We start from the raw sequence: 56,013 nt of genomic DNA, 5'->3' as shown, positions 1-56,013 counted from the left end.
ATGCCGGCTCCATCGCTCAGGCGGTCGACGCCCCGGCGGATGCCGTGGCCACCGTGGGCGTGCGACGCCGCGCGTGGTAGGCGCGGACGCCTGCACGCCAGTCCGCGGACTGCTCTGGCGCGAGGTCCAGGTAGGACAGAGGGCACGAGTAGTGGTAGGGGTGCATGCATTCTTCCAGGGGCTTGTGGCCCCATTGGTCGCCGCTGCGCTCCAGCAGATCGCAACGGATGCTGCGCAGGGACTGGCCCGGCGCAAGATCGCGATGCACACCTTCGGCCTTGGCGGTCACTTCCGATACGGACCAGAGGACATTGCCGCGCAGCGCATGGGCGATGACCTTCACGCTGGCGCGCTCGGTCTCCTGCGGTGCGATCAATTCCGCGATCAGTTCGGACCGCGATTGGGGAGAAAAATACCAGCCCATGAGAGGCCTCCTGAGATAAAAGAGCCGGAGGTCTCCCCCGCAGGGAAGAACCCCCGGCGGGTGGTGAAAAGCCGCGTGTGCGGCGATTGGAGCGAAGGGCCCTTCGTCAGTTCGAACCGCAACCGGCGGGACAGCAACCCAGTTCGATGCCGTGCGAGCAATAGCCGTTCTCGGCATTCCAGATCTGGGATTCCCGCCGCTCGGCAGTTGTGGCGTAGTCCCATTCCCGCGCGATTGTCAAAGCCTGTTCGCGCTGGTCTGGGGGCAACCGACGGGCGCGCGCATCGATGGACGAACTGAAGCATTCGACGTAGTAGTCGTGAGACAGACCGCAACCCTGGTTGGCGCGTGTGGCGACTTCGTCGCACACCGTGCGCCACGCGGGTTCATCGAACACGTCGGGCATGCCGTCAGGCTGCGGTGAGGCAGAACTGCAATGGATCGTGGGCATGTTGAAGATCTCCAAAAAGAAGCCGGAGTGCGCTTGCGAATGGGAAGGCATGGGAAGGCGCTCCAGCGGGTAAAGAAATCACCGCGGACGCGGTGCACGGAACTACGCCGCCTGGGGTTCCGGCGGGCGTTGCCATTCCTGTGACCTGAAATCCAGCGCATAGCCGAGCGCGCCCAGGCGAGCGATCTGCGTGCGCAGCGTGCGGCGATCGATGGTCGAGTCCAGCTTGACGGACTCACCCAGGGGCCACAGCACGCCGAACAACGCAGCGTCCTCGCTGTCGGCACCGCTGGCGGTGGCGGCTTCGGTCGCGGGAGCGGATGGCGCTTCCACGCCGAACGGCGTGGTATCGATCAGTGGGTCTCTCGATGCCCGCTCGGGAGCGGGCTTGGGAGCGGGACTCGGCCCGGGAGCGGGTGCCGATGGGGTCGTGGCCGGTGCGCCCGGTTCCTCGTCCAGCGGATCGACGTCCTGCGGCGCAAAGCTGCGGGCATCGTCGCGACTGAGCTTGTCGATGCCGTGAAGCGTCATGCCGTCCAGGCTGGCGCGGATCTCGAATCGCATGCCGCCGCCGACCGGGTAGGACTTGGGGAAGATGTAGCGGATGATGAATTCCCCGTCGTATTTTCCCTCCGGGTATTGCTCCAGCTCCGGATCCTTGACCTCGAACACGCCGAGGTGCGTGGCGAGCCGGCCGACGGTGAAGGGGCCATTGCGGCCGCGGATGGTGCGCAGCGTGAGCTGGCCTGGGACGACGATGGGCGACACCGATGGTGGCTCGTGTGCCGTGGTGGTTGCCATGTGGTTCTCCTGGGGTATCGGGACGAGAAGACAGGGCCCCGTGAGGGGCCCTTGTGGGATCAATACGAATCGGCCAGAGCCGGCTCCCGCTCCCGTGCCTCGCCGCCCGGCTCGCGCGTGGCGGGCTCCGTGGCGTGGTCGTCGGTCGTGGGCGCGTCCGCGTTGTGGGACTCGGACGCTTGCTGGTCCGGCGATGCACAGCGGTCGGATTCCCCGGCCGGGTAGACCTTCTGCCCATCGATCTTGATGAGCCCGATATGGACGAGGTTGGACTCCAGGCCCGCGGCGGGCTCGCCCGCGTGTTCGCCCTTGGTGCGGATGTAGGGATCGATCTTCATGTCGTTCAGACGGAAGGCGATCAGCACCTTGCGTTCGGACTCGACGGCTTGAATGCAACGGCGCACCAGATGACACGCTGCTTCCGTGGCGACCTTCGTCTCGATGTACCGGTACGCAGGCTCTTCGACAGGGCCCGCGAGCGCGGCGATGCAGCAGGAGAGGAACGGGTCGCCATCCTTCGGCCGCACGTCCCCGGGGCGGTTGAGGTAGCCGATGCCCCGGGTGATGATCTCGTGCGTCTCGATGGCATTGAACTCGGCGCGATCGATCAGTTCGACCTTGAGCAGGCGGCCTTTGATGCTCGCGGCGGCCTCGCCCTTGCGCTCGCCGCCGGTGCGGAGGTACGCGTCGGGCCACAGGTCGCCAATGCGAAAGCGCACCAGCGGTCGGCTGCGGCGATCGTTCTCGCCGAGGTAGCGTTCCACCAGCTTCTTGGCCTCGGTCCCCGAGACCCGCATGTCGAAATAGCGGTAGCTCGGATCAGTCGCGGATCCGACCAGCGCTGCGATCTTGCAGGCCAGGAACGGCTGGGCACGGCCGGCAGCGACACGATCGATGGCCTGGCGGGCGCCGACACCATGACCGGTCTGGCGGGCGACGACACCTACATGGTGGACAACACGGGCGACCGGGCCGTCGAAGCGACGAATGCCGGGACCGACACGGTGATGTCCAGCGTGACTTTCACGCTGGGGGCCAACGTGGAGAACCTCGTGCTCACCGGCACGGGTGCGATCAACGGCACGGGCAACGAACTGAACAACCGGCTGACGGGCAACGCAGGCGCCAATGTCCTCACGGGGGGCGCGGGAGCCGACTATCTGGATGGCGGCGCCGGCGCCGACACGTTGGCGGGAGGCTTGGGCAACGACACCTATTGGCTCGCTCGCGGGTATGGCACGGACACGGTGCGGGAGAACGACACCACCAGCGGCAACCTCGATATCGCCAAGTTCGCGGGCGATGTGTCATCGCGGCAGCTCTGGTTCCGCAAGGCGGGCAACAACCTGGAAGTGAGCGTCATCGGCACGAGCGACAAGTTCGTGGTGACGGACTGGTACCGGGGTTCGCAGTACCAACTGGAGCGCTTCGAAGCCGGAGACGGCAAGGCGCTGCAGGCCAACCAGGTGCAGAGCCTCGTGCAAGCCATGGCCACGTTCTCGCCGCCAGCGGCGGGCCAGACCAGTCTGCCAGCGAACTACCAGAGCAGCCTGGAGACCACGTTGGCGGCGAACTGGAAGTGAGTTGAGGCGACGCGACGCCTCCTGGCCTCAGAGCTAGGGGGCGTCGGGCGCATCCATGCGGGCGGCATCCGTTGGTGCCTGGGCGCTTGCCGACGTGTCCTTCAAATGGAGAAACGGATTGTTGGCCGGTGGTTCCGACAGCGCCGAGAGCGGATCGCGCAACAGATAGCCATGGAGGCGGCGGGTCTTTCGGGGGCCCGCCACCTCGCAGGTCCAGATGTTCAGTCCGTTGTCCTGCTTGCGGTGCAGGCGCAGCCGCTCGAATTGCCGCTGCACCCATTGCCACTCGGCAAGGTCTTCGCCTTTCGCCAGTGCCCTGACCGCCGGGTGCTCCTGCGCGTAGCGCTGGAACACGCCCGGGCTCACGAGATAAGCGGTATCGGCCACCGTATGCACCAGTGCCTTCGCGTCGTTGAGGATGAGGCGGCGCTGTTGCAGGCCCTGCCTGAGCCATGCGATGAAGTCCTGCCCGGACGGAGCGCCGGAGCGCGGACGCGTCGCGGTCGCGGCCTCCTCCTGCACGGTTTCGCGGGGCGGCTTCCGCGGCGCAGGTACTTCCGCAGGCGCGTTGTCGGCGTGGTGTGCCGAGGGTGAAGCGGGCCAATCCGGCTGCAGCAATGAGAGCAGCGCGTCGACACCATCCTGTCGCGCAGACGGCGTTGGCGTGGCATCGGCCTCGGTGCGCTCGGCCCGCATGGCGCGCTGGTCGCTGTCGGGGGGCGGGGTGGCCGGTGATGGCGGAGCCGACTCCGCGTCCTGCAGCACCCGCACGGTTCCCACGAACGGTGCGGGACGCTCTGCCGCATCCCAGATCAGCGCGGGCGACAGGCGCAGGAAGGTGAAGGTGTTTGACCATCCGCTTTCGCTCGCCACACAGGCCCGCCAGATGGCCTTGCCGTCCGGCGCGGGCAGGGCGATGCCATGGTCCTGCAGCACATCGAACACCGCCGTATTGCTGGACGGAATGCCGTCCATGCCTTGGCCGAGCAGGTGCGCCCTGAGCTTGTCCGAGACCGTCTTGCTCACGAGCCACAGCGCATCCTGGGTCAGCCATCCGTCCGAAGCCTGGGGCTGGTTGAGCTGCAGCTGTTCGCGCAGCAGGTAGCGCAGGCCGTCCAGCAGTTTTCGTTGTAGCGCGTGGCGCGGCGCGGCCAGGGCCTTGGCGGGGTCGCCGCCCAGCGATTGCGCCACCGAGGCCTGGTCCGCCTGGACGACCAGCTCGCCGAGCACGCCCGCGTGTTCGTTCTGTCCCGCAAGCACGAAGAGCAGCGGAGACCACAGGTCGGGAAAGCCGCTCAACCAATCCAGGATCCGCGTGTCCAGCACCCGCGCATACAGCAGGCCGCCCGCGGCGCCGTGCAGCCGGTACTCGCGCCCGGAGCGGTAGCGGAAGCGATAGGGCTGCCGCAGCACCCCGTGCCATGCGCGCCAGGCGCTGCCGTCCTCCTGCTCCACGTCGATGTCGACGGCGATCTTGCCGATGTCGTGCAGGAGCGCCGCGTAGGCCACCCCCGCTGTCCATGCCTCCGCCTGCGCGGCCTGCGATTCGGGTGTCGCACCCGCCGGCAACAGGTGTGACTGCCGCAGCTTGAGCGCGTAGGCGACGATCTCCAGGCCGTGGTCGAGCATGCCGCCGGGGTGTGCGTGGTGGTGGCTCTCGGACGCAGGAAACAATTGCACCATTTCGGCGTAGCGCCGGATCGGGGCGAGGTAGAGGGCATCGAACTGCGCCCGCGACAGCGAGGTGCGCTGCCAGATGTGCTCGATGAGCTGCTGCCGGCGCACGGGCGCCAACAACTCGGAGGCCGAGAGCGGCGTCCTCCAGCCCGGCGCGGAGCCACGGCCCGTCCCCGTCTCCGGGGAGCGGGTCGTCGTGGCGGCTGTGGGCGCTTGCCTGCCCGCGCGCTGAGAGCGCTGGAAGAGCTGGAATGGCCGGAACATGGAATGGCGGTCGTTGGATCGTCCGGTGTGGCCCGTAGGCTCGCCGCTTCCATGGGGCGTGGACGGCGCGCGGCACCGAAGGTTCGCGCAACGCGCCCGCGACGTCAGTCCTGAATCGGGCAGCCAGTGGCACCGCTATGGCGGTGGCCCCTGGTATCCCCGGTGCGACGGATGCGACAGGTGCCGCGGCCATCGCCACGAAAGCGCGCCGTCACCGGCACCTGGCCTGACAGCGGACGCGCGCTACGGCGTCCGTTGCCGGCGTCCGGTGCCGGTGTTCGGCCTACCAGCGCACGCCTTCCAGCGGATTCCAGCTGGTGCTGCCCTTGATCTTGTGGAGGTAGTAGGCGTAGTTGGCGGTCATGCCCACCAGCAGCGAATACGCCAGACCGAACGAGCGCAGCACGTATTCCGGCAGGAAGGAGCAGATGATGCCGACCGTGAACGACACGCCGATCAAGACCAGCGCCTTGCGCCACATTCCGAGGATGAAGTAGTAGATGAAGCCGAAGAAGAAGGCGTAGAAGTTCATGTTGAGCTTGACCTTCTGGCCGAACGACAACGCGCTGGAGCGCATGGCGGTTTTGAATGTGGAGGATTTGGGCTCGCCGTAGCGGTCGTAGAAATCGAACCGGAACCGCCATGTGGGGCTGTACTGCGAATAGTCCTGCGCTGTGTCATTCATCGGTGCGTGTCCTGCGGGTGGAGTAGATGGATCGGTGGATGGGTCGGAGGGTGGCGGGGTGGTGTCATTGACAGGTGCCCGTGCCGCGGCAAGCGAAGGAGGGCGCCAAGGCCGTACGGGACGTCGTGTGGGTTGCGCGAAAGAAAGCGCCCATCGCATGGGCGCTCGCCTCAGCGCCTCAGGCGTGGCCGAGGCCCGCGCCGCGGCCGCCCTTGCCAAAAAAGGCACTGGCCGCGGGCCGCAGGAGGAAGAACACGACCACGCCGAACAGAATGGCGCCGGGAATCAGCGCCAGCTTCATGGGGGCGGTCGCGAATCCGATCACCAGTCCGATGGCGCCCCAGCCGATGTAGAGCGCGCGTCCCCAGGCCAGCCCCTTGAGGAAGGCGAGGGCGCAGGCGAACTGCACCGCCAGCCCGAAATAGCCGATCGCGTACTGCGCCCAGAGCGGTAGCAATCCCTGCCGCATGACGTTCTCGGCCGCGGGATTGCCATGGGCCATCGCGAAGGAGACGAGCGTCAAAACGCAGGAGACGATCAACAACCAGGCGATCACGGCGAGGGAGGTGGGACGGGGTGCTTTCATTTCCTTTCCTTGGGGTGGTGTGAACGGAGGCCCCTTTGGGGCGGGTGGTTTGGGCGGTGCGGGCGGCGTGGCATGGGATGCACGGGAGCAGCGCGGAGCGAGCGCCGGGCCGCTAGTGCCCAGGCGCGCCACCGAACTTCTGCGTGTACTGGAGGGCGAACCGCCGCCCGGCCGTGTCGAACCACGACGCGTCGTAGTACGGGTAGATCGTCGCGCTGCGGTCCACCGGCGGCATGGCGTCGAAGAGATTGGTCACCGCCAGCGACACCTGCGCGCGGTCGGTCACGCGATACTGCAGCGTGCCGTTGAAGCGGTAGGTCGCCGCGATCCACGGACGGGTCCCGCTGCCTGGCGCATGGATTTCCAGGTAGGAGTCCGCGCTGGGCAGACGGCCCACGCGCTGGCCCTGCAGGCTGGCCGACCAGGCATTGCGCGACCAGCGGAGTGTGGCGTTGGCTTTCGTGCGGGGCGCGTCGTAGCCGCTGTTGACCGCGAACGCGCTTTCGAGCGCGGCGCCGTCATCGCGCTGGAAGCGATGTCGATGCACCCAGGTGTAATTGAGGAGGAAGTCGAACGCCCCCCAGCGTGTCTGCGCCTCGTAATTAAGGGCCACGTCCACGCCGCTGGTAGTCTCGCGCACGATGTTGATGGGTGCCACCGAAACGGCGGACAACGCGCCGTCCGCCCTGCGTTCGACGCGGCCCATCGCCTCTCGGCAGGCGCTGGAATCCGCGTCGCGCTGTCCCAGCCGACAGTCCGCCTCATCGCGCAGCACGCGGTCCACGCGCAGATCCTGCACTTGGTCGCGCATGTCGATCGCGTAATAGTCCGCCGACACGTCCAGGCCCTGCAGCGGGGACCACACCACACCGGCGGTCCAGGCGGTGCTCATTTCTGGCCGGAGAGCCGGGTTGCCGCGACGGCGGCGCACCAGTGCCTCGTCGTTGAAGCGGCATGCGGCGATGCTCGCCTGACCGTCCTGCGTGGCGCAGCGGTAGTAATCCACGCCCGTGGCTTCGTCGTTGCCTTCGCCGGCAAAGAGGTAATGCAGGTCCGGGGCGCGGAAGCCCGGCCCATAGGATCCCCGCAACAGCAGGTCATCGCGCGGCCGCCATTCCCATCCCGTGTTCCAGGTGAATCGTCCGGTGCGCCGCCCGGCGTAGCGGTACTGGTCGAAGCGCGCGGCCATGCCGAGGTTCACCCGTTCGGCCACGGGCAGGCGCACCTCGCTGGCGATCGCCCAGCGATCGCGGTCCCCGCTGCCATCGGCATCGCGCCAGCTGTAGTAGTAATACTGCGTCGCCAGGTGGTCGGGGCGCAGGTCGTAGGACTGTCCGCCGACTTCGGCGGTCATCGACACGGCCGCCTGTCCGCCGGGCAAGCTCCACCACTGCGCATTGGTCAGCGTGGCCGACAGGGTGTCGGTGCGCGAGCGCGGCGCGTAGTCCGTGCGGGCGGCGATGGCGTCGTACTCGGCGCGGCGCAAGGGCGTATAGAGGCGTGCGGGATCGGCATCGAACACGGCGTGGCCCGAGTCCGGATCCGTGCCGGACGGCTGGCCGAGGAACAGCGCATTCGCGCGCGCGGCCACGATGCGTGGCCAACCGATGCGGGCACGGTACTGGGCATGGCTCAGGCTCGTTTCGTAGGACCATGCCTCGCGGAACGCGCCTTTGAAGCCCGTCGTGATTCCCAGGGTCTTCTGCCGCGTCTCGATCAGGTTGCTTCCCAGTCCGCCCATTTCCTCGGGGGTGAACTGCCGGCTCCAGTATTCGACCTGCCCGGTCGCGCGGTTGTCGAACTCGCCTTGCTCGTTGCCGTCCGCCGCCATGTAGGACCAACCGGGAACATCGCGAAGCAGCGAAACCGCGTGCACGCCCAGTTGCACGTCGGCGAACCACTGCAGGGAGTCGCCAAACGGGTAGCGCATCGAGGCATGGGCGTTGACGCCCCGGCGCCGATTGAGCACGGTGCCGTAGCCGATCGATGTGGAGCTGCCGCAGTAGTGGCCGGGGCCGCGCTGGCCCGTCGCCGGATCGAGCGCGCCTTGCCCGGCGCGCGCGCTGTAGCCGGTGCTGCCGCCATTGAGCTGCGCGAGCGGCGCGCAGGCCGCCTCGCCCGGGTCCAGGTAGGTGCCGCTGGCGTCGGTGCGCAGGAAGGTGCGGCGCGGTGCGGCGGCGCGTTCGGCCGGTGCATCGCGGGTCGAATCCTGGCGGCTGCGCTCATAGGCCCAGAGCGGTTGTTGGGAGACCGCCTGCAGGCCGAACACGCCGTCGAAGGCGCCGTGCGAATAGCCGCTGGTGATCGCCAGCTCCGATGACTGCGCATCGCCCCGTTCCGTCTGTCCCACGCGCGCGTCCACCGTGGTGCCGTCGGCCCGCTGCTTGAGGAGGATGTTGACGACGCCGGCAATGGCATCGGAGCCGTAGACCGCCGATCCACTGCCGGTCAGGATCTCGATGCGATCGACCAGGCCCAGCGGCAGGCTGGAGACATCGGCGAAGTTGCTGCGGCCCTGGAAGGGCATCGGGAAGTCGGCGATGCGCCGGCCGTTGACCAGCACCAGCGTGTGGTTCGGCCCCAGCCCCCGCAGATTGACCTGTTGCGATCCCGGGCTGTAGTCCGCGCTGCCGAACGACTGCTCGCTCTGTGTCTGGCCGATGGTCTGCGTCATGGCACGCAGCACGTCCGGCACGGTGGCAAAGGCGCCGGCCCGGATCTGCTCGGCGGTGATGACCGCCAGCGGCGCCGATCCCTCCACCTGCGCGCGTGCGATGCGCGAGCCGGTGACCTGGACGGGTTCCAGCGCGACCGGTGCGGGCGGAAGGCTGTTCGCCGCTTGCGGTGGCTGCATGCCATTGGCCGCCTTCGGGGGTGCCGGCTGAAGCAGGACCGCGCCGGAAACATCGCGGTGCGCCACCAGGCCGGTGCCCTGAAGCAACTGCTCCAGCGCCTGATCGGCACTCGATGCCCCGTGGGCGCCGCGGCTGGAGAGGCCCTGGATCTGCTGCGGCTGGTAGAGCAACTGCAGCCCGGCTTGCCGGGAAAGGGCGTCGAGCGCGGTGTCCAGCGGGCCGGGCGGGATGTCGATGGTGGCGGTCGCCGCGACGGCCTGCAGGGCGAGCGCACCGCAGATCAAGCCAAACCATCGCGGGCACGCACGCAGCGGCATCCAGTCCTTCTCTGACGATTCACGGCGCTCCGTTGCGCCCGCTAGTAAAGACGAACGAATGCGCCGCATCCCCCACCCGGGAGTGCGGGGCACCGCGCGGCTGTCGCCCGCTGCCGGTCAGCGGGCGTGGAGGATGACCTGTCCGGCGCGGGATTCGGCGTGTATCGGATAGCTGTGCTCCAGCAGGCGCGCGAACCCCTCGGTATTGCGCCAGCTGAAACGCCCGCCGATGCGCAGCGATCCCAGCTGTGCATCGGCCAGCACCAGGGGCCGCGTGTTGAACCGGTTGAACTCGGCCACCGCATCGCGCAGCGGTGCGTCGGTGAAGCTGAGGTAGCCCGATCGCCAGTCCACCTGCTGCTCCGCCTCCGCGATGGTGCTGCTGCGCACCAGGACGCCATGGGGTCCGGCCACGGCGATACCGCCCGCGGCGATCAGCACCGGAGGCTGGGCCTTCCCATCCTTCGGCTCGGTATCCAGGCGCACCGTGCCCTCGGTGACGACCACGCGCAGTTCGTCGGCATCGCGGCGTACGGAGAACTGCGTGCCCACGGCCACGACGCGGCGCCCGCCTACCTGCACGACGAATGGGCGGTGGCGGTCCTTGGCGACCTCGAAGAACGCCTCTCCCCGCTGCAGCACGATGTGTCGTTCACTGTGGTCCAGCTCGACACTGATGCGCGTGTCGCTGCCAAGGGTGGAGCGCGAGCCGTCGGCCAGGGACAGCGATCGCAGCGCACCCGGGATGCTCTGGTAGGCATGCGCTTGCTGCCGTTGTACGGGTGGGGCGTGGTCCAGGAACAGTGCGCCGGCAATGGTCATACCGCCGGCCAGTGCGACGGCGAGCGAGAGCTTCCAGCGGCGTTGGTGCTGGACGGCATGGGGAATGGCCTGAGCGCGCGCCGACTCGCCATGGGCTGCGGCGGCGAGGGCGCGGCCGGTGAAACGGCCACGCGCGGGTGGACCGCCTTTCGGAAGGCCGGCGGCGATCGCGCCCAGGCGCCCGGTCTCCCGCCAAGCCGCCTCCAGGCGCAGGAAGGCAACGCGGTGCGCCGTGGACTGCGCCAGCCAGGCGTCGAGTTGCACCTGGTCGCTCGCATTCCACGACTCGCTCTCGCGCCGCGCCAGCCACTGCGCGGCGGCGTGCTCAATCTGCCTGCTGTCCATCGCGCGTCGACTTGAGTGCCGTGGCAGGCGTCGCAAGCGGTGGAGCCGCCGAGCCATGGAAATAATCGGCTAGCAGGCGAATGCCCTTGGCCATGTGTTTCTCGACGGTTTTTTCGCTGATACCCAGATGCACGGCGACCTCCTTCTGCGACAGTTCCTGCACGCGGCGCAGCCACACCACTTCGCGGCAGCGGTCCGGCAACCGATCGAAGGCATGGGTCAGGCGGGCGAGCAACTGGCGCCCTCCCATCCAGCGTTCCGGGGTGCACTCATCTACTAAGACGAGCAGGGAATCCGGATCACCCACCGCCTCGATGGAAACCACCCTGCTGCGCCGAATGCGGTCGGTGATCAGATGATTCGCGGTGCTGAAGAGGAATGCACGGGGGATGTCGGGGAACTTGCGGCTCGCCGACTCGTAGACGCGCGCATAGACCTCCTGGCGAAGATCGTGCACGTCATCGGGGTTGGGCCAGCATCGCCTCAGATAGGCGACCAGGGCGGTCTCGTGGATGAGGATGTGCTGGACAAACCATTCGTCGACGGCGCTGGACATCCAGCCAGATTAGCCCAAACGGCTGCGCTTGGCAGCACCGTTCGCGCACCGATGGAGGGTAGGGAAATGGCGCGCTCGTTCGACGCTCGTCGCAGAGCCGTTGCGGGAAGGGGCGAAGTAGGATTCTAGGCAACGGATAGCCAAGCGAATCCTCTTTTTGCTGGAACAGTAGTGGTTTCTTGAACTACCGCATCGCTGAGAGCGGTCGGGATGCGGCGAATTGGGCGCATCGCCCGCAGCATGCGGCGGGGAAGTCGGGTCTTCATTCGTCTTGATACAGGCAGGGCGGCTGAGTGCATGGGGCCGGCGGTTGAAGTTCAAACGGACCTGCCGAGCCTCCCGCTCTGAACCTGTCCACGTGTTTCCTGACCCAACCCACCAAGGAAGAGATCGATGAAACTTCGTTATCGTCTGCGTCAAATCCCGGCAACAGCTGTGCTTCTTACCGCGTTGTTCGGCGGTGCCGTCGTATCCGCACACGCAGAGACACCGCGTGCAGAAATCGCCACTCAGGTGAAGACCTACGCGTCCAAGGATGGCATCAAGGCGTGGACGCTGCGGTACGGACCGCGCGAGAAGAACCAGGCGTTGATCCAGGTCACGGACTCCGACAGCGCGATCGACAAAAAGATTCTGTTGGCGACCACCAGCGCGACGGAGAAGGACACCCGCTACACGGTGCAGCTCAACGGCCGGCCCTATGTGCTGTTGATCCTCAGTGGAAGTGCCGGCGAGCTCTATGTTCCCGGATCTCCGAACCCTGCGTGGGTGCGTTACGACGAGTACCTTTCCGGGCAGAGCAATCCCGAGCACTACCTGACGGACTATGAGCAGCAAGCGAAGCCGTAGCCGTAGCCGTAGCCGTCAAAGATGTACGTTCGCCTTACCCGACGAGATTTGCTGGATCCTTGCTGTTTTCCTCGCAGCAGGATACTGACGCAAACCAGCAGTTCACTTACTGCGAAACCGTTTTAACGGTAGTCAATCCGACAGGCCCTGACGCCCACGCGTCTCAAGGGCAAAGCCGCCGCTCAAGAGTGCGGTCCCTCCCTGCTCGCTCGCCACCGAGGCAATCGTCGTTCATTCTTGCCCTTCGGAGCCCGGTTCCATGCGTCACACTGCGTTGTCCACTGTGACAACTGGCCTGCCCGCTGCCATGCTTTCTTCCATACGTTTCCTGATCCGCTGACCATGGCCCTGCTGCTGTGGATCACCATGGACTTGTTCAAAGTGATTCTCTCAACGCTTCTGGTGCAGTGGTGCCCCGCGATGTTGATGGCCAAGTGGCTTCCGCGCATTCGCAGGGGGTGGTCGCGTGGCTGACAGGGTCACTGGGTTGGCTGGTGGCGCGGCAGGCGGACTTGGCGGTTTTACGGGCGCTGCCCAAGCTGTGGTGCGACCTGCGTGGCTACGACAGCGACCGGACGGCGCGCCGCGATCCAGAACTTCAACCTATCCATGCCGCTGTTCGCCATTGTGGCGCCTGCGATGCAGATCCCGATCCTGCTCGGCGGGCCCGTACTTCGGCTTGAGCGAAGCGACCTTTCGGCACCCCGAAGAACGGCCTGCTTCATCTCGCCCAGGAAAACTTTATTGCGAGTCTTCCTGGGCGATTGGGTCCAAGCCCAGAGGAAATTGATTCATGCCGAGATTTCCCGTGATGCTTGGCTTGGACCGCAACGCAAACCGGGAATTTTTGAAGGCCATTCCTAGAAAGTGCACCACGCTTGATGTGGGGGAAGGGGGTGATTGTTTTATCGGAGTTCCGCGTGTAGTCTCGTCTGCATAGCGCTACTAACACGAGTTCCCACGTTACGGCGAAGCCTTGGAGCAATAGTTGCAATGGAAACGGGAGTTGCCAAAGTAATGTTGTCCGTGGAATGCGCGGGATGTATGCCAGCCTAGTTGCCGGTGCACGGGCGTTGTTGGTGAAGGGTGCACGCTCGGCCACTGTGGCAACCGCACAGTCCCGACAAGCGTGGGTCATCGTGGCGCTGGCAACCCTGGCAATCGCGCTCAACGCGTGCATGTTTGCGCTCATGTATGGCCTGCTGGTCAAGCCACTGCCCTTTCCGGTAGACGATCGTCTGGTGACGCTCCAATTGCGCTCAGACACCCTGGGGCTGGATTTGGGCTGGTCGGTTCCCTTCCTGGAGACTGCGGGCAGCCCGGGGCAGAGCCTTCAGCGCATGGCTGCCTTTAAAACCTCCGAACCCACCCTATACAGCGACGCCGCACGGATGATCGGCAGTGTCTCGGCGGTCACCGTCAGCCCTGACATATTCCCATTGCTAGGAATCCATCCGGTCGCTGGTCGCCTATTGAACGCCGACGACACGAGGATCGGTGCACCCTGCCGCGCTGTGGTAAGCGCCGACTTTCATGCGCAAATCCTCGGTCGTGTTTTTGCCGAAGGAGAGCGGCTGAACGTCTCGGGCGCATCCTGCCTGATTGTTGGAGTGGTTCCCGAAGGCAGCGGCTTCCCGGACGCGAAGCGTCACCTGTGGCTGCCGATGAAGATCAGCGAGCAGGATCGCTCGGCCGAGGCGGCCGGATCGTTCGGCGACCTCAAAGCGATCGCCCGTCTCGCGCCTGGGCAAAGCAGCGACGACGCCACCCAGGAGATGCGCAGGAGGCTCGCGGCCGACCGGCGCTTGGACTGGATCGTCGAGCAGGTCGCAGCAACTCCATCGGCCCGTCCCTTGCGCTTTCTGTGGGTTGGCGACCGGGTCTTCACTCTGACGTTGATGTCGCTGGCCGCGCTGATGGTGTTCGCCGTGACTACGGCCAACTTGTGCAATCTTTTCGCACTCAGCGTGATCCGTCGTCAGCACACGTTCGCGCTGATGGAGGCGCTCGGCGCAAGGCGTGCGCGAAACTTGGCGCTGATTGCCTGCGAGGCCTTGTTTCTGGCCATGCTGGGGGCATTGGGCGCGTTAGCGTTACTGGCGCCGGGCATGCGCTTTCTGCAGCGAGCGGGAATGCTCCCGGCCAACGTGCCTCAGCATGTAGGCCTGGATCTGGCGACTGTTGCCGCGATGGCGGTCATGGTGGCAGTCATCGCCGTGGCCATGACCGTCGCTGCGGCGGGCTTGCTGCGGCAGAACCTGGCCCAGTCGCTACGTCAGGGCGGCAATGGGCAGACCGGCTCGGCCCGCGGGGCACGATTGCGTCGTCATCTGGTTGCCGCTCAGATCGCTTGCACTCTGGTGCTGGTGTTCGGCACCGGACTGCTGATCCGCAGCTCGGACAACCTCATCGCCGAAGACATCGGCTTCGCCCGCGGTCCGGTATCGGTCGGCCAGTTGGGTGCCGACCGACGCTCCATAGACGTCAATGTCCGACCGCTGCGTCAGGCGCTGGCCGCTTGGCTGGATGAAGTAGGAAATGCACCGGGCATCCGTGAGGTCGCCTTGGCAAGCACGGCTCCGTTCGGCGACAACGTGTCACTGGCGACAATGCATATCAAGGATGGCGACGGTGGTCCACGGGAGATCAACGCCTACGAAGTGTTCGTCAGTCAAAACTATTTCCGGGCACTGGGTCTGCCGCTGCTGCAGGGACGCGGCTTCCGTGCTGACGAAACGCGGGGTGGCGCGCCGACGATCATCGTCGATGCCACGTTCGCGAGCCGCTACTTGGGAGACGGCGATCCGTTGGGTCGTCTGGTCAGTGTCAATGGGCCAAAAGGCTTACGGGACCATCGGGTTGTCGGCGTGGTCGGCGTCGCGCGCCAGCGCTCCCTTCGTTCGCGTGACGAATATGCCACTGTCTATCGGCCAATGGAAACGCCCTGGCCGCTTCCAGACATGCCAGCCGACAGCGTTTCGGTGGTCGTCAACACATCTCTGCCGTTGTCGGCAGTCCGACCGATGCTGGAGCATCCGCTGCGACGATCTGCCGCTGGCCTGCGCTTCCATGAGATCAGGACCATGCAGGCGATCGTGCAGGAGACATTGGGTGATGCGCTGCGCTTGAACATGATGCTCAAGCTCTTGGTGAGCGTGGCTATGGTCCTGTCCGCTGTGGGCCTATATGCTTTGCTTGCCTTCTCTGTGGCATCCCGTACCCGCGAGTTCGGTGTGCGCTTGGCGTTGGGGGGAGATCGTCGCCATTTGCTGGCCCTGGTTGGCGCCGAGGGCGCTCGCCTGTACGCCGCAGCCACACTGGTCGCGCTGCCTGCTGCGCTGCTGGTTGGTCGATCGCTCTCGGACAGGTTGTTCGGTATCGATCCTTTCGATCCGTTGTTGATGCTGATTGTCCTGATGTTGTTCGGCCTAGTCTGCGCGGTAGCCAATCTGGTACCGGCGTTGCAAGCCTCACGGGTGTCGCCGATGGAGGCCCTGCGTGGTGAATGAGCCAAGACCTGATCAATTCCGTGCTACCACGGATGCCCGTTGCCGGCTAGGCAACATTCAAGAAGGAGTTGAGATAAGCATGTCCAATGATGAGAAGAAGAGCGCTGTTGATCGTAAGGAAGCCGCACGCAAGCTTGCCATGCGCGTGTTGACGGAGTCGGAGGCGCGTGATATCGCCGCTGCCGGTGCATTCGTGAAGGTCGGCCCACCGACCCCGGTCAAGCCGAACATCGCTTGATGAACTGACCTGCATGCGGCGCCGGTAGGCGCCGCATGCGCAAGAAACATGGCGCAGAGGCTTGGCTCTCACACGAGTACCGGTCGGACAGCAGGAGTGGCCGCATGGAAGTGCTTTCGGAAAGCCCCCGTATTTCCTCGCTGGTGGTGAATCTGAAACTGTCGGAGAGATGCAATCTCAATTGCGATTACTGCTACTACTATGCCGACGCCTATTCCGATGTGCATGAGCGACCGGCGCTGCTTCGCAGCGACGTCTCGCGACAAGCTATCGCGCGGCTGGTCGAGGCAACGGAGGACTATGATATCGGTGAGTTGGCAATTGCCTTCCATGGCGGCGAGCCTACCTTGATGAATCCTCGAGCGTTCCGCGCGCTGTGCGCGGAGATCGTGGAAAAGCTGAGACCCCGGGTAGGCGTGCTGCATCTCATCACCCAGACCAATGGCGTGCACCTGTCAGACGACTGGCTGCAGGTCGCGCGCGAATTCGATGTGCACATAGGAGTCAGTCTCGATGGTCCTCGGGACTACAACGATATTCATCGTCTCGATCACAAAGGGCGCGGTTCTTACGACCGGATCGAGCGAACCCTGCACCGGCTGCAGCGCGCTGCGCGGGAGGAACACATCCGGCCGATCAGCCTGATCGCGGTACTCAATCCCGATTTCGACTATGGGCGCATCTACGATCATTTCGTGGATACGCTGGGCGTGGGATTGCTGAACTTCTTGTTGCCGGACCATAGCTGGGATAGCCTCAGCGCAGACAGCGTGGAGATCGACAGGTTCGGTGACGCGCTGTGCCTAATGTTCGAGCGTTGGTTGCTGACCGGTCAGGACAATGTCTACGTGAAACAGTTCAGCGATGTTCTGCACCGGATCGCGTTGCATCGCCGTGGGGTGGCATTGGATATTTCGGCAGTCAATCTGGTCATCCACAGTGACGGCGATATGGCATTGAACGACTCCTACATGGCGGCCGTGGCATGGTTTCGAACGCAGCAGCATTTCAACGTGCGAACCGCCAGCTTTCGCCAATGGATGAACCAGCCGATCATGAGGGAGATCGAGCGCGCGTACCGAACCTTGCCTGATCAGTGCATGGGCTGCAGGCACCAAGCGATCTGCCGGGGCGGCGAGTTGGAACACCGCTTCAGCAGTGACGCCGGATTCAACAACCGCTCGGTGTACTGCAGTGTCTTGAAACGCCTGTACGACGCCATCCAGGCCGCGTTGGTGGAAGGTGATCGCCATGCCAATGCCGCCGTCGCGGAGGTGGCTCATGCCTGAGCAGCTGGATCATTGCCTCAACGCGTGGGTGGCCGAGCAGCGTGCTGCGGGCATCAGTCCAGAGGAATCCATGTCCACTTTGGTGGCCAGTGGCTTTCATCGCTTTTCTGCGCGCGAAGCCGTGTTGCCGCTCTCTGGTTCCAGGGCACCTTTGGATGCCGGCGGCTCGCGGAGTAGCCTGGCGTCGTCTCGTGACCTCGGCGACCGTACCGTGCGCGTGATGCTTTCCTGTCGCGGGCCGGATCTCACCGTAGTGCGGGATTTCGTGGACGAGGCCGAAGCAGGATCACTTATCCATGCTTCCGTCGCTCGCCTGCTTCCGTCTCAAGTGGTCGATGTGGACGCCAAAGATGGTGCTGGTCACGTGTCGCGTGCGCGCACCAGCCACAGCATGTACTTCGCCGCCAGCGAGAGCGCGGAGGTGCGTGCGCTTGAGGCGCGCGCAGCTCTTCTGGCAGGCCGCGATGCATGCTGCGCCGAGCCAGTGCAGGTGGTTCGGTACACGCCGGGCACTGGTGTTGAGAATCATCAGGACTACTTCGATGTACGCGATCCGTCATCGGCGGCGCATCTGGGGCGCCGTGGACAACGCGTAGCGACGGTGCTGGTCTATCTCAATACGCCGCAGGCAGGCGGGGAGACGGTGTTTGCCGATCCTCAGTTGGAAATTATCGCGAACCTTGGCACCGCGGTTCATTTTGCTTTCCCAACGGCCAGCGAGCAGGACCTGGCGCTGCATAGCGGCGCACCGGTAATGTTGGGCGAGAAGTGGATCGCTACGATCTGGTTCCGCGACCAACCCCAGAGCATGACACCAATGGAGCCCATTGCATGAATGCCCAGATCAGCGAGTTGAATCTTTCCGCTGGATCCTCTGTCGAGGACGTCCGTGTCCTGGGAGGTCGCGATCACTTGCTCGTTCCATGCGCGCTGCCATCCGCGATATGCCAGTTGTTCGAGCGATATGCGCTGCTGCATCTCAATAGCACGGACTACTTTACGCACGATGAGCCTACACAGTCGCTAGGGCGTTACGCCGACGCGCTGGGCGAGTCGATGCTCATTCAGTTGCAGCCGGTGTTGGAGCGGCTGACCGGTCGACGTTTGCTGCCCACTTATTCGTTCTGCGCTTCTATACAAGTGGTTCGTCATTGACCCGGCGACGTCCCCCCATCCTGAGTAGCAGTCGGGTTTAGAGTCCGGGGTTGATGATATCGCTGTTGGCCAGGTGCTGGGCATAGGCCGTCGGCGTNCGAAGGAAGCCAATGATCTGTTCTTCGGAAAAACGCTTCTTCACGTCCAATCTCCTCGGGGTAGGGAATTGGACTCCAAACTAAGGCGCTACTCAAACTTGGGGGGACGTCGCCGGCACACCGATCGCGATGCTTGCGAGTTCAGCGCCACCCTCACGTTAGGCTACTCCGGTGCGTCGATCTGGCCGGTCTGGGTGCATTCTCAAAGTGAGGACAAGCCAGTATTGCTGGATGTGGGAGACATGCTGCTCTATCGCGGCATCGAGGTGCCGCATTGGCGTGAGCCGCTGGAGGAGGGCTACTGGCTACAGCTGTTTGTTCACTATGTCGATGCCAGTGGACCGTACGCCAAGCGGGCGTTCGACGAACGCAATAGCATCGGGCCGAACAATACCTGGGCCGCCGTCGCTGCGGAGCAGGCAGCCGAGACGCCATGAGCTCTCCATCGGTATGGCCGTTGCCAAGCGAAATGCCACAGTCGCAGGCACAGCCTGGGGACGGCCTGTGGCGCAGTCATGGCTCCATCGTGCTGGACGGCCGCCGTGTAAGGCTGATAGCGAGGATGCGTGCGCCCAGGCTCATCCTGCTGGACGATGTGTTGGACCCTGACGAATGCGCTGCGTTGATCGAACTGGCGCGACCGCGCTTGGCCCGTTCGCAAATCATCAATACAGGCGACAGGGCCGCAAGCGCTATTGCCAGCTATACCCGAACCAGCCAGAGCACATTCATCACTCCGCAAGAGTCTGTCCTGGTGGCCACCATCGAGCGACGGATCGCGGCGCTGCTGGAATGGCCGGTGGATTATCTGGAGCATATTCAAGTGGTGCGCTACGGTGCGGGGGCCGACTTCGTGCCACACCATGACTACTTCGACATAGGCCTGTCTGCTACCGAGGCACTGCTGCAGCGGGGTGGCAATCGCATCGGCAGCATGCTTCTCTACCTCAATGTCCCAGAGTCGGGTGGCACGACCGTGTTCTCCGATGTGGAGATCGATGTGGTTCCGCAGTGCGGCTCGGCGCTTTACTTCGGTTACCCTCATCCCGATCCATCTTCGTTGACGCTGCACGCGGGCGCGCCGGTGTTGGCGGGTGAGAAGTGGTTGGCGACCTTCTTCGTTCGCGAGTCGCTGATGCACCGCCGTCCGCCGAGCGAAATGCTTAGTGCATGTGAGCAAGGGTCAGAGCATGGATGAGTTGGGTCTGCTGGCAGAAGATTTTGCCTGTGCCACCCACTCAAGCGCCCCGGACATCATTGGTGTCCTGGCGGCCACCCGGTTGGCCGCTTCGCGGGTGCGCCTGTCAGCGCGCCTGCGCGGAGCAGGTCAGGAGAAGCTAGCCGAAGCCCTTGAGGCACTCGACCTGCCGGAGACTGCGACCTGGCGGCCTGAGATTGGGCTTGTGGAGTCGGCTTTAGAGCAAGTGGTTGCGCTTTGCCAGGGCGCACTGCAGTGGGCCATTGCGACGTTCGCGTGCGGGCAGCAGGGTCGGTTCAGCGCGCAACTGGTTGGCGCTGGGCGGGTATTTCTGGATGGCTACCTGATCGATGTGGAAGGTGCGGTGTCAGTACTCGCCGACGGGCAAGTGTTGCTCGTGCAGGATGCACGCAGCAAACATGCCTTCCAGGCACACGCAGGCAGGTGGATGCTCTGCAAAAATGACAGCATTCAGCGTGCGTGGCCAGTGGGACATATCGGTCATGACCAAGGCTTCTACGTCGTTCGCACAGGGGTGAGCAATGCCTCGCATGGCTTTCCATGGCCTGACCAGCAGCGTGGGCCATTACTCCCGGTTGCGGATGAGGCGGCGATCGATGCCGCGGTTCGGCGCGTCGAGGCGGCACACGCGCTGCTCGCTAGCGCAGGCGATGAACATCTCAATTGGGTGCGGGGTGGGCTTGCCGGCTACCTGCTGCTTGCAGGGCCAGGGCTGAATGATGCGAGAGTACACGGCAGCAGTGCCTTTCCCGGTCTGTTAGCACTCGATCCTCCGGACGATCCGGTGCATTGCGCTGAGCTGATCGTGCAAGAGGCTTCCAGACAGTACGTGGCCGCGTTCCTCATGGTGGCCGCGCTGTTGCGCGAAGACCAGGAAGCCGCCTTCTATTCACCGCTCAAGCGAAGTTATGAAACCATGGGGCGGGTGATCATAGGTGCGCATGCGGTGGGAAATGTTCTACTCTTCCAACAGCATCTCGCACGTACAAACATGCTAGACAAAGCGGCAATAGGGCGGCGCGACATGCAGCGTATCTGGTTCGAAAGCCACTACATGCGCGCGCTCGATGCGTGCACGAACTTCACTGAGGCCGGTAGGCGGCTGTGGGCCCAACTCAGGGCATCGGTGATTGAAAGTGGCGTGTTGTCCTACCAAGGGTGACTATGAGGAGTCTATTGCGTATGCGTGATGTGCTGCTTGCTGTGTGTCTTACTTTGGCCCTGGGCGGATGCGCCAGCGGGGGGGGCGAACCGCCACCCATCCCGGCGCGCGGTGGTCAGGTCGGAATGAACGAGATCAGTGATGAACTGGTCGCCAGCCATCGCATGGTGTTGGCCGATAACGAGTCGTTCATTCCTCCTTTGGAGGATGAGGGAAATCAGCCCCCCGCCTATCCTCCATCCCTGCTCGGACAGGCCCTGCCGCCGAGCACCGTCTGTTTGCAGGTGGTTGTTGGAGCCGACGGCCGGGTACCGGCGAGCACGCCTCTTGAGCAGCCGCCGCGCTGCCCTACGAGTGCTTCGCTCGATCCCCTCATGTTGCAGGCGGCCCGCTCGGCCGTTGCAATGTGGCGTTTCGAGCCAGGATTGCGCTGCTTGTTCCCGGACCTAGAGACCAAGCGCACGACATATGGCAGTTGCGGTGAGTCGCCTTCGCGAGCCGAGCCGGTAACGCTCACCTATCGCTTCATATTCGAGCAGCGTGACGGCAAGGGCACGGTGCGCATGGGTGGGGACGAATGATGCGGCATGACGGTACCGCAGATGGATGAGCAGCGTGTTGGGGGAGGCGCACGGCGCAGGCGTCAGCGCATCGTCGTGTTGTCCGTGATCGTGGCGGTGTTGTCGGCGATCACCGTAGTGGTGTTGGTCGCTGGCCGTAAAGATGCAGTGGTGCCGCGCTCGAACGTGCTGATCGGTACGGTGGAGCGGGGCCCGATGCTGCTCAGCGTACGCGGAACGGGCAACCTGGTGCCACGTCATACTCGTTGGCTCACGGCCGAAACGGATGTGCGTGTGGAACGCATCGTGGTATTTCCCGGAACCCGGGTGAAGGCCGATACCGTGATTCTCGAACTGCACAACGGCCGTGTGCAAGATGATTACCTTGCTGCCGAGATGCAGTACCAAGCTGCGGTGCTGGACCATCGGGTCAAGCAAACCGAGTTGCGCGTGCAGTCGCTGCAGGCACGCGCCGAGTTGGGCAAGGTGGAAAGCGAACTGGCCGCTGCGCGGGCGCAGGAAAAGATCGAACGGATGGCGCTGGACAAGGACGTCATCCCCCGCATTCAGTATCAGAAGACTGAGATCGACTTGGCGCAGTTGATCAGCCGCCAACAGGTCGAGAAGGCACGCGTGGCCGAGATCGACGCAAACGCGCAGGCGAGCCTGCAGTCCGATACGTTGCGGGTGTCGCAGCTGAAGAACACAATGGATCTGCGCCGACGGGAGGTCGACGCCCTGCGAGTGCGGGCTGGCGTGGAAGGTGTGGTACAGCGCGTGCTGGTGGAGGAAGGGCAGCAGGTGCCCGAAGGAACCAAGGTGGCACTCGTCTCGCGCCCGGAAGAACTGGAGGCTGAACTGCGGATCCCCGAGACCGAGGCCCGCGACCTGCAGCCAGGCCAGGCCGCCTTGGTCGATACCCGCAACGGCAAGATGGCCGGCACCCTGTCGCGCATCGACCCGGAAGTGGTGGATGGAACCGTCAAGGTACGGATTGCGTTTAGCGACACGCTAGTGCCTGGCGCACGTCCCGACCTCTCCGTGGATGGCACGATCACGCTAGGGCGCTTGGCGGACGTGTTGTTCGTACGCACTCCCGTCAATGCGCAACGCGATAGCCAAGCCCGGCTGTTCAAGGTGCAAGGCGACATCGCACAGCGCGTGCCGGTGACGATCGGCCATGAATCCAGTCGTTTCGTGGAGATCAAGGGTGGATTGAAACAGGGCGATCGCGTCATCCTTTCCGATATGAGTGCCTACGATGACCAGTCCCGCCTGCGCCTGGACTGAGCGAGCCAACGAAGCGTCACCGGTCATCCGCCTGCGAGGGTTGCAGCGGACCTTCCAGACCGATGAGGCGCTCACCCATGCGTTGTGCGACGTCGCACTGGACATCGCCTCTGGCGAGTTCGTCTCGATCACGGGGCCATCCGGCTGCGGCAAGTCCACGCTGATGTCCATTCTCGGCATTCTGGATACGCCGACGGCGGGTAGCTATATGCTGCGCGGACAGGAAGTGGCGCAAATGTTCGAGGCCGACCGCGCACGCACGCGCAACCGGCACATCGGGTACATCTTCCAGTCGTTCAATTTGATCGGCGACCTCAGTGTGCTGGACAACGTCACCCTGCCGCTGAAGCTTCGCGGAGGGGTGCCGGGCAAGGAGCGGTGCGAACGCGGCATGGCGGCGCTGAAGCGGGTGGAGATGGCCCACCGCGCCAAGCACCTGCCGGCGCAGCTTTCTGGTGGGCAGCAGCAACGTGTGGCCATTGCCCGCGCCCTGGTGGGCGAACCTTCGATCGTGTTGGCGGACGAGCCCACCGGTAACTTGGACTCGCGCAGTGGTGCGATGGTGATGGACATGCTCCAAGAACTACACGCTGCAGGCGTGACGCTATGCATGGTGACGCACGATGCACACTTCGCCGCGATGGCGCAGCGCTGCGTGCACATGAGCGATGGCCGCATCGTCGGCTGACGCGTTATTCCCTGATGGATGCAGAGTAAGGAGGGGCGATGGGAATTTTCAGGGAAGAAGCCGTGGCCGCCCGAAGCGCGCGACATGCCCTTGGCGCGGTTCGCATGGCTACGCCGCGGTCCTTGCGGCTGCTGGTGGCCGCAGGCATCGCGTCGACCATTCTACTGCTGAGCGTCGGCCTGGCACTGCCTTACGGGCGATCGCTGACTGCCACTGGCGAAGTGCTGGCGCATAACGGGAGAGAGGGCACCGTGCAGGCATGGGTCAGCGAATCCGCCGTGCCCGATATCAATCCGGGCATGGCCGCCCGTGTGCATTACCGAGCCCTGCCCCGTGGCACGCAGCAATGGGACGGTGGTGTAGTCACGGATGTGTCAAGGGTGCCAAGAAATGGGCCGCAGAGAGGGCTGTACAGAGTGGAGATACAAGTATCGCCGGCAGACCGCACAGATGGCCGATATCTCTCCGCAGGGATGATCGTTGATGTCCGTCTGCTGACGCAGCGGCGTCCCATGTACCGCTGGGTGTTCGGGGGGCTGACACAATGAGCGCCGTGCCTGGCTTTGGCTGGCGCAGGCGCCTGCCGGTCATCCTGCAGACAGAGACCATCGAATGCGGCTTGGCCTGCATGGTCATGATCGCCTCATACCACGGGCGGCACAGTGACCTATCGGAACTGCGGCGTCGCTTCCCTCTGTCGCTCAACGGCACGACACTGAGTCATTTGATGGAAATCGGTGCCGCGCTTGGCATGCGTTCTCGGGCGCTTCGGCTTGAGCCGGAAGACCTGCAGGAACTGCGGATGCCTTGCATCGTTCATTGGGACATGGAGCACTACGTCGTGCTTTGGGCCTGTCGACGCAATGGCGTAGTCATCCATGACCCGGTGCATGGCCGGCGCGAGCTCTCGCACGCCGAATTTTCGCGGCATTTCACCGGTATCGCGCTGGAGTTGGAGCCGATAGCAGAGTTCAAGCCGCCGTTGCGTCCTGCACGCGTCGGGATCCTGCGGTTGACCGGCAACCTGGGCGGCATCAAGCGTTCTCTGGGCGTGCTGGCGTTATTGGCGCTTTGCCTGGAAACGATGGCACTGTTGGCGCCGTTGCTGGTGCAGGTGATCACCGACGTTGCGCTGCCCTTCCAGGACAGCGACCTGCTGAATTTGCTGGGCTTGGGCTTCCTCATCATGATGGTGTTGCACGCCAGCGTCGGCGCGTTGCGGAGTTGGTGCGTCGCCCGGCTTGGCGTCAGCCTGAATTACGGGTGGAGTGTCAACGTGTTCACCCACTTGGTATCGTTGCCGCAGCGCTATTTCGAGCGCCGCCAGCTTGGTGACCTGCAGAACCGCTTCAGCTCCATCGCCGACATCCAGAAGACGCTGACGAGCCGCTTCATCGAGGGCCTTCTTGATGGGGTGATGGCGCTGCTGACGCTGGTGCTCATGCTGCTGTATTCGCCGCTGTTGACCGTGATCACGGTGGTTTCTTTCTGCCTCTACACACTGGCAAAGGTGTTGTCCTTCGGTTGGATGCGCGAGGCGCAGCACGGACACTTGATGTCGCAAGCGCTCCAGCAGTCACATTTCCTTGAGGTGATGCGCGGAATGCAGGCCGTCCGCCTAAACAACCGTGGCGCGATCCACGCAGGCCTATATGCCAACAAGGCGGTGGACACGCTGAACCGGGAGATCGAAGTACAACGGTTGGCGATCCTGCTGGACATGTTCAAGTTTGTGGCCTTCAACTTGCAGCGTGTCCTCATCCTGTGGATTGGTGCATCCATGGTGCTTGAGGGGGCACTGACCGCGGGCATGCTGATCGCGTTCTTCGTGTTCAGTTACCAGTTCACCACCCGTGCTGGAGCGCTGGCCGACTACCTGGCTGAGTTTCGCATGCTGGATCTGCACGCCGAGCGTTTGGCCGACATCGTGCTAGAGACGCCGGAAGAGGGGCTTCATGCCCAAGATCCCGCACAGCCACAGGATCACGGACTGGAGTTGCGGGATGTTTCATTCCGCTATGGTTCCGGTGAAGGACTGGTTTTAGACCACTGCAACCTGCAGGTGCGCGACGGAGAATCGGTGGCAATCACAGGCGCCTCGGGCTGCGGCAAGACGACGTTGATCAAGGTGGTTGTCGGGCTGCTGGATGCCGAGCAGGGTGCAGTGCTCGTCGGTGGGCGTACCCTGCAGCAAATCGGCAAGCACGCGTTGCGTGCGATGGTGGGCACAGTGATGCAGGACGATCAACTGTTCAATGGTTCCATCCTGGACAACATCCGGATGTTCGACAATGGGCCGGCGGATGGCAGTGCGGAGGAAGTCGCACGATTGGCAGGCGTGCATGAGGACATCGTGGCGATGCCGATGGGGTACTACACGCTGATCGGCGACATGGGTTCCTCGCTGTCCGGTGGCCAGAAGCAGCGAATCGTCTTGGCGCGGGCCCTCTACAAGAGGCCTCGCATTTTGCTGCTGGACGAGGCCACCAGTCATCTTGACGTGCATCGCGAGCAGCAAGTCAATGCTGCCTTGGCCCGGCTGACAATAACCCGCGTCATCATTGCCCATCGACCCGAGACCATTGCCTCGGCAGACCGGGTACTGGAGCTTCGTGCAGGCAGGCTGCATGAAGTAGACCGTACCGCCATATCAGGTTCGAAACGGGAGGCGCACTCGGTGGCAGCGCAATCGGGCTAGATTGCCGAATGCACGCGCGCGGTTGGTCGCTATGGATGTTCTGCGTTGCGGTACACAAGCATTGAGGCGCTGCAAGTGACTCGCGTGGCCTGGTCGGCCGCCACGTGTGCGTGACGGCGCGTGTGGCTGCTAACAGGATTGACTCCGTGGCATGCGTCACTGTTTTGGATGCTGCAGCGCAGAGCAGGCAACCTTTTCTCTTTCTAGGTAGGGCCTTTCCCCTTGATGGCCCTTCCGTTCCCCTTTTTGCAGCGGAGTTGCCCCTTTTGCGCGAATACTGAGCAAGCTGGTTGCGCCAGATCGTTAGAGGTGTAGGATATACATTGTTTTGTATATCTTTGGATGTGCCATGCAAGTCGCGAAGTGGGGCAACAGTCTGGCAGTGCGCCTGCCGTCGAGTCTGGTGGAGGCGCTGGAACTGCGGGAGGGCGATGATATCGAGATCGTCGTCGATGAACCGCGTCTGTTTGCGGTGCGCAAGAAGCCGGGGCCGGAGGCCATGTTGGAGCGGCTGCGTGCCTTCCGGGGCAAGTTGCCCGCGGACTTCAAGTTCAACCGGGACGAGGCCAATGGCCGCGGGTAAGGGCAAAGTGTTCCTAGACAGCAATGTGGTGCTTTACCTGCTGTCGGAGGATGCGGTGAAGGCGGACGGCGCGGAGGCCTTGCTGCAGCGCAGGCCCGTCATCAGCGTCCAGGTGCTCAATGAAGTGACCCACGTCTGCGTGCGCAAGCTCAAGATGGGCTGGGACGAAGTCGGGCAATTCCTTGCGCTGGTGCGATCATTCTGCAAGATAGTGCCTCTGACGGTCGATGCGCATGACCGTGCGCGCCAACTTGCGGAGCGGCACCAATTATCGTTCTACGACGCGTGCATCGTGGCGGCGGCCACCCTTGAGGGATGCCAGACTCTCTATTCCGAGGACATGCACCACGGCCTCATCATCGAAGAGAGCCTGTCGATTCGGAACCCGTTCAACGTCTGAGTTCGAGGAACTGCAGGAGGGCACCATATGCCGATTTCGCAGCCGAAAACAACACTAAGCCGCAGGGCGGGGCGGGCGGCTGGACGAGCATGGTGCTGGCTGACCTTTCGGAGCAAGCAGGTCACGGAAAGGCTGATTGCCGCAGGGGTACCTGCCGGTTTGGCGAAAGGCGTGGGTGCCTGTGTCCTGCTGCTGGTGGTCGGAGTCCTGCTCTATGCAGCCTTCTGGCTGGGTGTTGTGCTGGTTACAGCAGTGGCCGTCATTTGGCTCGCCACACACATTGATGTGCTTGACACCACAGAGGAAGCTCGGTGGAGAGATGGCATCGCAGGATATGGCCTGTACAGAGGCGAAGTCCGGATTGATCCAGGCGACGAAGAGGAATCGTGACTATGGCGACCATTGCTACCGTAGAGATTTCGTTGCGTTGATTCCGATGTCGCCGCCCTTGCCCCCGGCGGATCGAGCACCCTCAGTGCCAGTCGTGAGCATCTGAGCGATGTTGCCCGCGCGAACACCGGCCCAGCCCAAAGCGGCAATCCACAAGCTGGGTAGGACGATGAACATCATTGCCATCACGAAGTTCAGCAGCATGTCTCCAAACGCGTTGTTAAGTCCCAGCAATGGATTGAAGTTGCTGTGCGGTGAGCTCCAGCCGTAAAGGGCATCCAGGATCGTGCTGTCGATCCAGCGAGCCAGTTGGAACCAGAAGTCCACGAAGAAAAGTGCGAATTGCACGCAGCTCATCGTCACGACGGCCTTGAGGTCGTAGGTGCCGAACAAAAGGACGAGCGGCACGCAGATCACCATGGCCATCTTGAGGAATGACAGCACCATCGGCAGGGCTTGGCGCACGACGTCCATGGCCGGGAAGAACCCGACAGAGCCGGCGGCGAGGCCCACATCCGCCGCACCTCGCGTGACGATATTGGGCAGGGTCATGTCCACCTGGCCACCGTAGTCGGCATAGGCCTGTCCCTGGTTCATCGTTTGCTGGCGGGGCGCGGCGATGGCGCGAATGATCGCGTCGTCGGCCTGCTGCCGCGAAACGAAGCTTGCCCAGCGTCCCACGCGGGCCAGGAGCCCGGAGTCCACCTGGGCCAGCAGCCGGCTGCGCAAACCCCGCTCGCCATCGCTCCACCATTGTCTGCAGGTAGGGTAGCCGCCGCCGTTCTGTAATTGCGCCAGCCCTGCATCGCGGGTCGTGTCGTAAGGCCATGACGCACGGGGTGTCTGGGAGTGGTAGCTGTCGTAGAAGCCGCCTGTGCCCAGAAAATAGCTCGACCCGATCCAGGTCACATCGTCCATCTGGGCCTCCGAGAGCTCGGGCCGTCCCATGAAGAGCTTCGCTCGTGCGGGCCCGTAGCAGTCACGGGTGAAGTCGGCCATCTCCTGGGCCAGTACCGGGTCGTCGATGCGCGTGCTGTCGATGTCCATGCGCATCTGCCGCAGGTCGGTTCCGCAGGGGATGGCCGCAACGGCCGCGCCGGTCACGGCCTTGGAGATCGCATGCATGAAGAACCACCACACCGGCACCCGCGCACTCTGGTTGTTGAGCGTGGTGAAGGCTTGCGACCACCTCGTATCCTGCGGTGTCGCCACATCGACCTTGCACTGCTTGGATCGGCTCGCATCGAACTGGATCGTCTGGAGATCCACATCGATGAAGGGGATGCCGGCGAACAGGATCACCACGACGGCAGCCCACACGCGGTTCTCGATGCGGGCGGCCGACAGCACGCCCTTGTTGCCTTCGTCCGCGCCTTCTCCCCGCGCCCGCAGCCATTCCTGGACCACGATGGCGACGAAGGGCAGGGCGAACGCGCCGCTCGCGACGAGGATGTTCCAGACGCCGTTCTGGACGATCCAGCCCACGAGGGTGAGGTAGTACTCCAGATAGTCCGTCGTGTAGAGCGTCATGCGAGCCTCGGCCGTCATTCGTGACCAGCGGGCCATCATGGCGGCCGAGGGATGCATGAGTGCGAGGCAATAGGCGCGGCAGCAGAACCGTATTGCGGCAGGGTGATGATTTCGGAGGCTGCCCAGTGGATGCTCGATCCACCGGGCTCGCACCCTGCAGGTTACGGCCGGCGGCGCGGCCGGCATCTGCTTCTCACCATCGATAGGTTGCAGTGGCGATCATGCGACGTTCGTCGCCGTAGTAGCAGCTGCCGTACTGGTCGCAGTTGCCGATGTAGGTCTTGTCGGTCAGGTTGCGCACGTTCAGCGCGAAGGTCCAGCGATCGATGTCGTAGCCGATCATCGCGTCGAACACCGTGAAGGACGGGACCTTGCCCGGCGCGGCGTTCAGGTCGCCGTAGTTCGACCCCGTGAAGTGGGCGCCTAGGCCCACCTTGATGCGGTTCGGGAAGCGGTAGTCGGCCCAGAGCGCCGCGGCATTGCGCGACACGGCCGTGAGCGGCTTGCCGATCTCGCGCGCGGTGCTGCTGGCCGTGATCTCGGCCGTGGGCGTGTAGGTGTAGGAGCCCACGAGGTTCAGGCGGGGCAGCACCTCGGCCGAGGCTTCCAGTTCGAGCCCGCGCACCTGCACCTCGCCGGTCTGGCGCGGCACGAAGTTGTCATCGGCGGTCAGGTAGTTCTTGCGGCGCAGATCGAAGATCGCCGCGCTATAGCTCTGCTTGCCGCCTTCGGGCTGGTAGCGCACGCCGGCTTCGTACTGGCGGCCGGTCTCGGGCTTGAACGGCTGGCCGGTGGCGGGATTGCGCGTGGCCGTGGGCACGAAGGACTCGGTGTAGCTCACGTACGGCGCCCAGCCGTTCGGCGCCAGGTAGGTGAGGCCGGCGCGCTTGGTGGCCTTACTTTCGGAGATCTTGGTGTGGCTGCCGTCCAGGCGGTTGTCCACCTCGCTGCTGGCGCGGTCGTAGCGCGCGCCCAGGGTCAGCAGCCAGCGGTCGCGCCACTTGATCTGGTCCTGCACGTAGAAGCCGGTCTGCGCCAGCGTGGCGACGCCGTCGTACCACGGGGCCGGGATCTGCACCGCGCCGCCGTACACGGGGTTGTAGATGTTGAGCGAGCTGGCCGAGCCGCCGCTGTAGCTGGTCTGGTCGATGCGCGTGCGCTGGTAGTCCAGGCCCACTAGCACCGTCTGCTGCACATCGCCCGAGCGCAGGCGCGTCTCCAGCTGGTTGTCGAGATTCAGCGCGCGGATGCGCTCGTTGCTGCCCGACACGGTGCGGCGCAGCGTCGTGAAGTTGGCCGGATCGCGCGGGTTGGCGGGGTTCACGGTGATGAAATTGCGGCCCTGGACGGCGCTGTAGTCCACGTCGAGGTGGCTGTAGCGCGCGTTCTGGCGCACGGTGAAGGCATCGTTGATGCGGTGCTCGAACAGAGTGCCGACCATCGAGGTGTCAAGGTCGAACCGGTTGTGCGTCGGGTCGCTGGCGAAGAGCCCGCTCGGGATGAACGTGCCGATGGCCGTGGGCACGAGCGAGCCTACGGCGGGGCGCGTGCGCGAGAACACGCCCGCGCGGGTGCGGCCGAACTGCGAAAGCAGCGTGAGGCTGGTGTCGCTTGAAGGCTTCCAGGTGAGCGAGGGCGCGATGAACGTGCGGTCGTCCTTCATGCCGCCGGCTGGCAGTTCGGCATCGCGCGTGAGCGCGGTGAGGCGGTAGAGCAGGGTGCCGTCCTCGCGCAGCGGGCCGGAGAAGTCGCCCGCGATCTGCTTGCGCCCGTGGTCGCCCACCTGCACCTGCACCTCGCGCAGGGGCTCGGCCGTCGGGCGCTTGCTCACCGCGTTTACGAGGCCGCCGGGACCGCTCTGGCCGTAGAGCACCGAGGCCGGGCCGCGCAACAGTTCGATGCGCTCCGCGCCGTAGCTCTCGATCGGCCAGATGCCCCAGTTGCCGTTGTTGCGCAGCGGCATGCCGTCCAGGTAGAAGCCCGGCGCATACGCGTCGAAGCCGCGCAGCGAGATCCAGTCATAGCGCGAATCGGCGCCGAAGCGCGTGGGAATCACGCCCGGGGAGTAGCTGAGCGCTTCTTTCACGTTGGTCACGCCTTGCGTTGTCATGCGATCGGCAGGGATCACGGAAATGGACTGGGGCGTCTCGATCAAAGGCGTGTCGGTTTTTGTCCCGGTTGAGCTGCGCTGCCTTGGATCGGATTGCTCGGTCACGGTCACGGTGGGCAGGGCCGTGGGAGGTGCGGGTGTGGTGGCCTGCGCTTGCGCTGCCGCGTTGGGCGGGGTGAACACGCTGGCGATGACGACGGCCGCGATGGGCGTGGTGCGCAGCTTTCGGTGCCGAAAGAGGCGGCGGGGCGGAGGTGTGTCATCAGAGTGGCTCCTTCAATGGCAGGATCCGGTCGCGGCGGAATACATCGCTTCCAGAAGGGTGGTGAAGGGCTGCCTGGGCACTGGCCTGGGTGGCGGTGAGATGCGTTCGGATTGCTGCCCGAACGGGCGGTACGGTGTTCGTGCAGTCTGTGCTCAAAGTCGGGGCGTGGCTTCAATCCGATTCCAGGTGCTGCCTTTTCCGCTATCGGAATCAACGTAGCAACTCGCGGTCGTGCCGAAGAGCGCGCACAGGGAAAGCCAAAGTCGTGGGTTTCCGTGGGGTTGATTAGGCCCGTTGACGTTGACCGCCAGCGCTGGCAGCTTCACGCTGCGGCGTGCGGCGATGACGCTTCCACGCGTGGCGCCAAGACGCGAAGAGAAGAGCGCCTGGTGCGGCTTCTCGGTGACGCAAAAGCCGCGACTACCATGAGGGGAGCAAGATATGGATGGATTTGCAATGAAGCTGCTGTGGGCACTTGCATTGGTTGGCACCTGCACACCTGTTGCGGCGAAGGAGACACTTCAGTGTCCCGATGATCTGTGCGTTTCCGATTAGTGGACAGGCACAATCATTCTTGAATTTTATGCTTGGTTGCGTGTGCTCGGTTTGAGGAGGAGATATGTACGATTTACACCGTCTCGGATGGAATAGCTTTCAGCAGCTGTGCCTCACCATCGCGAGGGAAGTGCTTGGGCAGGCCGTGCAGTCATTTCTGGATTCGAATGACGCAGGGCGAGATGGCGCTTTTGCTGGTAATTGGACACCGGCAACGGGTGAGACGCTCAGCGGGAAGTTTGTCATTCAATGCAAGTATTCAAGCAAGGCTAGTCAGCTCCTCACAAGGTCCGTCATCGCGGACGAAATACCCAAGGTGCGCAAGCTGGCGGCTGATGGGCTTTGCGATGTCTATGTCCTAATGACGAATGCCGGTGTATCTGCCAAGCAGGAGGCGCAGATTAGGGCGGACTTGATCGAAGTCGGAGTCAAGCATGTGCTGATATATGGGTCTACTTGGATAGAGGACCAGATCAGGGACAACACTCGCCTACGGATGCTTGTTCCCCGTGTATATGGTCTGGGAGACCTGAGTCAAATCCTGGATGAACGGGCCTACGCGCAGGCGCGCGCCGTTCTTGAATCGCTGCGGGAAGACCTGACCAAGGTTGTCATCACGGATTCCTATCGGAAAGCGGTCAGTGCCCTCGATGAACATGGATTTGTGCTGCTCATCGGAGAACCGGCAGCGGGAAAAACAACCATTGCTTCCATGTTGGCAATGGCTGCGGCTGACAAGTGGAAGTCATCGGTAGTCAAGCTGGCCGACCCGGCCAAGATCGTCGAGCGTTGGAACGTTGACGAACCCTCTCAGTTCTTCTGGATTGACGATGCATTTGGCGTGACGCAGTACGAGTCGCCACTAGGGAAACTCTGAACAACTCCCCCTGATCCTGCGACAATCGCACAGAGGCACCAGGACGATGACGATGCAACTGACCTTCGGCGACGCGGANTACCCCGAAAACGTGCCGAAAACGGCAAAAAACCGGGGGTTTGAGCGCCCTCAGCGCGGCGGATGTGGCGTGTTTCGTTTTCCGGCTGCGTTGATCAGACCATCCCTAGTGCAGGGCTGGAACCATTCACTGGCACAGGTGAGGGCGATGTTGCGTCACGGGGTCAAGATCGTCATGACCTCACGGAATTACATATACAACCGTGCGCGTCATGACCTCAAGGAAAGTGCGTTCCCGCTGCTCGGCGAAAGCCAGGTAGTGATCGATGTTCATGACCTATCGACCTTAGAAAGACAACAGATTTTGTACAACCATCTGAAACTCGGAAAGCAGCCCACCGCGTTTCGGGCTGATATCAAACCGCACTTGGAAGGCATGGCAGTACATCCGCGCTTCATTCCAGAGACGGCACGGCGCATCGCGGATCCGCTGTTCACCAAGGACCTCTATGTCGGTGAATACCATCTTGGAAAATTCGTGGAAAAGCGCGAGCAGCTTCTGCTTGAAGTGATCCAGGGGTTGGATGCAAACAGCAAGGCCGCGCTCGGCTTGATCTACATGAGGAAAGATCACCTCGAAAGCCCTGTCACCTTACAGGGCACCGAAACGCAAGCACTGGAGCGGCTTGGCAGCACACTGGGAGCTTGCATCACCGCACTCGATGCGCTCAGCGGCAGTCTTGTGACCAATGTCCAGGTTGACGACCAACCGGTGTGGCGTTTCAAGCACCCGACCATCGGCGATGCGTATGCTGCGACCCTGGCTTTCAGTCCTGATTTGCTCGGCATTTTCTTGAGTGGAAGCTCCACGGAGAATCTGACATCCCAGGTCACATGCGGCAACGTCGGCTTTGAAAAGGCGGTTGTTGTTCCGAAGTCGCTCTTCCCGATGATGATTGCGCGCCTGCTGGAGTTCTCAGCCAGCGATATGTACAAAGTGGAGTGGATGTCTTCGTGGGGGGCGAGATGGACACTCCACCGGTTTCTCGCCAGTCGTTGTTCCAAAGAGTTCTTGGCGTTGTTCCTTGAGCAGTCAGCGGAAACCTTGGAGCGTGTGTCCAAGCCAGGGTTGAGCCTTAGCGCTGTACCTGAGGTTGATCTCGCGGTACGCCTGCATGAGTTCGGGCTCCTTCCCGAGGAGAACCGAAGACAGTTCGTCGAGAACGTTAGCAACTATGCGATTGCGGGTGAGGACACATACGCCTTGAAAGATGCCGGTGTGCGCAGTGTCTTCACAGAAGAAGAATTTGATGATCTTGTGGAAACCACGCGCGCGGACCTACTGCCGAAGTTGCCAGAACTGCGGCTAGAGGTGCAAAGCAACCATTCCTCCGACCCTCCGGATGAGCATATGCAAGATATTCTCGAATCGTTCAACACCCTCAAGATGCGATTCAGCGGAGATGCAGATGCAGTCAAGCTCATTGAGCGCGAGATGGATCTCGCAAATGAATGGATCGCCGAAACCAAGACGCCCGAACCGAAGAGAAGTCCTCGGACTCTTGGAGCCATTGAGCCCTCTGAGGAAAAGCACGGCACGCGAAGCATCTTCGACGATATCGATGAGGGCGAAGTGTGATGACTCGGGCAAAAAATTTCTGACAGGCTCAGTGTCCGCAGCGTGCTGAGAGAACCTTGAGCCGCCTATGGTGCTGCGGTAGGTGGCGCGACGGCCGGTCCGGCCTTGCGTTTCTTCGCCGTACTCACATTACGCGCCTCAACTTGTCCGCGCCAAGTTTCCAGCGCCATGATGTCGACGAGCAGTTCATTGGGTTCGGGGACGGCCACGCCGCCCATGAGCGCTTTGTCGTGCGCATAGTTGGAGCACTTTGTCATGCCTGCGGTTACGCGCGCGTAGTCGTCATCTTCGACTATTACGCCAGCCAGTCGCTGAGTCTCGACGCCTTTTCGGAAACGAAGGATGACTTGGTGTAACAACACCTCCTCTACGGCGCGCTCCCACGCCATGCGCAAGCGAAAGTAGGCATCAATGGTTTGCCGCTTGTGCTCTTGCTCTTCGCCATCCTTGTAAAGCTTTTCAATGCCTTGGTGTTGCGCTTTCAGAGCATTGATTCGCTTACTTGCCGTTTTCCCCTCAAATGGAAGATCCGGGTCCGCAACCCCGAAACCTTCTGCGCGGCGGGTCAGGCTTTGGGTAGCGATGGGAACACCGGCCAACTTCGCTTCTTCGACGAGCAGGCACAGGAAATAGACGTCGTGGGTAAATACGACGACCTGCCGCTGTGCTGCCTCGGCGGCCAAGCGCTTTGCCACACGTTCGCGCCGACGATGATCGAGTGACGATACGGGATCATCAAATACGATGCCGCCTTTGCCTCCGCTTAAGCCAACCTCGGCAAGGAAAGAACCGACCGCGATTGCACGTTGCTCACCTTCGCTCAAGATGTCCCCTGGACTGCGGCTTTGCTGCAGTTCCAGCTTGAGCTTGTGCAGGGCCTTGCCCCGATCCGACCGGCTTTGCAGCGAAACGCGCAGCGTGCCGACACCGAGCGCCTTGAATTCGCGGTTCAGCGATTCGGCCAGTTTCTTCGACACGACCTTTTCCGCCAACTCCGATGCCTTCAAGGAAATGGCGTTGGTCCTAACGGCAGACAGGCATTTCGTGAGCTTGGCTTGGTGGGCGAGTCGATTGACTGCTGTGGTGACAGCATCCTTGACTTGACTCAGTCGTACCCGCGCGTCCAGTTCCAGGAACTGTTCCTGTAGGGCTGCACGGGCCTTTTCGTCTGAGGCTTTCTCCAAGGTCTCCACTTCGGCATTCAGCTTGCTCGCCAAAGCCTGCAGCCGTTCGGCTGGATTGAACAAGGGTTGGTTGATGCCATCCCACTGGTGCGAGACCACTGCCGCTTTGATGGCTTCCTGGCGAGCGGTCAGGAGCGGCTCGAATGCCTTGGTATCGGCTGCCAACTGCGGGTCCAGGGCCTCGATTTCTCCATGCGTCACGTCGTCTAGATTCAGCGTGAGAACCTGTGCAGCGAATGGCTTGTATTCGGCGGACAGGGCCGCGCGACGCGCCTGGGAGGTTTTTTCCGCCTCCTGTTGAATGAAGGCTTCGAAGCGCAGTAAGCGGTCAGCACCTTCGGCGAGCGCTTGCTGACAGAGAGGGCAGGGCGCGTCTGCCCCCAATTCGGGAAACGTTTTATCAGGGTGGGATTCGATGGCAAACTTGCGCGCCGCCTCAAAAAGTTCACGCCATGTCTCGCCGCCGGTGCCTGGCAGCATGTTTTCGCCTTCCTTGAAGTGCTTCGCCGCGAGGGCGGCTGCAGCTTGCGCCGTGCGATAGCTGTCTGCCAGAGCCTTCAGTTTGGCGACGACAGCTTGATCCACTTGGGCGCTTTTGCTGGCCGCATTCGTCGCAATGGCTGCGACACGGCGGGCGCGCAATCGCAATTGCGCAGCTTTCTCCTTCGGGTTGTTCTCCTTCAGGCTCTTGTCCAGGGACGCATGCTGGGCAAGTTCCTCCGGAATCAAAGTCGCGAGCGCATCAATCTGGACCTGAGTTGTCTTGGCGGAAAGCGACGCGATCAGTTTGCCGACGAGCGTGTCTCCCTGCAGGGGAGCAAAGGCGGAAAGATCAGCGGCAGATTGAGCGTACTCGGTCTCGATCGCCGTCTTCAACTGCTTGCAGACTTTAGCCAAGCCTTCGAATACATCGAGTCCGTAGGGTACATACGAAAAATCGTCTTCACTATCGAGGTAGGCACGAGCGCAACGCGAGTCGAAAATCGCAAACGACGACAGCGCTGCAGGGGCCGCCTTGCCGTGTTGCCAGTGTGCGTCCTGCGCAACCCCGTCGACAGCGATCTCGAAAGTGGCTTCCGGAGTTCCTACCTTGCTCGCAGGCAAGTTGGCGTTCGGATGAATGGCCTCCGACTGATCGCGCGCACGGCATGCGCGTTTGAGAACGCGGGAGTAGCCCGATTTTCCTGACCCGTTATCACCGTAGATGACGGTCATGCCCGAGGCGCTGATGGGTAGATGTTGGTTCTCGGCAATCGCGTTGACGTGCCGCATGTTCTTGATGGCCCGTAGCTCAACGTGGGTCGTCACTTGAACCGGGGCGGGAATCTGTTCGGCGGTTAGTGGCTTGGACTTACGGTCTTTGGGATCCGGAATGCCATATGCCGCCTTGAGTAGCGCGAGCAGATCATTCTGGTCTTCCATCGCGAGTGTCTGCTTGGCAAGCAAACGTGCCACGGCATCGCTCTGCCATTCGGGCAACCCTTTGGTCCAGTTCAGTATCTCCTGCAATATTGACATGCGCTTCCTCCCGTAGTCGTCGTCTTTGTCGCCCAGAAGTTCCCTCGTCTAGCTGCGCTGCCTGCGGGGATTTTTCTGTTTCGAGTAGAAATATTACGGCGTCCCGGTGGTTCACCGCCAAACTTGCAGGCTGCGCTCCGTGCTTCATGTCGAGTCGCGGCCATCCGGCCTTGATCCCATGACGCCTCTGGCCTAATGAAGCGGCGGAGTAAGAGCGGCTTGCTGTTCCCCTATCGTGCCACGGCGTGCTCGCGGTCAAGGGCGGCGCGTGCTTGCACGCTTGCGGCCTGAGGCCGTCGTGGACCCCTGACGGTTTGCGTTGCGCCGTGACCCGGAAGTGCTGGGCAGTTTCGCCCGGCATCCTTCAGGAGTTCAGCATGAACTACCCATTCATCACAGACGAGCAGCGCTCGCTGCTGCTGGCCAACGGCCAGGAGTCCATCGAAACCCCGGACGTCGATCCGCCTCCTGCGATCAAACTGTTCACGCCCGACGCTGGCGCAACCTGGCTGCCAACTGAGATCGATCCTGACAACCACGACCATGCATTCGGGCTTTGCGACCTGGGCCTGGGAATGCCTGAGCTGGGTTGGGTCAGCTTGGCCGAACTGGCTTTGGTGCGTGGACGGCTGGGTCTGCCAATCGAGCGTGATCTGCACTTTCGTGCGGAGAGCCACGCGGGACGATTTCCGCCAGGCCCTGGATGCGGTGCCGTAGTCACTCGCCGCGTAGGCTCCACCAGGAACAGCAAGGGTGGCCAGTTGCCGCCCTTGTCGTTTTCGGGCCTGCATCGCAGTTTTCGACGATGCGCGCCGGCGTGCTTGAGCATCGACAGTTCGAACGATGACGGCCGCCCTGTACCTTCCCCTTGGCGTGGATCTCGTATCGCCGTTTTTGGCGATGGTGGCCAGCGCTTCTTACTTGATCCCTTGTATTGCCTTGGAACGTGCTGCGTCAGCCTGGCGGTCGTGCTCGTCGTCCGCGTTCAGTTCGGCCATAAGTTCAGAGACAGTGGCAAAGTGTCCAGAAACGCGGCCAGCGCGAGCGTCCTTCATCGCTTGGATCGTCGTTTCGTTCGGAATCAGCGGAGCTTCCGCAGAGTCGTTCTTGTTCATGCTCATTCTTTGGTGTTCATCAAACGGTGGTTTTCTGAACATTCACGCCGATTCCAGCACCCGCATTTCCACGCGCAGACCAGCAGCGGCAGCCATATTGATGAGGGTATCCAGGCCGAACAAATTGGTCTTACCACGCAGCAGGTCGGACACGCGCGGTTGTGTTACTCCGAATACCTTGGCCGCTTGCGATTGGCTTAAATGGGTCCGCGCGATATGGTCCGCGAGCGCCGACATCAGCACGGCACGCAGCTTCACGCTCTCGGTTTCGGCCGTGCTGGCGACAGTCTCTGTCACGGTAGGATCGGCCGCCGCGTCGAGTAGGTCCTTGGGCGCTTCTGTTGCCGGTGCATCGAGCGTAAAGCTCTCCTGGCTCAGTGCTGTAATCTTCGTCGACAGGCCAATCTTTTCCTCGGCCTTGGCGCGTGCGTGCTCCGACATGAAATGCAATAGATGATCGAGGCCGGACTTGTCGCCGATGGTCACGAAATCCTTGTTCTTGTTGACGAACACGACAGATTTTTTCTTTGCCTTCAGCAGCTCGATAACGTTGCTGAGTGTGCCAGTGCTTTTGCAATCCCAGACCATCAGACCAAAATCGCTGTTCTTGGCCATCTCTACGTCTTTCGCTGTGAAGAAGGCCCGCGTACCAGCTCTGGCCTGAGACTGGACGTGATGCACGGGCCAATCCGCGACGTTGTTGCGCGGCGCTTCGCCCGTGCAATAGACCGTGACCTTGCTGGCGTGATAGGCCTGCAAACACTCCTGAATGGAGGTATCCGCGCCATCGGCATCACCCACAACAACGTTGAGATCCTGCGAGACAATATTGTTGATCCGCTCTCGCACCTTCTCATGCAGGCGACTGATGGATATCGATCCAGCAATGAACACGGTTTTCATGATCTATTTCCAAGTAATCGTGGCGGCATAGATATGGTTGATCTTTTGATAGGTGCGTAGGGCCTGGCACACGGCATTCATCGTCGCTCCCGTGTCGAACAGATCATCGAGCAACAAAGCGTTCCAGCGGCCTTGGTTCGTGATGCACTCGTTGACGGTGATCCGGCCGGCCAGAGCTGCGTCTTTCTCTGCCCTGGTGTGGAGGTTTTTGAGCGCCGGACTGCCGGCCTGGGCCGGAGCTTTGACGATCATTTCGTGAAACACCGGAATATCGGTCAGTCGGCCGAGCGCATTAGCCAGCTCGTTTACAGGTTGCTTGGTGCGCACGGTTGAGGCTGGCATGGGGACAATCAGCCCGATTTTGCCGAAAAGGGGCAGCAGCGTGTCTCGGACCTGCGCGGCCAACGAATCGACCTGGCTCCAGTCACTCCGGTACTTGAGTTGATAGAGCGCTTCGCCGGGTTCCGACCGAGTAGTGTCAAAGCGATCATGGCCCCACTCGTCCACCCCAAGGTGGACGCTTGAAAGAGTGTGTTTGTGCAGGGCATAGCCCGCATCCCAACTACCTTCGATTTTCCTAACCTGGACTTCCATTGAGCGGGCTTCCTTGGCGTATGGGCTTTCGCCCGAGCAGGGCCAAGAAGCCTTTATGAACTATACAAAATTTTGTATGGACATGCAAGCCAGCATGAGCAGGACGAAACCGGCGGCCGCGCCACTTGTGGCGCGTGTCTATCTGCGCGTCAGCACCGAAGCGCAAGACCTTTAACGCCAGGAAGGGATCATCACGGCTCAGAAGGCCACCGGGTACTACGTCGCCGACGTCTACCGCGAGAAGGCCAGCGGCGCACGTGCCGACCGGCCCGAGTTGTTGCGCATGGTGGCCGACCTGCAACCGGGCGAGGTGGTCATTGCCGAGACGATCGACCGCATTAGCCGCTTACCGTTGCCAGAGGCCGAGCGCCTGGTGGCGTCGATCCGAGCCAATGGTGCGCGCCTGGCTGTCCCTGGCGTAGTCAATCTATCCTACCTGGCAGCCAAGGCCCACGGCGTCGCCAAGATCGTCCTGGAATCCGTCCAGGATATGCTTTTGAAGTTGGCTCTACAGATGGCCCGCGACGACTACGAGGACAGGCGCGAGCGGCAGCGCCAAGGCATCAAGCTGGCCCGCGAGGCCGGGCGCTACAAGGGCCGCCGCGCTGACCCGAAGCGCCGCGCCCAGGTTGTCGCGCTGCGCAAGTCCGGCCACAGCATCAGCAAGACCGCCGAGCTGGCCGGGTGCAGCCCGGCCCAGGTGAAACGGATATGGGCCGAAGTCAGCCAGGCCGAAGCGAAGCAGCGCGGCGCGTTTGTGGAGGATGCATTGACGGAAGCCGACGCCCTGGCCGCTGTCGGCCAGGATGAACGCCAGGAGGACAGGGTATGACGAAGCCGTATCAGGACGCCGAGCCGTTTTTCATCACCGAGGAAATCGCGGCCGAAATGATCACCGGCGGCTACGAGTTTGAGCTGCCGCCCATGCTCTGCACCATTCGCCTACACGACGTGCTGGAGCGCATGACCGATGCCGAGCTAGCATTGCAGCCGGGCGAGTTCGCCGACCAGGAGCTTGAACGCCGACGGCGCAAGCCGTAGTCAACCTCATAATCTGGTCATGGCATTTTTCATGGCACTGGTTCTGATTTTATTTGCAAGGTGTTGTTTATAAAGTATTTTATCTATTCGTTTACAATCGAGTGGGAATGACCCCGCGCCCGGCTTCGCCGATGCATGCCATCTGCGAGGCGTACGACGCATAGAGCCTGTATTTGGTCTTCGGGCGCTACATATACAGTTGGCGGGGCGCTGCAGCCAGATACCGATGCGCTCGCCCACGCTGTCCTGCACCGCATCCAGCTCGCGCTCCACACCGGCCTGCATCGCGTGCGCGGCATTAAATCGCGTGCGCCAGCAACTCGTCCAGCCCGGCGTTGCCCACGTGCTGGTTCCAGCACGTCAACGCGCTGGCGTCGCAGGGCAGGCGCGTCCGGAACACCACCTCACCAGTGAACAACCGCCAGTACGGGTTCTCCAGCCAGCGTGCGCGCATCGCTTCGTCAGACAGGTCGGTAGCCGCGTTGTAAGCACTCGCAAAACCGGATGCCGGCGGACCGGTCGGTAAACGCTTCAAGGTCGGATCCAGACCCGCTGTTCTTGTTCAATGCGTGAGCAGGGAGCAGGTGCCTGCGGTCGCGCTGTGGCGTCGGTCATCGGTGAAGCGCAGCTGCGGCGGTTGACGCCGTCAGTTTTATGCCGAATCCGGAACACACAGATCCTCAAGCAACGTGATTGCCACCGCTTCCTCTGCGATGGCAATGCCACGGTTCTGCATGGCAGATGCAAGATGCCGATCCCAGTCGGCATTGACAGGTGTGGCGCCAAGTCCATGCCGCACGTGTGCGGCGGAATCGGCGGCTGCTGCATAGTCTTGGGTACTCATTCGCCACGGCGTCGCCTTCCAGGTGCGGATCACGAAATTGGCGATGACGATACCAGGCCAATCGAAGTCTCCGTGATAGCGCAGCGTTGCGCCGGCAGCTTGCAGTTGATCGAGCAGGATGCGTTGCGCGGCCGATGGCATGCCGTCCGTGCAGACCAGCGGTGCGCATCGCGGGCCCAAGCGGTCGGCTGCGATGGCAAGAACGTTGGGGTTCTCGCAGACATGCACGACGCGATCGGCCACCGACCAGGCCTGACGGGTTCGAAGCAACTGCCGCAGCGAGAGATACGACGGCTCGCCCGCAGACACCGGCCGCGAACCGCAGGTGGCAACTGGCAGATTGAGAAAGAGCGCAGGCCGGGCCAACTCGTTCACCAGAACGCCTGCGCGCGCCCAGATGTCGCGTTGACGCTCGTCCGTGCCGGCCCTGTGTGGGCCATCGTCGGGATCTTCGCCGGCCTCATGGTTGGTTGCGCGCTGCTGTTCGTGATGCCGCCATGCGGCCAGCACGAGGGTGGCCACCGCTCGCCCGGCGTCGAGGGCATGCGCATCGCCGAGCAGGCTGGCCGCCAGTTGCGAGCGCGGCTGCCCCTGCGCTGGCAGCGTGCGCAGCACAGCGTCGGCGGCGTTCAACAATGGCCCGACCCGTTGCGGTTCACGACTCAGGCGCTTGACCACGGCTAGGGCCGAGGGCGTGTTCAACCAATGTTGCAGCAGTGGGCACGCAGCCGCCGAGTCGATCACGCCAGCCCAGCGGGCCTGAAGTTCCAGGCGCAGCTGCGTCTTGTCGACGATGGGGCCGTCCAGACGTTCCAGTGCCGTGCGCAGGGAGTTGGCGACGCCGGCTGCGCGCAGTGCAGAATCCAACTGGCCGATGTCCAGGGTCATCGAGCGCGCCGGCCGTGTGGGTCTGCCAGTCATTCGGCACAGTGCGTGATGTGCGGCGGGATCGAGGTCGTTCAAGCGCAGCGTCGATGCGGTGGCATCGACGCCGATGCGTTCGAAATGCCGGCGCAGCCGCTGGCGCAGGGGGGCGAGGGCGTCGCCGCCCAGCAGGCGTTGCAGGCGCGGGTCAAGCGGATCGGTTGGCGGTGCGGTGTCGGCGGACATGCGATTCAAACTCAAGCAGCGCAGCTCAGGCAGCTGGCGGGAAGCGGCGGTCGGGGTCGGGCTCCTGGCGCTTGGCGCGACCATCCCACATCCAGCGCGAGACATGCACGGCGTCGATGCCTTCATGGCGCTGCAACTGGGCGATCGCCACCCCCGGCAATTCGGCCGAGCAGGCCCATTCGCGTTCGCTGGTGACGACGAAGTCGAGGTCGAACTCGCGGATCAGCGCCCAGCAGTGATGGCGCGCAGCGTCATCGATGCCGGCGAAGACTTCGTCAAGCAGGACCAATCGCGGCGCATGCGCGTGGCCGGCCTGTGAGTAGTAACTGGAGACGGCGGCGAACAGGGGGACCGTCAGGCCAAGGGCGCGCTCGCCGCTGGAGGCTGGACCGGACAGCGGACGCCATTGCCCATCCCAGCGCTGCACGCGGAAGCGGTGCCAGCGGCGATAGTCGAGCGCGCGCGCCAGTTGTTCGTGCAGGCTGCCGCCCTGGTCGGCATCGGCACGGCTGCGTTCGGCGGCAATGCGCTGTTGCAGCATTTCGCCGACGACGCGACGGTCCTCGACGCTCCACAGATCGGTGCTGGTGTTGAGCAGGCGCTGACGGGCCGCCTTGAGGCCGACCGGGGCGCCGCCATCGCCGCTCTCCGGCAGGGTTTCCCACACCAGGCGGAAACGCACGCCGGTAGAGGTCGGGCGCTTGCTCAGCTCCTGGTTGATCGCCACCAGCTGCTGCTCGGCCTCGTGCAGCAGCTTATGGATAGCACTGGCGATCTCGGCTTGCAGGTGGTTTTCCAGTACCTGACGCTCGCCGGCGGTCAGCAGTTCCCGGCGTTGGGCGATTTCGCCGGCCAGGCGCGTGCCCAGTTGGTCGGGACGTTCGGGCCGGTTTTGATAAACGATGCTGACGATCAGGCCGAAATCGCTGGTTTCGGCCTGGGCACGGTGGCTCAGCGCGGCCAGCGCCCGGCCAAGTTCGGTGTAGTCCTGCGACACCTGGTTCTGCACGCGATTCCAGGCATCGTCATCGTCGTTGATCTGCAGCAGTGCCTGCTCGGCGCGCCGAGCCAGGGCCAGGGCCGGCTCGATGGTCCATGCCGAGGTCTGCGGCGGTAGTTCGGCAGCCGGAAGTGCGATCTCAAGCAGGCCGGTGGCGGCGAACCCCTGCCATTGCTCGATGGCCTGCTGGCGCGCTGCGATGCGTTCGCCCAGGATGGTGTTGGCCGTCTCGACCTTCTGCTCGGCCCGGGCGCGGGCTTCGCCTGCCAGGCGAAGCGCTTCGTTGCTCGTTCTGAGTTCCGAATCCGCATGGGCGACGGCTTGCCGGGCGTGGGCGATACGCTGCTGTATCTCCTCGACCCTGGCACCGACCGATTCGCGCAAGGTCTGCAGGCGGATGCGGGCCTCTTCGGCAAGCAGTTCGCGTTCGACCGCCCGCTCGGCTGCGTGTTCTGCATCGGTCTGGGCCTGCCGTTCGCGTTCGATCTGCTGCTGCTGTTCGGCCAGCGTGTCATGGCAGGCGCGCGCGGCACTCGTCAGCGCATGCAGCCGATCGCCGAAGGCGAGCAGCATGTGGCCGATGACGTGCAAGGCCTCGCGCTCCGGCGGCAGGGCGAGATCGCGGGCGTCCTGCTCCAGGGTCTGGTTGGCCGTCTCCCAGTGCTGGATGGCGCGGCGCAAGGCATGTTCGGTCTGGTCCAGGCGCAGCCTGGCCGCGTCGAACTCGCGGACGCACATGCTGGCTTGCAGGTGCGTCGCGCGCAGTGCGTCGTCGGCAGGGGCCGACTGCCACTCGCTGGTGGCCTGGTGCTGGTCGGCCGCGAGTTGCGCGACGCTGGCCTGCAACAACGACTGCGCTTGGTCGAGTTCCAGCAGTCGCTGAGCGATCTCGCTCAAGCGGCGGACCCGGGCGGCTGCACGCGCCGCGTAGCCGACGAATTCGGCGCGAGGCTTATGCCAGGCGCCCGCCAGTGCGCCTAGCCGGAAACGGCCGCCGGGACCGATCCAGGCTTCGGCATTTGGGTCGTCCTGCTCGCCGCTGGCGACACCTTCGAGCAAGCGTTGCACGACGACAGGCGCGACCGGCAGCGTGGCGTCGATCGAGGCTGCCGGCCGCAGCCACGCGGCCAACGAATCCAGGCGCGCCGGCCGGCCGAGCCATTGGGCATCGTGCGGCAGTGGCGCGCCGCCGCAGTCCTGCAACTGTCCGTCGGGCGTGACCCAGGCGTCGAGCATGCCTGAGGCCTGTAGCGCGGCTTCGAGACCGGCCTGCTGGTCGGCCGGCACGGTCGGGGCGAACTCGACCAGTTGCCACAGCGGTGCCCCGGCCCGGCCGTCGCGTGCGTCTGGCGCGCGCCATGCCGGCGGCACGGGCAGGGCATCTTCACCGGATTGCAGGCGTATTCGCTCCGTTTGCAATGCGGCTTGTTCCTGGCCCAAGGCGTGCCTTTCGGTCTGCAACGCGGCCTGGCGCTGGGCCAGCAGCAGGCTGGCGGCCTGCTGAGCCCGGTGCAGGGCAGTGCGCGCGGGATTGTCGCCATGCAGACTTGCAGTCCATGCGGCCAACGCGTCGAGGACGTCACCGCTGTCAGGCACCCGCAGCTGACGCGCAGCATCCAGGTGGGAGTGCCAGGCATCGAACAACTGCCGGCCTTGGTGTTCGACGGCGGTGTCGGCCTCTTGGCGGCGGGTGGCAGCGTCCTCGGCCTCGGCGGCGCGCTCGTCGCGCAGGTCCTGCGCGTGCGCACGGGCGCGAGCAGCCTGCTCGGCTTCGTCGCACCGGCGCTGCAGATGGGCGAGCTGTTCGCGGCGGGCGGCAGCGGTGTTGCGCAGATCCTGTTGCGCAGAGGTCACCGCTGCTGGGGTCAGGGCGGCCGCCTGGCCTTCGGCCAGCAGGCTGGTGCCGTAGTCGGACGCTAGCCCGGCTGCCTGGGCTGCCTCGCGGGCCTGAGTGCGTGCGTCGGTCAGTGTGCGGCTCGCGTCGTCGGCGCGTTGGGCGCGCTGCCGTGTGGCCTGCTGTTCCTGCTCGAGACGGGTTTGGCGGTGTCGGCGTTCAGTGCAGGCGGCGTGCGCTTCGCTGCGCTGGCGTTCGGCGTCGGCTGCCGCCTTGTCCAGGGCCTTGGCATCGGTCATGGCCGGATCGTTCTGCAACTCGTCGTGCCGGACGCGATGGCTCGCCAAGGCTTCTTCTGCGCGTTGTTGCGCTTGCCTGGCGCCGGTTTCGGCGGTGTGCGCGGTCTCCAGGGTGAGACGGCCGTCGCTGAGGTCGCGGCTGGCGTTGTCGAAGCCGGTCTGCGCGCTGCGCAGGCTGCGCGCACGGCGCCGGGCCTGGGTGGCGGCGTAGCGCTGATAACGCTGATTGAACTGGCCGACGGCACGCTCCAATGCTTCGTATTCCTCCAGCTCGCGGCGGTATTCCTCGAGCTGGTTCAAGGCGTCGGCGACGTCGGTCAACAGCTCGACGGAGATCGGTGGCAGCGCCTCGGTGAGGGCATTGGAGAGGTTGGCTTCATCCGGTTTCTTGGAGAGCTGCGGCTGGCGGAGCTGGATCAGCGTGTCCATCAGCGCGGCATAGCGCTGTAGCCCGAGGTGGAACAAGCGCTCGTCGACCGCACGCCGGTAGGCGGTCGCGGTGTCGAACACCTGCCCATGCTCCTGCAGCGCCTCGCGCAGTCGTTCGCGCGTGAGGACCACACGTGAGGGGCTCATCAACCACAGGTCCCGACCGATGCGCTGTTGCTCAAGCACGAAGAACCAGTTGTCCACCTGGGCGCGTGCTGCCACGGCAAGCAGCCCGCAGCCCAGGGTGAGGTAATGGAGCTGGCCGTCGGCACCGACCCGGCCCAGCTCCAGCCAGGCGTAGCCCATGCGGCGGTCGTGGCGCCCCAGCAGCAGGTTCCAGGCCATTTTCTTGCTGGCGTCGCCATCGGGTTCGATGCGCGAGGATTTGAGCTGGGCGTCGAACAGGAAGGGCAGGGTCAGCGAAAGCACCTTGGATTTGCCCGTGCCGTTATTGCCGCGCAGTAGCAGGTGGCCGTCGCGGAACCAGAACTCCTCGCTGTCGTAGTGGAACAATTCGACCAAGCCCAGGCGCAGCGGCTGCCAGCGGGCGCGGGTCGGAGTGGGCAGGGGTGGGCAGAGTGCGTCGGTCATTCGAACAGGGAGGGATGCCTGGCTGTGGATGGGATCGACTGGCGGATGTCGGCTGCGCCGAGTGCGAAGCGGGCCAGCGCGGGCAGGGGGCGGACGTGGGTCTGGGTGCATGCGACCAGCTGCAGTTTCTGCAGGCGCTCCAACGCCAGGCTGGCGAGCTCGCGTTCGGCACCGGGCTCACGCGCCGATTTGCGCCAGTAGCTGCCGTGCGCTTCACGGGCGATGGCGAGAAAGGCGACGACATCGTCGTGGTGGATTGTTTCGGTGAACGCGCGCGGCCGCGAGAGGAACTCGGCGACCAGCAGGGTGGCATGGGCTTCGGTGCCTTCGGCGGGCATGGCAATATCGGTCAGCTCGCCGTCCTGGTCTGCCAGGGCCAGCCCTTCAGCACGCTGCTCGGCGACCAGGCCGGCAGCCTCGCACAGGCGGCTGGCCATCGCGCCGCGCTGATTGACGAAGTAGGCGCGCAATTCGGGGTCCAGGGTGTCCAGATAGACCACCGGGTCGTCCAGCAGGCGGCGCGCGAGGTGGTGGCGCAGGGCCGTGCGACGGCCTTCTTCGCTGTCGGGCTGGTGCTCGCTGACCAGTGATGCCAGGCGTGCGTCCAGGTCCACGGGAGCCTGCTCGGCGGGCCAGGTGGATGGCCCGCGGACTGCGGCAAGTACGCCGGCCAGTACTCGGCGGCGCACGTCGTACAGGGCATCTGCGCCCTCGGCTGCATCGCCGCTGTTGCGCACGTAGCCTTCTTCGTCGCCGGCAACACGCTGCAGCACGCCAAGCTCCAGCAGGCTGCGGCAGACGGCGACCAGTTCGCGGCGCTCATGCGCGGCGCCAAGGGTAAAACGAAATCCGCGCGATTCCAGTGCGGGGTCGGCGGCCAGCGCCAGCAGCCGCTCGCCCAGCACGCGCAGGGTGATCTGCGGGTCGGCGCGTTCGAGCACCGCGCAGGCCAGGCAGAGCAGCACATAGCGCCTGCGTTCGTAGCCGGGCAGGCCGCGGCTGGCGTCGCCCAGGTCGGCCGGCCGCTTGTACAGGCGTGCGCAGTCGCGTTCGATGTGCAGCGTCCAGCCGGTTTCGCGTGCGAACCAGGCGCGTAGTTCGTCGGCATGCCGGCGCACGGCGGCAAAGTCCTGGTGTGTGGGGGTCATCAACGGTGCCATGAGCAGCGCGCGCAGCGCCTGGCTGCGTTCGTCGTCGCGGCGGCGGGTCTGCTCGCGACCGATGCTGTGGCTGTTGGCGCGGTTGTCGCCGGAGCTCATGGTGCTGCGTCCGTGCGAGTGATGGTGATCAGGTGGTCGCGGCCGCTGAATGCACCGGTGGCGGTGTGGATGGTGGCTCGGCTGCCCGCAGCCAGCGGCTGCAGGCGGATGCGCAGCAGGCCATCGCCGCTGGGCACGTCCACCTCGGCGTCGGGCGAAGATTGCGCGGTCAGCGCTTCGCTCAGCAGTCCGAGGAAGAGCGTAAAGGCCTGGGGATCGAGTGTGTCGACCTCGGACAGGCACGTACTGCGACCATTGGCCAGGCGCTGGCGAGCGGCTTCGATTTGCGCATGTTCCTCGTGCAGCCGGGCGGCCAGCAATTGCCGCTCGGCCTCGCGCGTCTGCACGCGTGGCAATGCGCCGCGTGGCGATGCCTGGCCGTATTGGCGCAGGCGCGGGTGGACGCGCAGCGGCGGCGCCTCGGCCCAGGGCGTGCTGGCGGGCAGGTCCTGCGCGCCGGACGCCAGCTCAGGGGTCAGCGCGAAGTGTCGGGCCGGGTTGAGCGCGAACGCTGCGCGTGCCAGTCGGTGGGCCTGGTCATCGTCCTCGCAGGCGGCGAACCAACCGGCAAGCATTCGAAAATCCGCAGAGCGGTCACTGCGTCCGCTGCGGCGCTCGTTGATCGTGGCCACGGCCGACAGCAACTGCGGGATGGCCGCACGTGCCTTGGCGCGCAGCAACTCGGACTGCGCGGGTGCGTGGCCAGTGGCCAGGAACCAGCGGCGCAGCCCCGTCCAGCGTTCGCGCCAGGCGTGCCAGCCGCGCGTGACCGCATCGCGTTGTTCCGTTTCGTCGCCCGGCGCGCTGTCGCGGGCCTGGCGCTGAGCGGCCAGCCATAGCAGCGTGTCGATGCACGACTGCAGCATGAGGATGTGCTGGGCAATGCCGCCGGAGCGGGCGACCAGATCGCCGATGAAGCGTTCCAGGTAGTCGATCAGCCGCTTCTTGTAGGCGAGTATCGCTGCGGCATCGGCGTGTTGCAGTTCGATTCCACGGCCGACGCCTGCCATGAAGGCCTGCGCGTTGTCGGCCAGGCTCTCGAACACGCGCACTAGGTCGCGCAGGGTCTCGTGCACCTTGACGGCATCTGGTTCGGCAGCATCGGCCAGGGTCAGCAATGCCTTCAAACGCAGCGCGATGTCCTCGAGCGCGACGCTCTGCAGCTCGGCACGTCGGCGTAGCGTGCGGCTGAAGGTTGCCAGCGCGGCCTCCACTGCCTCGCCGCCCAGCGAGAGTCGATAGACGAAACGCGCGCGGTAGAAGTCGTTGATGCTGGCGACGCGGGCGGTGTCTGGCTGGGATTCGAGGTTGCCCCAGTCCGCCAGTTGCGCCAGCGCCGTCTGGACTTCTTCCATCCGAGGCATGGCTTGGCTGGGCAGTTTTGACCAGTCTGCATCCTCCAAAACCTCATCGGGGCGAAGATGCAGCCGGAACTGCCGCTTGGCAGCAGCGAAGCACCCCATGATGCAACGGTACAGCGCCGCCTTTTCCGCACTGACGTGGCGAAACAGATCGGCTTGGATGGCTGCTGGGAGGGTCATCTCACAGGCTGGGCGATATGGACTGCAAGACTAGCGCCAAACGTGCCCGGCTCGTAGCCCCAACTACTGAAATCCCGGTCCGCGCGCCATCGCGGCTGGACCGACCGCACTAGGATGGGGGCGAATGCTGGCGCGGTAGGCTGCGCATCTGTGCGCTACACCGATCGTCTGAGAGACTGCGTATGCGTTCGATTGCCGCCTGACTTCATTGCCGAACGCTGGCCGCGTTGTTGTCGTGTGCTGTAATGCCGGGTGCATGGGCGGTTCCGCCCGATCTAGGACGCACCTGGATCCTCAGCGTGGCGGAGTTGGTGCAGGCGATGGAGGGCTGGCAGGGCGATCCGGCGCACCCAGAGCAGGCACGGCGGCAGCTTTCGAGCATGCGCGCGCGCCTACACCGAAGGGGGTGCCGATATCGCCAGCGGTGTGCGTTGGTGCGGGGCCGGGCGGGTGCTTGCGCACGAGCTGGTCGATCGGGTCTACACCTACTCAACGCGATCTGCCGGCCGAGCGCCTGCACCAAGGCGCAGCAACGCGTGTAGTCGACGCCTTGGCGCAAGCCTTTCCGTGTGCGGCCGCGCCCTGATCGGATCCACGTCGCCGCGGCGAGCATCGAAGCGCGGCGACGCCCAGCCTGAGTGAGCAGACTGGTCGAGGCGTCGGCTGCGATGTCTGGTCAGCCCTGCCGCGCTGTGTGGTTGTGCATCCTGCCGTGAGGCATCGCTGCGTCAGCGCAGTTTGGCCAGCGCGGCGCGCGCATCAGTCGTGAAGCGCTGCCCTTCCTGCGGCGTGGCCAGGTTGGCGCTCAGTTGGCCGATGACCTGCTCGATGTCGCTGGAGGCTTCCCAGGCTTCGTCGCAGAGCATGCCGGCGATGGGGCCGAGATAGTTCAGCGCGACCTTTTCCAGGGCGTCGCGAACGCGCTCGTCCGGCGCGCCGCTTCCGCCATTGGCTGACGGTGCAGGTGCAGGTGATGCCGCCGGCACCGGCGCCGGAACAGGTGCGGGCGCAACCGGCGCGCGGACCGGGGACGGCGCGCCGCCCAGGTCCTGTTCGAAGCCGCCCATCAACCACTGACGCGAGTCGTCGCTCAACAGCGAGGGCTTGCCCAGGCCGGCGCCAGGGTCGACCTGGAAGCGGGCCTTCGCGGCGCCGACCATGGTGAGGCGTTGCACCGCCTCATCATTGCGCAGCATGCGGAACACCACTTCTTCGATCTGCCCGGCATTGAGGCGGACGATGCAGGAGTGGTTTTCTTCGGTGACGACAAACAGAAAGCCGGACGCCTTCTTCAATGCCAGCGCCCTGAGCTCGCGCAGGACCTCGATCAGCGGACGAAATTCATTGGACATGGCGTCTTCCTTGCATCATTTGGTGCGAAATCGAATGGAACGGCTCAGCGTTTGCTGAGACGCTCCATGGCCAACCGGACGCTGTTGGACAGGCGGGAGATGGCGCGCGCCAGCGTACCAATTTCATCCTTGAGGTTGACCTCTTCGATCGTGTGGTTCCACTTGCCCAGGCTGAGTTCTTCGGCCACGGTGGTCAGATGCTGGATCGGGCGCAACACGCGGCTCCAGATCAGCGCCCACTGCAGGCCGAGCAGCAGCGCGCACACCAGCAGGCCGATGCCGGCGATCCACAGCGACTGCCGCACGATCACGCCGTTGACGTCGCTCTTGGGGTACGCGGACACCAGCGTGAAGCCCCAATCAGGCACTTCCTGCTTGGTCACCACCCAGTCGTCCGGGCTGTCCTTGACGATCCGCTCGATGGTGGCGGTGTCGGTGGTGGCGCCGGTGGTGGACTGGAAGCGCAGCTTGTTCTTGCTGTCGAACACGGCAATGAAGCCGGATTCGAGCACGCGACGGCTGCTGACCACGTTTTCCAGCGCCTGGGTGTCGGCCTTGTAGCCCACATACCATGCGCCGATCACGCGCTTGTCGCTGCCGGCGAAGATCGGCTCGTAGCCGGTGACGTACGGGTTGCCCAGGATGTCGACCACGCCGTAGAAGCTTTCGCCGTTACGCAGCTTGGCTGCAGCCTGGCCGTTGGGATCGAGCAGGGTACCGATGGCGCGGCTGCCGTCTTCTTTCTTGACGTTGGTGGAGATGCGCACGAAGTCCTCGCCGGTACGCGAGAACAGCGTGGCGGTGCCTTCGTGGATGGCGGTCACGTCGTCGAGCATGGTGAAGACGTTGGCCTGCCCGCGCTGGCCCAGCAGCAGGTCGTTGGCGTTGCGGTCGGCCACCCGGATCTCGTTGCCCAGGCTAGGCGCGCCCTGCGCGTTGGCCTCCTTGCGCAGTTGGCGCATGGAGGAATTGACGCGGTCCAGCATCATCGAGCGGGTGACTGCGAACAAGGTCTGCAACGACACCGACTGGCGCTCGATCGAGTCGCCGGTTTCGACCTTGACCCGGTTCGCTTCGGTAATGGCCAGAATGACCGTCAGTGCCACCACCACGACCAGCACCAAGGCCAGCACCGGCAACAGCAGGCGCACCCGCAAAGAGTGACGAAGCATCGCAATTCCCCTGAACGCGTTTAAATGATTGAATCGATTGCCGCCGCAGCCCTGTGCAGCGGTTGGACGTAGCCCTTATCGGCTGTCATCAAGGATGCTGAAGCGGCCCCCATGCCGCTGGCGGTGCATACGATAGCTCAAGCCGATCCATTTGAGAGTGCAGGTCGATCGCGCCGCGCGCCTTGCGTTCAAGAATGGTCGACCGCGTTGCAAAGTTGCCGGCCCGGTGCGCGCGCGCCACGCGTGTACGACCCGGGAGGTAGCAGAGGCGGGCGATGGGGTGGATGCACCTGTGCGTCGACGTACTGCCGCATTGCCCTGGACTAACCACGCTGCGCTCCGGTCAGGGCATGCGCTGCACCGAGACAAGGTCGATTGCTTCCAGCAGTCGCCCGGCGCGTGCGCCGGCCGCTCAGGTCTCCAGCGACAGGATCCCGCGGCGCAGTGCGACGGGTCACCGCGTGGGTACGGTCGCGCACGCCCATTCGCGGCGCAGGGCATGCACGCGGCATCTGTCGCACGTGAGTCGAACGCCTGGTCTGGCCTTTGGCGGACTCCACCGACCAAAAACACAGGCCGGCTCTCGCGAGCCGGCCCGGCGTGTTGCCTTGTTGCAACAATCAGGCCTTAGCAAAGGCCAGCAGATCCTTGTTGAACTGATCGGCGTGCGTGATGGTCAGCCCATGCGGCGCGCCGGCATAGATCTTCAGTTCGGCATTCTTGACGATCTTGGACGACAGCTTGGCCGACGCACCGATCGGCACGATCTGGTCGTCGTCGCCATGCACCACCAGCGCCGGCACATCGATCTTCTTCAGGTCGGGGGTGTAATCGACTTCGGAGAATTCCTTGATGCAGTCGTACTGTCCCTTGTGGCCGCCCAGCATGCCCTGCAGCCAGAACGCATCGCGCATGCCCTGGGTGACCTTGTGGCCATCACGGTTGGCGCCGAAGAAGGGTGTGGTCAGGTCCTGGTAGAACTGCGACCGGTCCTTGGCCACGCCCTCGCGGATGCCGTCGAACACGCTCATCGGCAGGCCGCCCGGATTGGTCGGGCTCTTGACCATCTGCGGCGGCACCGCGCCCACCAGCACTACCTTGGCCACGCGCTTGCTGCCGTGACGGCCCACGTAATGCGCCACCTCGCCGCCGCCGGTGGAATGGCCGACCAGGATCGCGTCCTTGAGGTCCAGCGCGTCGATCACTGCCGCCAGTAGCGACGCAGGCCAGGGACACGCCGGTGCATGCCGGCAGCAGAGCGCTTGCAGTGGCGATGCAGATTGCATCTGCGTGCGCTCTGCGCCGTTTAACCGCCGTGGTGTGGATCAGGTCGATTGCCAAAGCCGCCATGGCTTGATCGATCGGCCGCAGTCATGTGCAGACACCGGGCGCAGGCCGAGGGCAACGGCGGGCTGGATGCCATCGATCGCCGGCCTCTGCATCTTGCGGCGTAAAGCATCTCACCACTGCCAGCAACGCTTGGAGCGGCTAACAAAACTACTGCGCTCACCGCCAGGCGGGGCGCGGCCGGTGCTCGATGCGGCATGTACCACTCGTACACTCCGGTTTCTCCGCGCCGTCCGCACCCGCCTGAGGACTGCTCGCTACGTTCTGTCAGTCGCTCCTAGTGCAGCGCGGTGTCCCATAGCAGCTTGAGGTTCAACGCCACGATCACCAACGCAATCCCCCAGGCGGTGCGTACCAACCAGGCCGGCGCCACCAGCGCACCCATCAGTTGGCGGTCGGACACGAAGCGCACCAGCGGGATCACCGCAAACGGCAATTGCATCGACAACACCACCTGGCTCAGCACCAAGAGCCGCGCCGTACCGGCTTCGCCATACAGCCAGGTGACCGCCACCACCGGCACGATGGCGATGCCGCGGGTGAACAGGCGGCGCAGCCACGGCGCCAACCGCAATTGCAGGAAGCCTTCCATCACGATCTGCCCGGCCAGCGTCGCGGTCACGGTGGAATTGACGCCGGAGGCGAGCAGGGCGACCGCGAACAAGGTCGAGGCCAGGCCCACGCCCAGCATCGGCGCGAGCAGGGCATGCGCCTGCTCAATCTCCTGCACGTCGGTGCGCCCCTGCGCATGGAACACCGCCGCTGCCAGGATCAGGATGGAGGCGTTGATGAACAACGCGAACATCAGCGCCACCGTGCTGTCGGTGACCGCCCAGCGCAAGGCCGAGCAGCGCCCCGTGTCGGTGCGCGGGTAGGCACGCGTCTGCACGATCGAGGAGTGCAGATACAGGTTATGCGGCATCACCGTCGCGCCGATGATGCCGATCGCCAGATACAGCGCCTGCGGGTCGGTAACGACTTGCGCACGCGGAATGAAACCGCCCAGCACTGCCGCAATCGGCGGCGCGGCCAGCGCGATCTGGATGCCGAAGCACACGAAGATGATCAGCAGCAAGGCCATCACGAATGCTTCCAGGGCGCGGAAGCCACGGTTCATCAGCAACAACACCAGCACCACATCCACCGCGGTGATGATCGCGCCCAGCGTCAGCGGAATGCCGAACAACAGTTTCAGCGCGATTGCGGTGCCGATCACCTCGGCCAGGTCGCAGGCGATGATCGCCAGCTCGCACAACCCCCACAGCGCCAGGTTTACCGCACGCGGGTAGCACGTCCGGCAGGCCTGCGCCAGGTCCAGCCCGGTGGCGATGCCCAGCCGTGCCGACAGGCTCTGCAGCACGATCGCCATGAGGTTGGAGAGCAGGATCACCGATAGCAGCAGGTAGCCGAACTGCGAACCTCCAGCCAGGTCGGTGGCCCAGTTGCCCGGATCCATGTAGCCCACCGACACCATGTAGCCCGGACCCAGAAACGCCAGCAGGCGGAACCACCAGTGGCCCTTGCCAGGCACGGCGATGCTGGCGTGGTGATCGCCAAGGCCGCCGGTCAAAGGGGCAGGCGAAGGAGCAGCAGCGAGCTTGTCGGCGGACATGCGGGAACGGAGACGGTGGGTTGGTCGTATGATATAGCACTTGCTATGCTGTTGAGCATTGGCAAATTCAATCCTATTGATCGGTCGCGTGCCTCACACTACGCATCCCGGCACCAATTCCGGACGCAATCACGAGGGCAAGGGTGGGCAAGAGCGAAAAGCTGGAGGCGGCCACGCCGTCCCTGATCGATGCGCAGGTGCATATGGAAAGCTTCCGCCAGGTGCGCGAAGCGCGCCGCGCCGAGCTGGTCGAGGACTATGTGGAGCTGATCTCCGATCTGCTGGTCGACGGCGGCGAGGCACGCCAGGTCGATATCGCCGCGCGTCTGGGGGTGGCTCAGCCCACGGTGGCCAAGATGCTCAAGCGGCTGGTGCGTGATGGCTGGGTGGTGCAGCGCCCGTATCGCGGCGTGTTCCTGACCCCGGCCGGCGAAGCGCTGGCTGCCTCCAGCCGGCAGCGCCATCAGATCGTCGAGCGCTTCCTGCTTGCCCTGGGCATCGACGAGGCCACCGCGCGTCGCGATGCCGAAGGCATCGAGCACCATGTCAGCGAGGCCACGGTGGCTGCCTTCGCCGCGTTCCTGGATCGCCAGGGCGGCAGTGCGGCGTGAGCGTGTCGCCCGGGTGCAGCATCGACGACGCGCCGCAGCTGCTGCTGGACCGGCAGTGGATGCAGCACGCTCTGCAGCTGGCTGCACGCGCCGAGCGCGACTACGACGAGATCCCGGTCGGTGCGGTACTGATCGATGCGCAGGGCCAAGTGCTGGGCGAGGGCTGGAA

Annotated in this window: 47 protein-coding genes, 1 other RNA gene and 6 pseudogenes (2 of these 54 cut by a window edge); 28 read left to right on the top strand and 26 right to left on the bottom strand. The window is 64.0% G+C overall.

Features of this window, described 5'->3' with window-relative positions:
* The 5 genes and pseudogenes from XCSCFBP4642_RS24750 to XCSCFBP4642_RS0112175 form a co-directional block, all read right to left on the bottom strand.
* A pseudogene (locus XCSCFBP4642_RS24750) lies at nucleotides 1-2 on the bottom strand (hypothetical protein) (it extends 261 nt beyond the left edge of the window).
* 14 nt (nucleotides 3-16) lie between these two features.
* Nucleotides 17-424, bottom strand: coding sequence for a hypothetical protein (locus tag XCSCFBP4642_RS0112190; RefSeq protein WP_029220026.1), 408 nt, complete (start codon nucleotides 422-424; stop codon nucleotides 17-19).
* 106 nt (nucleotides 425-530) lie between these two features.
* Complete coding sequence (locus XCSCFBP4642_RS0112185) at nucleotides 531-926, bottom strand: hypothetical protein (RefSeq protein ID WP_425480113.1); 396 nt, start codon at nucleotides 924-926, stop codon at nucleotides 531-533.
* A gap of 51 nt (nucleotides 927-977) precedes the next feature.
* On the bottom strand, nucleotides 978-1,676 hold the full coding sequence (locus tag XCSCFBP4642_RS0112180) for a DUF3275 family protein (protein WP_029220024.1): 699 nt from the start codon (nucleotides 1,674-1,676) through the stop codon (nucleotides 978-980).
* A gap of 59 nt (nucleotides 1,677-1,735) precedes the next feature.
* Nucleotides 1,736-2,593 (bottom strand): annotated as a pseudogene (locus XCSCFBP4642_RS0112175) (DUF3577 domain-containing protein); the annotation flags it as partial.
* On the opposite strand from XCSCFBP4642_RS0112175, the gene XCSCFBP4642_RS24745 reads away from it, so the two are divergent.
* Nucleotides 2,480-3,259, top strand: coding sequence for a calcium-binding protein (locus XCSCFBP4642_RS24745; protein ID WP_228325749.1), 780 nt, complete (start codon nucleotides 2,480-2,482; stop codon nucleotides 3,257-3,259). The pseudogene XCSCFBP4642_RS0112175 and the gene XCSCFBP4642_RS24745 overlap by 114 nt on opposite strands.
* 33 nt (nucleotides 3,260-3,292) lie before the next feature.
* Here XCSCFBP4642_RS24745 and mobH read toward each other — a convergent pair whose 3' ends face one another.
* The 6 genes from mobH to XCSCFBP4642_RS0112140 all read right to left on the bottom strand — a co-directional run bounded on the left by mobH (nucleotide 3,293) and on the right by XCSCFBP4642_RS0112140 (nucleotide 11,366).
* Entirely contained in the window at nucleotides 3,293-5,200 is a 1,908-nt protein-coding gene (mobH, locus tag XCSCFBP4642_RS0112165) for a MobH family relaxase (RefSeq protein WP_029220021.1), read from the bottom strand.
* A gap of 283 nt (nucleotides 5,201-5,483) precedes the next feature.
* Nucleotides 5,484-5,885, bottom strand: a complete 402-nt coding sequence (locus tag XCSCFBP4642_RS0112160; RefSeq protein WP_029220020.1) for a DUF2628 domain-containing protein — start codon at nucleotides 5,883-5,885, stop codon at nucleotides 5,484-5,486.
* A 178-nt stretch (nucleotides 5,886-6,063) separates the two neighbouring features.
* Nucleotides 6,064-6,471, bottom strand: a complete 408-nt coding sequence (locus XCSCFBP4642_RS0112155; RefSeq protein ID WP_029220019.1) for a hypothetical protein — start codon at nucleotides 6,469-6,471, stop codon at nucleotides 6,064-6,066.
* 112 nt (nucleotides 6,472-6,583) lie between these two features.
* Entirely contained in the window at nucleotides 6,584-9,643 is a 3,060-nt protein-coding gene (locus XCSCFBP4642_RS0112150; protein ID WP_029220018.1) for a TonB-dependent receptor, read from the bottom strand.
* A 117-nt stretch (nucleotides 9,644-9,760) separates the two neighbouring features.
* Entirely contained in the window at nucleotides 9,761-10,810 is a 1,050-nt protein-coding gene (locus XCSCFBP4642_RS0112145; protein WP_029220017.1) for a FecR family protein, read from the bottom strand.
* Nucleotides 10,791-11,366 carry an RNA polymerase sigma factor gene (locus XCSCFBP4642_RS0112140; protein ID WP_029220016.1) on the bottom strand — a complete coding sequence of 192 codons (576 nt, stop codon included), beginning with the start codon at nucleotides 11,364-11,366 and terminating at the stop codon, nucleotides 10,791-10,793. The genes XCSCFBP4642_RS0112145 and XCSCFBP4642_RS0112140 overlap by 20 nt, the downstream gene beginning before the upstream one ends.
* Nucleotides 11,367-11,759: 393 nt before the next feature.
* On the opposite strand from XCSCFBP4642_RS0112140, the gene XCSCFBP4642_RS24740 reads away from it, so the two are divergent.
* The 19 genes from XCSCFBP4642_RS24740 (at nucleotide 11,760) to XCSCFBP4642_RS24710 (ending at nucleotide 27,494) form a co-directional block, all read left to right on the top strand.
* A complete protein-coding gene (locus tag XCSCFBP4642_RS24740; RefSeq protein WP_029220015.1) occupies nucleotides 11,760-12,215 on the top strand; it encodes a hypothetical protein in 456 nt (151 codons plus the stop codon).
* Nucleotides 12,216-12,557: 342 nt separating this feature from the next.
* Nucleotides 12,558-12,689 (top strand): hypothetical protein, encoded by a 132-nt coding sequence (locus tag XCSCFBP4642_RS30385; protein ID WP_266104102.1) that lies wholly within the window; start codon nucleotides 12,558-12,560, stop codon nucleotides 12,687-12,689.
* A gap of 135 nt (nucleotides 12,690-12,824) precedes the next feature.
* Nucleotides 12,825-13,079: a hypothetical protein gene (locus tag XCSCFBP4642_RS28590; protein WP_152527264.1), complete on the top strand. Its 255-nt coding sequence runs from the start codon at nucleotides 12,825-12,827 to the stop codon at nucleotides 13,077-13,079.
* Between the two features lie 176 nt (nucleotides 13,080-13,255).
* Entirely contained in the window at nucleotides 13,256-15,724 is a 2,469-nt protein-coding gene (locus tag XCSCFBP4642_RS0112125) for an ABC transporter permease (RefSeq protein ID WP_160170375.1), read from the top strand.
* A 79-nt stretch (nucleotides 15,725-15,803) separates the two neighbouring features.
* Nucleotides 15,804-15,962, top strand: a complete 159-nt coding sequence (locus tag XCSCFBP4642_RS29200; RefSeq protein WP_160170374.1) for a hypothetical protein — start codon at nucleotides 15,804-15,806, stop codon at nucleotides 15,960-15,962.
* A gap of 104 nt (nucleotides 15,963-16,066) precedes the next feature.
* Nucleotides 16,067-17,251 carry a radical SAM protein gene (locus XCSCFBP4642_RS0112115; RefSeq protein WP_029220013.1) on the top strand — a complete coding sequence of 395 codons (1,185 nt, stop codon included), beginning with the start codon at nucleotides 16,067-16,069 and terminating at the stop codon, nucleotides 17,249-17,251.
* Nucleotides 17,244-18,086 (top strand): prolyl hydroxylase family protein, encoded by an 843-nt coding sequence (locus XCSCFBP4642_RS24730; protein WP_160170373.1) that lies wholly within the window; start codon nucleotides 17,244-17,246, stop codon nucleotides 18,084-18,086. The genes XCSCFBP4642_RS0112115 and XCSCFBP4642_RS24730 overlap by 8 nt, the downstream gene beginning before the upstream one ends.
* Nucleotides 18,083-18,406, top strand: a complete 324-nt coding sequence (locus XCSCFBP4642_RS0112105; protein ID WP_029220011.1) for a hypothetical protein — start codon at nucleotides 18,083-18,085, stop codon at nucleotides 18,404-18,406. Before XCSCFBP4642_RS24730 ends, XCSCFBP4642_RS0112105 begins: the two co-directional genes overlap by 4 nt.
* 166 nt (nucleotides 18,407-18,572) lie before the next feature.
* Nucleotides 18,573-18,941, top strand: a complete 369-nt coding sequence (locus XCSCFBP4642_RS29195) for a hypothetical protein (RefSeq protein ID WP_160170372.1) — start codon at nucleotides 18,573-18,575, stop codon at nucleotides 18,939-18,941.
* Nucleotides 18,938-19,702, top strand: a complete 765-nt coding sequence (locus XCSCFBP4642_RS24720) for a prolyl hydroxylase family protein (protein WP_084624498.1) — start codon at nucleotides 18,938-18,940, stop codon at nucleotides 19,700-19,702. The genes XCSCFBP4642_RS29195 and XCSCFBP4642_RS24720 overlap by 4 nt, the downstream gene beginning before the upstream one ends.
* A complete protein-coding gene (locus XCSCFBP4642_RS0112085; protein WP_029220010.1) occupies nucleotides 19,695-20,885 on the top strand; it encodes an aKG-HExxH-type peptide beta-hydroxylase in 1,191 nt (396 codons plus the stop codon). The genes XCSCFBP4642_RS24720 and XCSCFBP4642_RS0112085 overlap by 8 nt, the downstream gene beginning before the upstream one ends.
* Nucleotides 20,886-20,905: 20 nt before the next feature.
* A complete protein-coding gene (locus tag XCSCFBP4642_RS24715; protein WP_235048225.1) occupies nucleotides 20,906-21,466 on the top strand; it encodes an energy transducer TonB in 561 nt (186 codons plus the stop codon).
* Nucleotides 21,467-21,550: 84 nt separating this feature from the next.
* Nucleotides 21,551-22,735 carry an efflux RND transporter periplasmic adaptor subunit gene (locus XCSCFBP4642_RS0112075; protein WP_160170371.1) on the top strand — a complete coding sequence of 395 codons (1,185 nt, stop codon included), beginning with the start codon at nucleotides 21,551-21,553 and terminating at the stop codon, nucleotides 22,733-22,735.
* Nucleotides 22,707-23,423, top strand: coding sequence for an ABC transporter ATP-binding protein (locus XCSCFBP4642_RS0112070; protein ID WP_029220007.1), 717 nt, complete (start codon nucleotides 22,707-22,709; stop codon nucleotides 23,421-23,423). Before XCSCFBP4642_RS0112075 ends, XCSCFBP4642_RS0112070 begins: the two co-directional genes overlap by 29 nt.
* A gap of 38 nt (nucleotides 23,424-23,461) precedes the next feature.
* Nucleotides 23,462-23,971: a beta-barrel domain-containing protein gene (locus tag XCSCFBP4642_RS0112065; RefSeq protein WP_029220006.1), complete on the top strand. Its 510-nt coding sequence runs from the start codon at nucleotides 23,462-23,464 to the stop codon at nucleotides 23,969-23,971.
* Entirely contained in the window at nucleotides 23,968-26,121 is a 2,154-nt protein-coding gene (locus XCSCFBP4642_RS0112060; RefSeq protein WP_029220005.1) for a peptidase domain-containing ABC transporter, read from the top strand. The genes XCSCFBP4642_RS0112065 and XCSCFBP4642_RS0112060 overlap by 4 nt, the downstream gene beginning before the upstream one ends.
* Before the next feature lie 349 nt (nucleotides 26,122-26,470).
* Complete coding sequence (locus XCSCFBP4642_RS0112055) at nucleotides 26,471-26,704, top strand: AbrB/MazE/SpoVT family DNA-binding domain-containing protein (protein ID WP_029220004.1); 234 nt, start codon at nucleotides 26,471-26,473, stop codon at nucleotides 26,702-26,704.
* The gene (locus XCSCFBP4642_RS0112050; protein WP_029220003.1) at nucleotides 26,691-27,104 is read left to right on the top strand and encodes a PIN domain-containing protein; all 414 of its coding nucleotides are present in this window, start codon (nucleotides 26,691-26,693) and stop codon (nucleotides 27,102-27,104) included. Before XCSCFBP4642_RS0112055 ends, XCSCFBP4642_RS0112050 begins: the two co-directional genes overlap by 14 nt.
* Nucleotides 27,105-27,131: 27 nt before the next feature.
* Entirely contained in the window at nucleotides 27,132-27,494 is a 363-nt protein-coding gene (locus tag XCSCFBP4642_RS24710) for a DUF3742 family protein (protein ID WP_033898310.1), read from the top strand.
* Between the two features lie 15 nt (nucleotides 27,495-27,509).
* On the opposite strand, the gene XCSCFBP4642_RS0112045 is transcribed toward XCSCFBP4642_RS24710, so the two are convergent.
* Together XCSCFBP4642_RS0112045 and XCSCFBP4642_RS0112040 are read right to left on the bottom strand one after the other, a co-directional pair.
* Entirely contained in the window at nucleotides 27,510-29,024 is a 1,515-nt protein-coding gene (locus tag XCSCFBP4642_RS0112045) for a conjugal transfer protein TraG N-terminal domain-containing protein (protein ID WP_029220002.1), read from the bottom strand.
* Nucleotides 29,025-29,217: 193 nt separating this feature from the next.
* Nucleotides 29,218-31,245 (bottom strand): TonB-dependent siderophore receptor, encoded by a 2,028-nt coding sequence (locus XCSCFBP4642_RS0112040; RefSeq protein ID WP_228325814.1) that lies wholly within the window; start codon nucleotides 31,243-31,245, stop codon nucleotides 29,218-29,220.
* Between the two features lie 773 nt (nucleotides 31,246-32,018).
* On the opposite strand from XCSCFBP4642_RS0112040, the gene XCSCFBP4642_RS24705 reads away from it, so the two are divergent.
* Together XCSCFBP4642_RS24705 and XCSCFBP4642_RS30510 are read left to right on the top strand one after the other, a co-directional pair.
* A complete protein-coding gene (locus XCSCFBP4642_RS24705) occupies nucleotides 32,019-32,831 on the top strand; it encodes an nSTAND3 domain-containing NTPase (protein WP_200859698.1) in 813 nt (270 codons plus the stop codon).
* A gap of 46 nt (nucleotides 32,832-32,877) precedes the next feature.
* A complete protein-coding gene (locus tag XCSCFBP4642_RS30510) occupies nucleotides 32,878-34,488 on the top strand; it encodes an nSTAND3 domain-containing NTPase (protein WP_425480111.1) in 1,611 nt (536 codons plus the stop codon).
* A gap of 65 nt (nucleotides 34,489-34,553) precedes the next feature.
* On the opposite strand, the gene XCSCFBP4642_RS0112030 is transcribed toward XCSCFBP4642_RS30510, so the two are convergent.
* Nucleotides 34,554-37,190 (bottom strand): AAA family ATPase, encoded by a 2,637-nt coding sequence (locus tag XCSCFBP4642_RS0112030; RefSeq protein ID WP_029220000.1) that lies wholly within the window; start codon nucleotides 37,188-37,190, stop codon nucleotides 34,554-34,556.
* A gap of 377 nt (nucleotides 37,191-37,567) precedes the next feature.
* On the opposite strand from XCSCFBP4642_RS0112030, the pseudogene XCSCFBP4642_RS27040 reads away from it, so the two are divergent.
* A pseudogene (locus tag XCSCFBP4642_RS27040) lies at nucleotides 37,568-37,804 on the top strand (DUF2958 domain-containing protein); the annotation flags it as partial.
* A gap of 303 nt (nucleotides 37,805-38,107) precedes the next feature.
* Here the strand turns inward: XCSCFBP4642_RS27040 and XCSCFBP4642_RS29430 are convergent.
* From XCSCFBP4642_RS29430 to XCSCFBP4642_RS0112010, 3 genes are read right to left on the bottom strand one after another with little or no spacing between them, the layout of a single operon-like run.
* A complete protein-coding gene (locus XCSCFBP4642_RS29430) occupies nucleotides 38,108-38,305 on the bottom strand; it encodes a hypothetical protein (protein ID WP_152527261.1) in 198 nt (65 codons plus the stop codon).
* 42 nt (nucleotides 38,306-38,347) lie between these two features.
* Nucleotides 38,348-39,208, bottom strand: a complete 861-nt coding sequence (locus XCSCFBP4642_RS30775) for a helix-turn-helix domain-containing protein (protein ID WP_029219997.1) — start codon at nucleotides 39,206-39,208, stop codon at nucleotides 38,348-38,350.
* Nucleotides 39,209-39,211: 3 nt separating this feature from the next.
* Nucleotides 39,212-39,802: a ComF family protein gene (locus tag XCSCFBP4642_RS0112010; protein ID WP_029219996.1), complete on the bottom strand. Its 591-nt coding sequence runs from the start codon at nucleotides 39,800-39,802 to the stop codon at nucleotides 39,212-39,214.
* Between the two features lie 94 nt (nucleotides 39,803-39,896).
* On the opposite strand from XCSCFBP4642_RS0112010, the pseudogene XCSCFBP4642_RS24695 reads away from it, so the two are divergent.
* Both XCSCFBP4642_RS24695 and XCSCFBP4642_RS24690 read left to right on the top strand, forming a co-directional pair.
* Nucleotides 39,897-40,634, top strand: a pseudogene (locus tag XCSCFBP4642_RS24695) (recombinase family protein).
* Nucleotides 40,631-40,843 (top strand): hypothetical protein, encoded by a 213-nt coding sequence (locus XCSCFBP4642_RS24690; protein ID WP_033898308.1) that lies wholly within the window; start codon nucleotides 40,631-40,633, stop codon nucleotides 40,841-40,843. Before XCSCFBP4642_RS24695 ends, XCSCFBP4642_RS24690 begins: the two are co-directional and overlap by 4 nt.
* Before the next feature lie 249 nt (nucleotides 40,844-41,092).
* Here XCSCFBP4642_RS24690 and XCSCFBP4642_RS24685 read toward each other — a convergent pair.
* The 8 genes and pseudogenes from XCSCFBP4642_RS24685 to XCSCFBP4642_RS0111960 all read right to left on the bottom strand — a co-directional run.
* Nucleotides 41,093-41,321 (bottom strand): annotated as a pseudogene (locus XCSCFBP4642_RS24685) (IS5/IS1182 family transposase); the annotation flags it as partial.
* Between the two features lie 174 nt (nucleotides 41,322-41,495).
* On the bottom strand, nucleotides 41,496-42,797 hold the full coding sequence (locus tag XCSCFBP4642_RS0111990) for a TIGR02679 family protein (RefSeq protein WP_029219995.1): 1,302 nt from the start codon (nucleotides 42,795-42,797) through the stop codon (nucleotides 41,496-41,498).
* A 25-nt stretch (nucleotides 42,798-42,822) separates the two neighbouring features.
* Entirely contained in the window at nucleotides 42,823-46,950 is a 4,128-nt protein-coding gene (locus tag XCSCFBP4642_RS0111985) for a TIGR02680 family protein (protein WP_029219994.1), read from the bottom strand.
* Nucleotides 46,947-48,209, bottom strand: coding sequence for a TIGR02678 family protein (locus tag XCSCFBP4642_RS0111980; RefSeq protein WP_029219993.1), 1,263 nt, complete (start codon nucleotides 48,207-48,209; stop codon nucleotides 46,947-46,949). The genes XCSCFBP4642_RS0111985 and XCSCFBP4642_RS0111980 overlap by 4 nt, the downstream gene beginning before the upstream one ends.
* Entirely contained in the window at nucleotides 48,206-49,750 is a 1,545-nt protein-coding gene (locus XCSCFBP4642_RS0111975) for a TIGR02677 family protein (protein ID WP_029219992.1), read from the bottom strand. Before XCSCFBP4642_RS0111975 ends, XCSCFBP4642_RS0111980 begins: the two co-directional genes overlap by 4 nt.
* Nucleotides 49,751-50,478: 728 nt before the next feature.
* Nucleotides 50,479-51,102 (bottom strand): DUF8082 domain-containing protein, encoded by a 624-nt coding sequence (locus XCSCFBP4642_RS0111970; protein ID WP_029219991.1) that lies wholly within the window; start codon nucleotides 51,100-51,102, stop codon nucleotides 50,479-50,481.
* A 44-nt stretch (nucleotides 51,103-51,146) separates the two neighbouring features.
* A complete protein-coding gene (locus XCSCFBP4642_RS0111965) occupies nucleotides 51,147-52,274 on the bottom strand; it encodes a Cache 3/Cache 2 fusion domain-containing protein (protein WP_029219990.1) in 1,128 nt (375 codons plus the stop codon).
* A gap of 620 nt (nucleotides 52,275-52,894) precedes the next feature.
* Nucleotides 52,895-53,488 (bottom strand): annotated as a pseudogene (locus XCSCFBP4642_RS0111960) (alpha/beta fold hydrolase); the annotation flags it as partial.
* Between the two features lie 330 nt (nucleotides 53,489-53,818).
* On the opposite strand from XCSCFBP4642_RS0111960, the gene XCSCFBP4642_RS27030 reads away from it, so the two are divergent.
* A non-coding RNA gene (locus tag XCSCFBP4642_RS27030) (sX9 sRNA) lies at nucleotides 53,819-53,894 on the top strand.
* Between the two features lie 4 nt (nucleotides 53,895-53,898).
* Here XCSCFBP4642_RS27030 and XCSCFBP4642_RS0111955 read toward each other — a convergent pair.
* Nucleotides 53,899-55,233: an Nramp family divalent metal transporter gene (locus XCSCFBP4642_RS0111955; RefSeq protein ID WP_029219988.1), complete on the bottom strand. Its 1,335-nt coding sequence runs from the start codon at nucleotides 55,231-55,233 to the stop codon at nucleotides 53,899-53,901.
* Nucleotides 55,234-55,376: 143 nt separating this feature from the next.
* Between XCSCFBP4642_RS0111955 and mntR the strand changes: the two genes are divergently transcribed.
* Both mntR and tadA read left to right on the top strand, forming a co-directional pair.
* On the top strand, nucleotides 55,377-55,844 hold the full coding sequence (gene mntR, locus XCSCFBP4642_RS0111950) for a manganese-binding transcriptional regulator MntR (RefSeq protein WP_029219987.1): 468 nt from the start codon (nucleotides 55,377-55,379) through the stop codon (nucleotides 55,842-55,844).
* A 59-nt stretch (nucleotides 55,845-55,903) separates the two neighbouring features.
* Nucleotides 55,904-56,013: the 5' portion of a tRNA adenosine(34) deaminase TadA gene (tadA, locus tag XCSCFBP4642_RS0111945; RefSeq protein WP_228325687.1), read on the top strand. 346 nt of this gene lie beyond the right edge of the window; only the first 110 of its 456 coding nucleotides appear in the window; its start codon is at nucleotides 55,904-55,906; the stop codon falls past the right edge of the window.

This window comes from Xanthomonas cassavae CFBP 4642, assembly GCF_000454545.1.
Taxonomy (GTDB): Bacteria; Pseudomonadota; Gammaproteobacteria; order Xanthomonadales; family Xanthomonadaceae; genus Xanthomonas; species Xanthomonas cassavae.
This window is presented reverse-complemented; position numbering and strand designations above follow the sequence as displayed.

Excerpts from the sequence above, each read along its gene's own strand:
- XCSCFBP4642_RS0112190 (WP_029220026.1), bottom strand. The coding sequence starts at position 424 with ATGGGCTGGTATTTTTCTCCCCAATCGCGGTCCGAACTGATCGCGGAA.
- XCSCFBP4642_RS0112185 (WP_425480113.1), bottom strand. The coding sequence starts at position 926 with ATGCCTTCCCATTCGCAAGCGCACTCCGGCTTCTTTTTGGAGATCTTC.
- XCSCFBP4642_RS0112180 (WP_029220024.1), bottom strand. The coding sequence starts at position 1,676 with ATGGCAACCACCACGGCACACGAGCCACCATCGGTGTCGCCCATCGTC.
- mobH (WP_029220021.1), bottom strand. The coding sequence starts at position 5,200 with ATGTTCCGGCCATTCCAGCTCTTCCAGCGCTCTCAGCGCGCGGGCAGG.
- XCSCFBP4642_RS0112160 (WP_029220020.1), bottom strand. The coding sequence starts at position 5,885 with ATGAATGACACAGCGCAGGACTATTCGCAGTACAGCCCCACATGGCGG.
- XCSCFBP4642_RS0112155 (WP_029220019.1), bottom strand. The coding sequence starts at position 6,471 with ATGAAAGCACCCCGTCCCACCTCCCTCGCCGTGATCGCCTGGTTGTTG.
- XCSCFBP4642_RS0112150 (WP_029220018.1), bottom strand. The coding sequence starts at position 9,643 with ATGCCGCTGCGTGCGTGCCCGCGATGGTTTGGCTTGATCTGCGGTGCG.
- XCSCFBP4642_RS0112145 (WP_029220017.1), bottom strand. The coding sequence starts at position 10,810 with ATGGACAGCAGGCAGATTGAGCACGCCGCCGCGCAGTGGCTGGCGCGG.
- XCSCFBP4642_RS0112140 (WP_029220016.1), bottom strand. The coding sequence starts at position 11,366 with ATGTCCAGCGCCGTCGACGAATGGTTTGTCCAGCACATCCTCATCCAC.
- XCSCFBP4642_RS24740 (WP_029220015.1), top strand. The coding sequence starts at position 11,760 with ATGAAACTTCGTTATCGTCTGCGTCAAATCCCGGCAACAGCTGTGCTT.
- XCSCFBP4642_RS30385 (WP_266104102.1), top strand. The coding sequence starts at position 12,558 with ATGGCCCTGCTGCTGTGGATCACCATGGACTTGTTCAAAGTGATTCTC.
- XCSCFBP4642_RS28590 (WP_152527264.1), top strand. The coding sequence starts at position 12,825 with ATGCCGCTGTTCGCCATTGTGGCGCCTGCGATGCAGATCCCGATCCTG.
- XCSCFBP4642_RS0112125 (WP_160170375.1), top strand. The coding sequence starts at position 13,256 with ATGTATGCCAGCCTAGTTGCCGGTGCACGGGCGTTGTTGGTGAAGGGT.
- XCSCFBP4642_RS29200 (WP_160170374.1), top strand. The coding sequence starts at position 15,804 with ATGTCCAATGATGAGAAGAAGAGCGCTGTTGATCGTAAGGAAGCCGCA.
- XCSCFBP4642_RS0112115 (WP_029220013.1), top strand. The coding sequence starts at position 16,067 with ATGGAAGTGCTTTCGGAAAGCCCCCGTATTTCCTCGCTGGTGGTGAAT.
- XCSCFBP4642_RS24730 (WP_160170373.1), top strand. The coding sequence starts at position 17,244 with ATGCCTGAGCAGCTGGATCATTGCCTCAACGCGTGGGTGGCCGAGCAG.
- XCSCFBP4642_RS0112105 (WP_029220011.1), top strand. The coding sequence starts at position 18,083 with ATGAATGCCCAGATCAGCGAGTTGAATCTTTCCGCTGGATCCTCTGTC.
- XCSCFBP4642_RS24720 (WP_084624498.1), top strand. The coding sequence starts at position 18,938 with ATGAGCTCTCCATCGGTATGGCCGTTGCCAAGCGAAATGCCACAGTCG.
- XCSCFBP4642_RS0112085 (WP_029220010.1), top strand. The coding sequence starts at position 19,695 with ATGGATGAGTTGGGTCTGCTGGCAGAAGATTTTGCCTGTGCCACCCAC.
- XCSCFBP4642_RS24715 (WP_235048225.1), top strand. The coding sequence starts at position 20,906 with ATGCGTGATGTGCTGCTTGCTGTGTGTCTTACTTTGGCCCTGGGCGGA.
- XCSCFBP4642_RS0112070 (WP_029220007.1), top strand. The coding sequence starts at position 22,707 with ATGACCAGTCCCGCCTGCGCCTGGACTGAGCGAGCCAACGAAGCGTCA.
- XCSCFBP4642_RS0112065 (WP_029220006.1), top strand. The coding sequence starts at position 23,462 with ATGGGAATTTTCAGGGAAGAAGCCGTGGCCGCCCGAAGCGCGCGACAT.
- XCSCFBP4642_RS0112060 (WP_029220005.1), top strand. The coding sequence starts at position 23,968 with ATGAGCGCCGTGCCTGGCTTTGGCTGGCGCAGGCGCCTGCCGGTCATC.
- XCSCFBP4642_RS0112055 (WP_029220004.1), top strand. The coding sequence starts at position 26,471 with ATGCAAGTCGCGAAGTGGGGCAACAGTCTGGCAGTGCGCCTGCCGTCG.
- XCSCFBP4642_RS0112050 (WP_029220003.1), top strand. The coding sequence starts at position 26,691 with ATGGCCGCGGGTAAGGGCAAAGTGTTCCTAGACAGCAATGTGGTGCTT.
- XCSCFBP4642_RS24710 (WP_033898310.1), top strand. The coding sequence starts at position 27,132 with ATGCCGATTTCGCAGCCGAAAACAACACTAAGCCGCAGGGCGGGGCGG.
- XCSCFBP4642_RS0112045 (WP_029220002.1), bottom strand. The coding sequence starts at position 29,024 with ATGACGCTCTACACGACGGACTATCTGGAGTACTACCTCACCCTCGTG.
- XCSCFBP4642_RS24705 (WP_200859698.1), top strand. The coding sequence starts at position 32,019 with ATGTACGATTTACACCGTCTCGGATGGAATAGCTTTCAGCAGCTGTGC.
- XCSCFBP4642_RS0112030 (WP_029220000.1), bottom strand. The coding sequence starts at position 37,190 with ATGTCAATATTGCAGGAGATACTGAACTGGACCAAAGGGTTGCCCGAA.
- XCSCFBP4642_RS29430 (WP_152527261.1), bottom strand. The coding sequence starts at position 38,305 with ATGAACAAGAACGACTCTGCGGAAGCTCCGCTGATTCCGAACGAAACG.
- XCSCFBP4642_RS30775 (WP_029219997.1), bottom strand. The coding sequence starts at position 39,208 with ATGAAAACCGTGTTCATTGCTGGATCGATATCCATCAGTCGCCTGCAT.
- XCSCFBP4642_RS0112010 (WP_029219996.1), bottom strand. The coding sequence starts at position 39,802 with ATGGAAGTCCAGGTTAGGAAAATCGAAGGTAGTTGGGATGCGGGCTAT.
- XCSCFBP4642_RS24690 (WP_033898308.1), top strand. The coding sequence starts at position 40,631 with ATGACGAAGCCGTATCAGGACGCCGAGCCGTTTTTCATCACCGAGGAA.
- XCSCFBP4642_RS0111990 (WP_029219995.1), bottom strand. The coding sequence starts at position 42,797 with ATGTCCGCCGACACCGCACCGCCAACCGATCCGCTTGACCCGCGCCTG.
- XCSCFBP4642_RS0111985 (WP_029219994.1), bottom strand. The coding sequence starts at position 46,950 with ATGACCGACGCACTCTGCCCACCCCTGCCCACTCCGACCCGCGCCCGC.
- XCSCFBP4642_RS0111980 (WP_029219993.1), bottom strand. The coding sequence starts at position 48,209 with ATGAGCTCCGGCGACAACCGCGCCAACAGCCACAGCATCGGTCGCGAG.
- XCSCFBP4642_RS0111975 (WP_029219992.1), bottom strand. The coding sequence starts at position 49,750 with ATGACCCTCCCAGCAGCCATCCAAGCCGATCTGTTTCGCCACGTCAGT.
- XCSCFBP4642_RS0111970 (WP_029219991.1), bottom strand. The coding sequence starts at position 51,102 with ATGTCCAATGAATTTCGTCCGCTGATCGAGGTCCTGCGCGAGCTCAGG.
- XCSCFBP4642_RS0111965 (WP_029219990.1), bottom strand. The coding sequence starts at position 52,274 with ATGCTTCGTCACTCTTTGCGGGTGCGCCTGCTGTTGCCGGTGCTGGCC.
- XCSCFBP4642_RS0111955 (WP_029219988.1), bottom strand. The coding sequence starts at position 55,233 with ATGTCCGCCGACAAGCTCGCTGCTGCTCCTTCGCCTGCCCCTTTGACC.